Source organism: Pseudomonas sp. 14P_5.3_Bac1 (assembly GCF_025466135.1).
Taxonomy (GTDB): domain Bacteria; phylum Pseudomonadota; class Gammaproteobacteria; order Pseudomonadales; family Pseudomonadaceae; genus Aquipseudomonas.
On sequence record NZ_JANLOF010000038.1, the window covers coordinates 112896 to 170303 of the forward strand.

The 57408-nt window shown below is 62.0% G+C and carries 53 protein-coding genes and 1 pseudogene (2 of these 54 running past the window's edge); 29 read left to right on the top strand and 25 right to left on the bottom strand.

Going from position 1 to position 57408, the window contains the following annotated elements; genetic code table 11:
• Positions 1–791, bottom strand: the 5' portion of a protein-coding gene (gene dadA / locus NTD89_RS09195) for a D-amino acid dehydrogenase (protein ID WP_262207206.1). 511 nt of this gene lie to the left of the window's left edge; only the first 791 of its 1302 coding nucleotides appear in the window; it begins with the start codon at positions 789–791; the stop codon falls past the left edge of the window.
• 156 nt (positions 792–947) lie between these two features.
• Between dadA and NTD89_RS09200 the strand changes: the two genes are divergently transcribed.
• Positions 948–1436 carry an Lrp/AsnC ligand binding domain-containing protein gene (locus NTD89_RS09200; RefSeq protein WP_003176896.1) on the top strand — a complete coding sequence of 163 codons (489 nt, stop codon included), beginning with the start codon at positions 948–950 and terminating at the stop codon, positions 1434–1436.
• Positions 1437–1563: 127 nt separating this feature from the next.
• On the opposite strand, the gene NTD89_RS09205 is transcribed toward NTD89_RS09200, so the two are convergent.
• Positions 1564–1917 carry a YkgJ family cysteine cluster protein gene (locus NTD89_RS09205; RefSeq protein WP_016975913.1) on the bottom strand — a complete coding sequence of 118 codons (354 nt, stop codon included), beginning with the start codon at positions 1915–1917 and terminating at the stop codon, positions 1564–1566.
• 115 nt (positions 1918–2032) lie between these two features.
• On the opposite strand from NTD89_RS09205, the gene NTD89_RS09210 reads away from it, so the two are divergent.
• Entirely contained in the window at positions 2033–3325 is a 1293-nt protein-coding gene (locus NTD89_RS09210; RefSeq protein ID WP_262207208.1) for an NAD(P)/FAD-dependent oxidoreductase, read from the top strand.
• Here NTD89_RS09210 and NTD89_RS09215 read toward each other — a convergent pair whose 3' ends face one another.
• A complete protein-coding gene (locus tag NTD89_RS09215; RefSeq protein ID WP_262207210.1) occupies positions 3326–3550 on the bottom strand; it encodes a DUF1127 domain-containing protein in 225 nt (74 codons plus the stop codon).
• Between the two features lie 165 nt (positions 3551–3715).
• Between NTD89_RS09215 and NTD89_RS09220 the strand changes: the two genes are divergently transcribed.
• Together NTD89_RS09220 and NTD89_RS09225 are read left to right on the top strand one after the other, a co-directional pair.
• Positions 3716–5140, top strand: a complete 1425-nt coding sequence (locus tag NTD89_RS09220; protein WP_262207212.1) for a PLP-dependent aminotransferase family protein — start codon at positions 3716–3718, stop codon at positions 5138–5140.
• A gap of 62 nt (positions 5141–5202) precedes the next feature.
• Positions 5203–6771: a phospholipase D family protein gene (locus NTD89_RS09225; RefSeq protein WP_262207214.1), complete on the top strand. Its 1569-nt coding sequence runs from the start codon at positions 5203–5205 to the stop codon at positions 6769–6771.
• Between the two features lie 123 nt (positions 6772–6894).
• On the opposite strand, the gene NTD89_RS09230 is transcribed toward NTD89_RS09225, so the two are convergent.
• Both NTD89_RS09230 and NTD89_RS09235 read right to left on the bottom strand, forming a co-directional pair.
• Entirely contained in the window at positions 6895–8037 is a 1143-nt protein-coding gene (locus NTD89_RS09230) for an MFS transporter (RefSeq protein WP_262207216.1), read from the bottom strand.
• A 187-nt stretch (positions 8038–8224) separates the two neighbouring features.
• A complete protein-coding gene (locus NTD89_RS09235; RefSeq protein WP_145158132.1) occupies positions 8225–9718 on the bottom strand; it encodes an aldehyde dehydrogenase in 1494 nt (497 codons plus the stop codon).
• A 230-nt stretch (positions 9719–9948) separates the two neighbouring features.
• Between NTD89_RS09235 and NTD89_RS09240 the strand changes: the two genes are divergently transcribed.
• Positions 9949–10311, top strand: a complete 363-nt coding sequence (locus NTD89_RS09240; RefSeq protein ID WP_262207218.1) for a cupin domain-containing protein — start codon at positions 9949–9951, stop codon at positions 10309–10311.
• A gap of 71 nt (positions 10312–10382) precedes the next feature.
• Here NTD89_RS09240 and rpmG read toward each other — a convergent pair whose 3' ends face one another.
• Positions 10383–10538, bottom strand: a complete 156-nt coding sequence (rpmG, locus tag NTD89_RS09245) for a 50S ribosomal protein L33 (RefSeq protein WP_003176906.1) — start codon at positions 10536–10538, stop codon at positions 10383–10385.
• A gap of 11 nt (positions 10539–10549) precedes the next feature.
• Positions 10550–10783 carry a 50S ribosomal protein L28 gene (rpmB, locus tag NTD89_RS09250; protein ID WP_003176907.1) on the bottom strand — a complete coding sequence of 78 codons (234 nt, stop codon included), beginning with the start codon at positions 10781–10783 and terminating at the stop codon, positions 10550–10552.
• A 458-nt stretch (positions 10784–11241) separates the two neighbouring features.
• Between rpmB and NTD89_RS09255 the strand changes: the two genes are divergently transcribed.
• Positions 11242–12834, top strand: coding sequence for an ABC transporter substrate-binding protein (locus tag NTD89_RS09255; RefSeq protein ID WP_262207219.1), 1593 nt, complete (start codon positions 11242–11244; stop codon positions 12832–12834).
• 27 nt (positions 12835–12861) lie between these two features.
• On the opposite strand, the gene radC is transcribed toward NTD89_RS09255, so the two are convergent.
• On the bottom strand, positions 12862–13536 hold the full coding sequence (gene radC / locus NTD89_RS09260) for a RadC family protein (protein ID WP_119737230.1): 675 nt from the start codon (positions 13534–13536) through the stop codon (positions 12862–12864).
• Positions 13537–13679: 143 nt separating this feature from the next.
• On the opposite strand from radC, the gene coaBC reads away from it, so the two are divergent.
• The 4 genes and pseudogenes from coaBC (at position 13680) to argB (ending at position 17936) form a co-directional block, all read left to right on the top strand.
• Positions 13680–14888, top strand: a complete 1209-nt coding sequence (gene coaBC, locus NTD89_RS09265) for a bifunctional phosphopantothenoylcysteine decarboxylase/phosphopantothenate--cysteine ligase CoaBC (protein WP_262207222.1) — start codon at positions 13680–13682, stop codon at positions 14886–14888.
• Between the two features lie 5 nt (positions 14889–14893).
• Positions 14894–15349, top strand: a complete 456-nt coding sequence (gene dut / locus NTD89_RS09270; protein WP_262207224.1) for a dUTP diphosphatase — start codon at positions 14894–14896, stop codon at positions 15347–15349.
• A 240-nt stretch (positions 15350–15589) separates the two neighbouring features.
• Positions 15590–17011: pseudogene (locus NTD89_RS09275) on the top strand (phosphomannomutase/phosphoglucomutase); the annotation flags it as partial.
• 19 nt (positions 17012–17030) lie between these two features.
• Complete coding sequence (gene argB / locus NTD89_RS09280; protein WP_017735763.1) at positions 17031–17936, top strand: acetylglutamate kinase; 906 nt, start codon at positions 17031–17033, stop codon at positions 17934–17936.
• A 186-nt stretch (positions 17937–18122) separates the two neighbouring features.
• Here the strand turns inward: argB and pyrE are convergent, their stop codons facing one another.
• Positions 18123–18767, bottom strand: a complete 645-nt coding sequence (gene pyrE, locus NTD89_RS09285) for an orotate phosphoribosyltransferase (protein ID WP_262207226.1) — start codon at positions 18765–18767, stop codon at positions 18123–18125.
• 82 nt (positions 18768–18849) lie between these two features.
• Between pyrE and NTD89_RS09290 the strand changes: the two genes are divergently transcribed.
• Complete coding sequence (locus NTD89_RS09290; RefSeq protein ID WP_003195493.1) at positions 18850–19629, top strand: exodeoxyribonuclease III; 780 nt, start codon at positions 18850–18852, stop codon at positions 19627–19629.
• 58 nt (positions 19630–19687) lie between these two features.
• On the opposite strand, the gene NTD89_RS09295 is transcribed toward NTD89_RS09290, so the two are convergent.
• Together NTD89_RS09295 and rph are read right to left on the bottom strand one after the other, a co-directional pair.
• Entirely contained in the window at positions 19688–20056 is a 369-nt protein-coding gene (locus tag NTD89_RS09295) for a DUF4870 domain-containing protein (RefSeq protein WP_145158149.1), read from the bottom strand.
• Between the two features lie 22 nt (positions 20057–20078).
• Positions 20079–20801 (bottom strand): ribonuclease PH, encoded by a 723-nt coding sequence (rph, locus tag NTD89_RS09300; protein ID WP_106575860.1) that lies wholly within the window; start codon positions 20799–20801, stop codon positions 20079–20081.
• Positions 20802–21018: 217 nt separating this feature from the next.
• On the opposite strand from rph, the gene NTD89_RS09305 reads away from it, so the two are divergent.
• The 7 genes from NTD89_RS09305 (at position 21019) to NTD89_RS09335 (ending at position 27129) form a co-directional block, all read left to right on the top strand.
• Positions 21019–21882, top strand: coding sequence for a YicC/YloC family endoribonuclease (locus NTD89_RS09305; RefSeq protein WP_242199573.1), 864 nt, complete (start codon positions 21019–21021; stop codon positions 21880–21882).
• Between the two features lie 10 nt (positions 21883–21892).
• Positions 21893–22513, top strand: a complete 621-nt coding sequence (gmk, locus tag NTD89_RS09310) for a guanylate kinase (RefSeq protein WP_106575862.1) — start codon at positions 21893–21895, stop codon at positions 22511–22513.
• A gap of 166 nt (positions 22514–22679) precedes the next feature.
• A complete protein-coding gene (rpoZ, locus tag NTD89_RS09315) occupies positions 22680–22943 on the top strand; it encodes a DNA-directed RNA polymerase subunit omega (protein WP_003176920.1) in 264 nt (87 codons plus the stop codon).
• A gap of 60 nt (positions 22944–23003) precedes the next feature.
• Complete coding sequence (spoT, locus tag NTD89_RS09320; protein WP_083356111.1) at positions 23004–25109, top strand: bifunctional GTP diphosphokinase/guanosine-3',5'-bis pyrophosphate 3'-pyrophosphohydrolase; 2106 nt, start codon at positions 23004–23006, stop codon at positions 25107–25109.
• A 24-nt stretch (positions 25110–25133) separates the two neighbouring features.
• A complete protein-coding gene (locus NTD89_RS09325) occupies positions 25134–25514 on the top strand; it encodes a RidA family protein (protein WP_003176922.1) in 381 nt (126 codons plus the stop codon).
• Between the two features lie 56 nt (positions 25515–25570).
• Positions 25571–26314, top strand: a complete 744-nt coding sequence (locus tag NTD89_RS09330) for a hypothetical protein (RefSeq protein ID WP_145158154.1) — start codon at positions 25571–25573, stop codon at positions 26312–26314.
• 77 nt (positions 26315–26391) lie between these two features.
• Entirely contained in the window at positions 26392–27129 is a 738-nt protein-coding gene (locus NTD89_RS09335) for a hypothetical protein (RefSeq protein ID WP_262207232.1), read from the top strand.
• 33 nt (positions 27130–27162) lie between these two features.
• Here the strand turns inward: NTD89_RS09335 and NTD89_RS09340 are convergent, their stop codons facing one another.
• Positions 27163–28020, bottom strand: coding sequence for an SDR family oxidoreductase (locus NTD89_RS09340; protein ID WP_242199568.1), 858 nt, complete (start codon positions 28018–28020; stop codon positions 27163–27165).
• A gap of 189 nt (positions 28021–28209) precedes the next feature.
• On the opposite strand from NTD89_RS09340, the gene exbB reads away from it, so the two are divergent.
• The 6 genes from exbB to NTD89_RS09370 all read left to right on the top strand — a co-directional run bounded on the left by exbB (position 28210) and on the right by NTD89_RS09370 (position 35097).
• Positions 28210–29190, top strand: coding sequence for a tonB-system energizer ExbB (gene exbB / locus NTD89_RS09345; protein WP_119737214.1), 981 nt, complete (start codon positions 28210–28212; stop codon positions 29188–29190).
• Positions 29191–29196: 6 nt separating this feature from the next.
• Positions 29197–29622: a TonB system transport protein ExbD gene (gene exbD, locus NTD89_RS09350; RefSeq protein WP_003195519.1), complete on the top strand. Its 426-nt coding sequence runs from the start codon at positions 29197–29199 to the stop codon at positions 29620–29622.
• Positions 29619–30368 (top strand): energy transducer TonB, encoded by a 750-nt coding sequence (locus tag NTD89_RS09355; RefSeq protein ID WP_262207234.1) that lies wholly within the window; start codon positions 29619–29621, stop codon positions 30366–30368. The genes exbD and NTD89_RS09355 overlap by 4 nt, the downstream gene beginning before the upstream one ends.
• A 246-nt stretch (positions 30369–30614) precedes the next feature.
• Positions 30615–31535 carry a hydrogen peroxide-inducible genes activator gene (locus NTD89_RS09360; RefSeq protein WP_015886540.1) on the top strand — a complete coding sequence of 307 codons (921 nt, stop codon included), beginning with the start codon at positions 30615–30617 and terminating at the stop codon, positions 31533–31535.
• An 8-nt stretch (positions 31536–31543) separates the two neighbouring features.
• On the top strand, positions 31544–33619 hold the full coding sequence (gene recG / locus NTD89_RS09365; protein ID WP_262207237.1) for an ATP-dependent DNA helicase RecG: 2076 nt from the start codon (positions 31544–31546) through the stop codon (positions 33617–33619).
• Positions 33620–33696: 77 nt separating this feature from the next.
• Entirely contained in the window at positions 33697–35097 is a 1401-nt protein-coding gene (locus NTD89_RS09370; RefSeq protein WP_119737208.1) for an aminoacyl-tRNA deacylase and HDOD domain-containing protein, read from the top strand.
• Between the two features lie 131 nt (positions 35098–35228).
• Here NTD89_RS09370 and NTD89_RS09375 read toward each other — a convergent pair whose 3' ends face one another.
• The 13 genes from NTD89_RS09375 to tagH form a co-directional block, all read right to left on the bottom strand.
• The gene (locus tag NTD89_RS09375; RefSeq protein ID WP_106575870.1) at positions 35229–35603 is read right to left on the bottom strand and encodes a helicase; all 375 of its coding nucleotides are present in this window, start codon (positions 35601–35603) and stop codon (positions 35229–35231) included.
• Positions 35604–35727: 124 nt separating this feature from the next.
• Positions 35728–36651 carry a type VI secretion system-associated lipoprotein TagQ gene (gene tagQ, locus NTD89_RS09380; RefSeq protein WP_106575871.1) on the bottom strand — a complete coding sequence of 308 codons (924 nt, stop codon included), beginning with the start codon at positions 36649–36651 and terminating at the stop codon, positions 35728–35730.
• A gap of 84 nt (positions 36652–36735) precedes the next feature.
• Positions 36736–38448 carry a formylglycine-generating enzyme family protein gene (locus NTD89_RS09385; protein WP_242199564.1) on the bottom strand — a complete coding sequence of 571 codons (1713 nt, stop codon included), beginning with the start codon at positions 38446–38448 and terminating at the stop codon, positions 36736–36738.
• Positions 38441–39625, bottom strand: a complete 1185-nt coding sequence (locus NTD89_RS09390) for an ABC transporter permease (protein WP_262207239.1) — start codon at positions 39623–39625, stop codon at positions 38441–38443. The genes NTD89_RS09385 and NTD89_RS09390 overlap by 8 nt, the downstream gene beginning before the upstream one ends.
• The gene (locus NTD89_RS09395) at positions 39625–40329 is read right to left on the bottom strand and encodes an ABC transporter ATP-binding protein (RefSeq protein WP_242199859.1); all 705 of its coding nucleotides are present in this window, start codon (positions 40327–40329) and stop codon (positions 39625–39627) included. Before NTD89_RS09395 ends, NTD89_RS09390 begins: the two co-directional genes overlap by 1 nt.
• Complete coding sequence (locus NTD89_RS09400; protein WP_262207241.1) at positions 40329–43316, bottom strand: serine/threonine-protein kinase; 2988 nt, start codon at positions 43314–43316, stop codon at positions 40329–40331. The genes NTD89_RS09395 and NTD89_RS09400 overlap by 1 nt, the downstream gene beginning before the upstream one ends.
• The gene (locus NTD89_RS09405) at positions 43313–44032 is read right to left on the bottom strand and encodes a PP2C family protein-serine/threonine phosphatase (RefSeq protein ID WP_106575876.1); all 720 of its coding nucleotides are present in this window, start codon (positions 44030–44032) and stop codon (positions 43313–43315) included. The genes NTD89_RS09400 and NTD89_RS09405 overlap by 4 nt, the downstream gene beginning before the upstream one ends.
• The gene (gene tagF / locus NTD89_RS09410) at positions 44033–44686 is read right to left on the bottom strand and encodes a type VI secretion system-associated protein TagF (RefSeq protein WP_262207243.1); all 654 of its coding nucleotides are present in this window, start codon (positions 44684–44686) and stop codon (positions 44033–44035) included. It abuts the gene before it with no gap.
• Complete coding sequence (gene tssM, locus NTD89_RS09415) at positions 44683–48183, bottom strand: type VI secretion system membrane subunit TssM (RefSeq protein ID WP_262207246.1); 3501 nt, start codon at positions 48181–48183, stop codon at positions 44683–44685. Before tssM ends, tagF begins: the two co-directional genes overlap by 4 nt.
• Positions 48180–49469 (bottom strand): DotU family type VI secretion system protein, encoded by a 1290-nt coding sequence (locus NTD89_RS09420; RefSeq protein WP_145158185.1) that lies wholly within the window; start codon positions 49467–49469, stop codon positions 48180–48182. The genes tssM and NTD89_RS09420 overlap by 4 nt, the downstream gene beginning before the upstream one ends.
• 6 nt (positions 49470–49475) lie before the next feature.
• Positions 49476–50810 (bottom strand): type VI secretion system baseplate subunit TssK, encoded by a 1335-nt coding sequence (tssK, locus tag NTD89_RS09425; protein ID WP_106575880.1) that lies wholly within the window; start codon positions 50808–50810, stop codon positions 49476–49478.
• Between the two features lie 18 nt (positions 50811–50828).
• Complete coding sequence (gene tssJ / locus NTD89_RS09430) at positions 50829–51338, bottom strand: type VI secretion system lipoprotein TssJ (protein ID WP_145158191.1); 510 nt, start codon at positions 51336–51338, stop codon at positions 50829–50831.
• A 56-nt stretch (positions 51339–51394) separates the two neighbouring features.
• Positions 51395–52759, bottom strand: coding sequence for a type VI secretion system-associated FHA domain protein TagH (gene tagH, locus NTD89_RS09435; protein ID WP_262207248.1), 1365 nt, complete (start codon positions 52757–52759; stop codon positions 51395–51397).
• 404 nt (positions 52760–53163) lie between these two features.
• Between tagH and tssA the strand changes: the two genes are divergently transcribed.
• The 5 genes from tssA to tssE form a co-directional block, all read left to right on the top strand.
• Positions 53164–54183: a type VI secretion system protein TssA gene (gene tssA / locus NTD89_RS09440; protein ID WP_262207249.1), complete on the top strand. Its 1020-nt coding sequence runs from the start codon at positions 53164–53166 to the stop codon at positions 54181–54183.
• A gap of 54 nt (positions 54184–54237) precedes the next feature.
• The gene (tssB, locus tag NTD89_RS09445) at positions 54238–54744 is read left to right on the top strand and encodes a type VI secretion system contractile sheath small subunit (protein ID WP_017135823.1); all 507 of its coding nucleotides are present in this window, start codon (positions 54238–54240) and stop codon (positions 54742–54744) included.
• 2 nt (positions 54745–54746) lie between these two features.
• Positions 54747–56243 (top strand): type VI secretion system contractile sheath large subunit, encoded by a 1497-nt coding sequence (gene tssC, locus NTD89_RS09450; RefSeq protein ID WP_119737190.1) that lies wholly within the window; start codon positions 54747–54749, stop codon positions 56241–56243.
• A 171-nt stretch (positions 56244–56414) separates the two neighbouring features.
• Complete coding sequence (locus tag NTD89_RS09455) at positions 56415–56903, top strand: Hcp family type VI secretion system effector (protein ID WP_005792512.1); 489 nt, start codon at positions 56415–56417, stop codon at positions 56901–56903.
• Positions 56904–56996: 93 nt separating this feature from the next.
• Positions 56997–57408: the 5' portion of a type VI secretion system baseplate subunit TssE gene (gene tssE / locus NTD89_RS09460; RefSeq protein WP_242199548.1), read on the top strand. 104 nt of this gene lie beyond the right edge of the window; 412 of the gene's 516 nt are visible here — the first part of the coding sequence; it begins with the start codon at positions 56997–56999; the stop codon falls past the right edge of the window.

Consider the following 57408-nt stretch of genomic DNA (forward strand, 5'->3'; position numbering starts at 1 on the left):
AGCGGCTTGAGCAGTTTCGGCGAGTAGCTGCCGAGGGCCAGTACATAACGGTCTGCGGTTTCCAGCGTGCCGTCGATCCACACGCCATTGATGCGGTCGCCTGCGCAGTCGAGGCGCTGGATGTCCTGCTCGAAGCGGAACTCAACGCCCAACTGCTTGCACATGTCGACCAGGCGCGTGGTGAACATCTGGCAGTCGCCCGTCTGGTCGTTCGGCAGGCGCAGGGCGCCAGCAAGAATATCCGTGACGCTGGCCAGGGCCGGCTCAACGCGGGCGATACCGGCGCGGTCGAGCAGCTCGAACGGTACGCCAGACTCTTTGAGCACGGCGATGTCTTTGGCCGCGCCGTCCAGTTGGGCCTGGGTGCGGAACAATTGCGTTGTGCCGAGGCTGCGGCCCTCGTAGGCAATGCCGGTTTCAGCACGCAGCTCGTCGAGGCAGTCGCGGCTGTACTCGGACAGGCGGACCATGCGCTCCTTGTTCACTGCGTAACGGCTTTGGGTGCAATTGCGCAGCATCTGCGCCATCCACAGGTATTGATCGATATCGGCGGTGGCCTTGATCGCCAGCGGCGCGTGGCGCTGCAGCAGCCACTTGATCGCCTTGAGCGGCACGCCCGGGGCGGCCCAGGGCGAGGCGTAACCAGGCGACACCTGGCCGGCGTTGGCGAAACTGGTTTCCATGGCAGCGGCTGGCTGACGGTCGACCACGACGACTTCAAAGCCGGCCCGCGCCAAATAGTACGCACTGGTCACACCAATGACGCCGCTACCCAAGACCAGAACGCGCATTTTTATATCCTCATCGCGGGCTTGGCCGCTGACGTGTGTTATTGGAGCAATGATGAGCGCAGTATAAAAAGCAACTGCCAGTGCATTTCACTATATAAATGCCTATATTTGGCGACAATTCTCGGCAAAAACCCTTTTCACAGAGGCGTATCCCCTATGCGTACCAACACCCAGACCAAGCGGGAGCTGGACAAGATCGACCGCAATATCCTGCGCATCCTGCAAACCGACGGGCGCATTTCATTCACGGAGCTGGGGGAAAAGGTCGGGCTGTCGACCACGCCGTGCACCGAGCGCGTACGCCGCCTGGAACGCGAAGGGATCATCATGGGTTACAACGCGCGGCTCAATCCGCAGCATTTGAAGGGCAGTTTGCTGGTATTTGTCGAGATCAGCCTCGATTACAAGTCCGGCGACACCTTTGAAGAATTCCGCCGCGCCGTGCTCAAACTGCCCCATGTGCTGGAGTGCCATTTGGTGTCGGGTGACTTCGACTACCTGGTGAAAGCGCGCATTTCCGAGATGGCCTCGTACCGCAAATTGCTCGGCGACATCTTGCTCAAGTTGCCCCATGTGCGCGAATCAAAGAGCTATATCGTGATGGAAGAGGTCAAGGAGAGCTTGAACCTGCCGATTCCGGACTGACCGACACAATACGGTCAATGTGGGAGCGGGCTTGCTCGCGAAAGCGGAGTGTCAGTCACCAGACTCATCGACTGATTCACCACCTTTGCGAGCAAGCCCGCTCCCACATTTTGACCGCGTATAGTCGCTAGACCAGCACCTGCCGGGTGCTGGCCATGTATTCGTGGATTTGCTTCTCAACCCGCGGATGAATCAGCTCCACCGGCCGCCGCCCGTTGGGGCACGGCAGGGTCTTGGTGGTGCCAAACAACCGGCAAATCAGCGGCCGCTCGTCATATACCGTGCAGCCGTTGGGCCCAAGGTGCACGCAGTTCAGCTCGTCCATGGCCGCGTCCTGCTCGGCTGCGGTCTTGCGTGGCAGGCGCGACATTTCCTCGGGCGAGGTGGTCACCGGCCCACAGCAATCGTGGCAACCCGGAACACACTCGAACGAAGGAATCTGCCTACGCAGCGCGCTGATTTTCTGACTGTTGCAACTCATCGGAACACATACCGGACGGCGAATAGGCGTGGATTCTGACGCAAAACGCCCTGCGCAGACAGCTTCGTCCGACCGCTGTATCCTGCGTCAAATTTTCCAAACAGGGATGCTCCCCATGACCGCCAGCGCCCGGCACACCGCTTCCTACTACGCCGCCAGCAGCGTCCCACAACCCGATTACCCGGCGTTGACGGGCGAGGTCAGCGCCGATGTGTGCGTGATTGGCGGCGGTTACTCCGGGCTCAACACCGCCCTGGAACTGGCCGAGCGCGGTTACAGCGTGGTGTTGCTGGAGGCGCGCAAGATGGGCTGGGGCGCCAGTGGTCGTAACGGCGGCCAGCTGATTCGCGGCGTCGGCCATGGCCTGGACCAGTTTGCCAACGTGATCGGCACCGACGGTGTGCGCCAGATGAAGTTGATGGGCCTGGAAGCCGTGGAGATCGTGCGCGAGCGCGTCGAGCGCTATCAAATCCCCTGCGACCTGACCTGGGGTTACTGCGACCTGGCGAATAAACCTCAGCACCTGCACGACCTGGCCGAAGATGTCGAAGAACTGCGCAGCCTCGGCTATCGCCATGAAGTGCGCCTGCTGCAAGCCAACCAGATGAGCAGCGTGATTGGTTCCGACCGCTACGTGGGCGGCATGATCGACATGGGTTCTGGTCATTTGCACCCGCTGAATCTGGCCCTCGGCGAAGCCGCCGCCGCGCAGAAGCTGGGCGTGAAGCTGTTCGAGCAGTCCGAAGTAACACGCATCGACTATGGCCCTGAAGTCAACGTGCACACCGCCCTCGGCAATGTGCGCGCCAGGACCCTGGTGTTGGCGTGCAACGCCTACCTCAATGGCCTCAACCCACACCTGAGCGGCAAAGTGCTGCCCGCCGGCAGCTACATCATCGCCACCGAACCATTGAGCGAAGCCCAGGCCGCCCACCTGCTGCCGCAGAACATGGCCGTGTGTGATCAACGGGTGACGGTGGATTACTTCCGGTTGTCCGCCGACCGCCGCCTGTTGTTCGGCGGTGCCTGTCACTATTCCGGACGGGATCCACAGGACATCGGTGCCTACATGCGCCCAAAAATGCTCAAGGTGTTCCCACAACTGGCCGACGTGAAGATCGACTACCAGTGGGGCGGCATGATCGGCATCGGCGCCAACCGCTTGCCACAGATTGGCCGGCTGGCCGATCAACCCAATGTGTATTACGCCCAGGCCTACGCCGGCCACGGCCTCAATGCCACGCACCTGGCCGGCAAGCTGCTGGCCGAAGCCATCAGCGGCCAGCAGCAGGGTCGTTTCGATTTGTTCGCCCAAGTGCCGCACATCACCTTCCCCGGCGGTAAACATTTGCGTTCGCCGCTACTGGCATTGGGAATGCTCTGGCACCGGTTCAAAGAGCTGGTCTGATCAATCGCGCCAGAACGGTTTCAGGCCTTCCTCGCGCGCTTGCTCGACGCTCAGCCCGACGTCGCGCAGTTGTTCGCGGGTCAAATGCAGCAAAGCCTTGCGCGTGTGGCAGCGATGCAAGAACAAACGCCAGCGGCTGATATCCCGCGGCGCCGTCGCGCGCTCTTGCCCTGCCTGCAATTCCTGACTGTGTAACATCAGACGCACATCGCTTATGCCGCTCATTTTGCTGCCCCTCATTTGCTTGTTGCCATGAGTGACTAGCGTGAGCGCAACGGCAAAACCATGACAGATTCAACGCATCTTTATTAAATCCATACAGATGCTGCCCATGGACGCCTGAATCCTGTATTTTCCGCCTATCTGTACTGGTCCTCGGGAGCGACCGCCATGACCCTTTACGTCAACCTCGCCGAATTGCTGGGCACGCGCATCGAACAGGGCTTCTATCGCCCCGGCGATCGCTTGCCGTCTGTGCGCGCGTTGAGCGTTGAACATGGGGTTAGCCTGAGCACCGTGCAACAAGCCTACCGCTTGCTGGAAGACAACGGCCTGGCGATGCCAAAGCCCAAATCCGGCTACTTTGTGCCGGTTGGGCGCGAGCTGCCGGCGCTGCCCGAGGTAGGCCGCCCGGCCCAGCGGCCGGTGGAAATCTCGCAATGGGACCAGGTGCTGGAACTGATACGCGCGGTGCCGCGCAAAGACGTCATACAGATGGGCCGTGGCATGCCGGATGTATTGTCACCGACCATGAAACCCCTGCTGCGCAGCCTTGCACGGGTGAGTCGCCGCCAGGATCTGCCGGGGCTGTATTACGACAACATCCTCGGCTGTATGGAGTTGCGCGAACAAATTGCACGCCTGTCATTGGATTCCGGTTGCCAGCTGACGGCCGAAGACATCGTGATCACCACTGGTTGCCATGAGGCGCTGTCCGCCAGCCTTCACGCGATCTGTGAACCGGGCGATATCGTCGCGGTGGACTCGCCAAGCTTTCACGGCGCCATGCAGACCCTTAAAGGCCTGGGCATGAAGGCCCTGGAAATCCCAACGGACCCAATCACCGGCATCAGCCTTGAAGCGCTGGAACTGGCGCTGGAACAGTGGCCGATCAAGGTCATTCAGCTGACGCCCAACTGCAACAACCCGTTGGGCTACATCATGCCGGAGGCACGCAAACGTGCGTTGCTGACCCTGGCCCAGCGCTTTGACGTGGCGATCATTGAAGACGATGTGTATGGCGAATTGGCCTACAGCTACCCTCGCCCGCGTACGATCAAATCCTTCGATGAAGACGGCCGCGTGCTGCTGTGCAGCTCGTTCTCGAAAACCCTGGCGCCCGGTTTACGCATTGGCTGGGTAGCGCCCGGGCGCTACCTGGAGCGGGTGCTGCACATGAAATACATCAGCACCGGTTCCACCGCGACCCAACCACAAATCGCGATTGCCGAGTTCTTGAAAAGTGGCCATTTCGAACCGCATTTACGGCGGATGCGCACTCAATACCAGCGCAATCGCGACCTGATGCTCGACTGGGTCAGCCACTACTTCCCGGCCGGCACACGCGCCAGCCGGCCTCAAGGCAGCTTCATGCTCTGGGTGGAACTGCCGGAAGGCTTCGACACGCTCAAGCTCAACCGCGTGTTGGTCGAACAAGGCGTACAGGTGGCGGTAGGCAGTATCTTTTCCGCCTCCGGCAAATACCGCAACTGCCTGCGCATGAACTACGCTGCCAAGCCGACGCCGCAAATTGAAGAAGCAGTACGCAAAGTCGGCGCCGCCGCGATCAAGATGCTCGCCGAGACGCCAGACTGACCTTTCGCCGGAATTAGCCGTCTTATGCCCACAATCGCCCTGACCTGGAAGCAGCGCCCTTGATGATCCAACGGCTTTTACCGTTTTTCCTGCTGGGCGCTCTGGCGCTGGGCGGCTGCGCAACAGTCGACACGCCGCGCATCCCCAGCGACGCCCTGCCCGCCGCGCAATCCTCATTCGGCCGGTCGATCCAGGCGCAGGCGGCGCCGCATCAAGGCCGCTCAGGTTTTCGTTTGCTGCCCAACAGCAGCGAAGCCTTCATGGCCCGCGCCGAACTGATCCGCAACGCCCAGAGCAGCCTCGACCTGCAGTACTACATCGTCCACGACGGCATCAGCACGCGCATGCTTGTGGACGAACTGCTCAAGGCGGCCGACCGCGGCGTGCGCGTGCGCATCCTGCTGGATGACACCACCAGCGACGGTCTCGACCAGGTCATCGCCACCCTCGCCGCCCACCCGAAGATCGAAATTCGCCTGTTCAACCCGCTGCACCTGGGCCGCAGCACCGGCGTCACGCGGGCCATGGGGCGCCTGTTCAACCTGTCGCTGCAACATCGGCGCATGCACAACAAGTTGTGGCTGGCGGACAACAGCGTCGCCATCGTCGGCGGCCGCAACCTGGGCGACGAGTATTTCGACGCCGAGCCCAACTTGAATTTCACCGATATCGACATGCTCAGCGTGGGCCCGGTGGCCGAGCAACTCGGGCACAGCTTCGATCAGTACTGGAACAGCGCGCTGAGCAAACCGATTGATGACTTTGTCTCCAACAGCCCCTCCAAACGTGACCTGGCCGCCGCCCGCGTGCGCCTGCAAGATTCGCTCGCCGAGTCCCGCCAACAGAACCATGCGCTGTACAACCGCTTGCGCACCTACCAGACCCAACCACGCATGGGCATCTGGCGCCGCGAGTTGATCTGGGCCTGGAACCAGGCGCTGTGGGACGCGCCGAGCAAGGTGCTGGCCAAGGCCGACCCGGACCCGCAGTTGCTGCTGACCACCCAACTGGCGCCGGAGCTTGAAGGCGTCAACCATGAGCTGATCATGATTTCGGCGTATTTCGTCCCCGGCCAGCCTGGGCTCGTGTATCTGACCGGCCGAGCCGACGCGGGAGTGTCTGTGAGCTTGCTGACCAACTCGCTCGAAGCCACCGATGTACCGGCGGTACATGGCGGCTATGCGCCGTACCGTAAGGCACTGCTGGAGCACGGCGTAAAACTCTACGAGCTGCGCCGCCAACCCGGCGACCCCAGTGCAGGCAGCGGCCCGCATCTGTTTCGCCGGGGCTCGCTGCACGGCTCGGACTCCAGTCTGCACAGCAAGGCGATGATCTTTGATCGGGAAAAGTCGTTTATCGGCTCGTTCAATTTTGACCCGCGCTCAGTGCTGTGGAACACCGAAGTCGGCGTGCTGGTGGACAGCCCCGAGCTGGCGGAACACGTGCGCAACCTGGCGCTGCAAGGTATGGCGCCGGCGTTGAGCTACCAGGCGAAATTGCAGGATGGCCAAGTGGTATGGGTCACTGAGGATAACGGCCAACTGCACACGCTGACCGATGAACCCGGCAATTGGTGGCGCAGGTTTAATGCCTGGTTTGCTACCTCTGTCGGTCTGGAGCGGATGCTGTAGGAACAATGAAGATCCAGTGTGGGAGCGGGCTTGCCCGCGATGGCGGAGTGTCAGATGCCGTGTTGGCACCTGACACACCGCTATCGCAGGCAAGCCAGCTCCTACAGTTGATTGCATTTCAAATCAGGCGGGCTGTGCGACGCCAAATGCACCCTGACGCAACAGCAGCACCACCAGCCCCAACGCGCCGGCCGCCATCAGCAACGGCAACGCGTGCCCGCTGATCCACTGGCTGCCCGCACCGGCCACCAACGGCCCTATCAAGCAACCGATGCCCCACAACTGCGCCACGTGAGCATTCGCGCGCACCAGCGCATCGTCGCGGTAACGCTCGCCGATCAGGATCAGCGACAAGGTGAACAACCCACCGGCACTGGCGCCGAAGATCACCCACACCGGCCAGATCAGCGGGGTGTGTATCAGCAGTGGAATCGCCAGGCTCGAGATCAGCAACAGCACCGCACAGCTCAAGAACAGCGTGCGACGCGGCAGGTAGTCAGCCAATGCGCCGATGGGCAATTGCAACAGCGCATCGCCCACCACTACCGTGCTGACCATGGCCAAGGCGACCTCGGCCGTGAAACCCTGTTGCAGGCAATACACCGGCAGCAGCGTCAGAATCATCGCTTCGAACGCCGCGAATAAAGCCACCGCCCAGGCAATCGCCGGCAGGCTCAGGCAAAAACGCCATAAGTCGCCAAAGGTGACACTGAAGGATTCAGCCGTCGGCGCGCCGGAGCGCCCCAGCAACAGCAGTGGCGCGACCATCAGCAGGCCCACGCCCACCCAGAAGCCGTAATCATGGTCGGTGCCGATCAGACCCAGCAGCAGCGGCCCCGACAGCTGGCTCAAGGCATAACTGCAGCCATACAGCGCCACCAGGCGGCCACGCCATTGCTCCACCACTAATTGGTTGATCCAGCTTTCACCGAGGATAAACACGATGGTCAGGATCACCCCGATCATCAGCCGCAAGACCAGCCAGACCGGGTAGCTGGGCAGGATTGCCAGCAGGCCGATGGACACTGCACCGGCCCACAGACACAGGCGCATCAGGTTGGCGGTGCCCAGCCATGAGGCCATGCGGCTGGAGACCTTTGCGCCCAGCAGTACGCCGAAGGCCGGCATGGCCGCCATCACCCCAATGGCGAAACTGCCGTAGCCCCAGCCTTCAAGGCGCAGGGACACCAGCGGCATGCTGACGCCCAGGGCCAGGCCGACACTCAGTACCGAGGCCAGGACGGCGAAATAAGTCGCCCAACGCATGTCCACGCTCCTGTGGATAATTTTCAGGGTTTCAAACGAAATGTAGGAGCGAGCCTAGATGGGAGCCGGGCTTGCCCGCGATGCAAGCACCTTGGTGTGTCAGTCACACCTCGGTGATGCTATCGCAGGCAAGCCAGCTCCCACAAAAGCCAGCTCCCACATTTGGCCTGCGGTGTTTCCTACAGGGTTACAGCTTGATCCAGGTCGCCTTCAGTTCGGTGTACTTGTCGAACGCGTGCAGCGACTTGTCGCGACCGTTACCGGACTGCTTGAAGCCACCAAACGGCGCGGTCATGTCGCCGCCATCGTACTGGTTGACCCACACGCTACCGGCGCGCAAGGCCTTGGCCGTCAGGTGCGCCTTGGAGATATCCGCAGTCCACACCGCTGCGGCCAGGCCGTACTGGGTGTCGTTGGCGATGGCGATGGCTTCTTCGGCGCTGTCGAAGGTGATCACCGACAGAACCGGGCCAAAGATTTCTTCCTGGGCAATCTTCATGGCGTTGGTCACGCCGTCGAAAATCGTCGGCTCAACGTAAGTGCCACCGGTTTCTTCCAGGGTGCGCTTGCCGCCCGCAACCAGCTTGGCGCCGTCGGCGTGGCCCGCTTCGATGTACGACAGCACGGTATTCATCTGCTGGGTGTCCACCAGCGCACCGACGTTAGTTGCCGGGTCCAGCGGGTTGCCTGGCTTCCAGCCTTTGAGGGCCTCGATCACCAGCGGCAGGAATTTATCCTTGATGGAGCGCTCCACCAGCAGACGCGAACCGGCGGTGCAGACTTCGCCCTGGTTGAAGGCGATGGCGCCAGCGGCGGATTCGGCCGCCGCTTGCAGGTCCGGAGCATCGGCGAACACGATGTTCGGGCTCTTGCCGCCCGCTTCCAGCCACACGCGCTTCATGTTGGACTCGCCGGAGCGAATCAACAGCTGCTTGGCGATTTTGGTGGAACCGGTGAACACCAGGGTGTCGACGTCCATGTGCAGCGCCAGCGCGTTGCCAACCGTGTGGCCGTAGCCCGGCAGCACGTTGAACACGCCTTTTGGAATGCCAGCTTCAACGGCCAGGGCCGCGATGCGGATGGCGGTCAGCGGGGATTTTTCGGACGGCTTGAGGATCACCGAGTTACCGGTGGACAGCGCCGGGCCGAGTTTCCAGCAGGCCATCATCAGAGGGAAGTTCCACGGCACGATCGCGCCGACAACGCCGACCGGCTCGCGGGTCACCAGGCCCAATTGATCGTGCGGCGTGGCGGCGACTTCGTCGTAGATCTTGTCGATGGCCTCGCCGCTCCAGCTCAGCGCGTTGGCTGCGCCAGGCACGTCAATGCCCAGGGAGTCGCTGATCGGCTTGCCCATGTCCAGGGTTTCGAGCAGGGCCAGCTCTTCGGCATTGGCCTTGAGCAGCGCGGCGAAACGGATCATGACGGACTTGCGCTTGGCCGGTGCCAGACGTGACCAGACGCCGGAATTGAAGGTGGCGCGGGCATTTTCTACAGCGCGCTGGGCGTCGGCGGCGTCGCAGCTGGCGACGGTTGCCAGCAGGCGGCCATCGACCGGGCTGATGCATTCGAACGTGTCACCGGAAACAGCGGCGGTGTATTCGCCATTGATGTAGGCGCGGCCTTCGATCTTCAGATCCTTGGCGCGTTGTTCCCAGTCGGCACGGGTCAGGGTGGTCATGCGAGTGTCCTCCTCTTATTGAATACAAGGGCCAGGTGATGTCCCCCGGCAGCCTCAAAGAATTCTTGCCCGGCCAGCCTGCTGTTCGGCTCAAGGCAGCTGCCACCCTAAACCAGCGGCTGGGGGTGTTTCAATATATTTGACACAACGCCGGTAAACGCCCTTGCGATGTTCATTTTAATAAACATAGACTTTGGACTCTCCAACCGCAGGCCAGACGGGACACGCACATGAGCATCCAGGACATCGTCGACTTCAGCCAAGCCAATACCGCCCCCGAACGCTACCGGCCTGCTGCCGAAAAAGTCCTCAAGGGCGATCCCGAGCAAACCCTCTACAACCACTACAACAGCCCGTGCGGCCAGATGAGCGCCGGGGTCTGGGAAGGTGAAGTCGGGCAATGGAAGGTCAACTACAGCGAGCATGAGTACTGCGAAATCGTGCAGGGCGTTTCGGTGCTGCGCGATGCCGATGGTAACGTCAAGACCTTGCGTGCTGGCGACCGCTTCGTGATCCCCGCGGGTTTCAGCGGCACCTGGGAAGTGCTGGAACCGTGCCGCAAGATCTACGTGGTGTTCGAACAGAAAGCCTGATCAGCAAATCACAGGCAAAAAAAAGCCCGACTCGTGAGAGACGGGCTTTTTTTCACAAGGAAGAAAATCAATTACTTGATTTTGCCTTCTTTGTAGATCACGTGCTTGCGAACGCGCGGGTCGAACATTTTCTTTTCGAGCTTGTCCGGGGTAGTACGCTTGTTCTTGTCGGTAGTGTAGAAGTGACCAGTACCGGCGCTAGAGATCATTCGAATCAATTCACGCATGATAAAGCTCCTTAGATCTTGCCGGCGGCGCGGATTTCGGCCAGCACGACAGTGATGCCGCGCTTGTCGATGATACGCATGCCTTTGGCAGATACACGCAGGCGAACAAAACGTTTCTCTTCTTCAACCCAGAAGCGGTGATGCTGCAGGTTCGGCAGGAAACGACGACGGGTTTTGTTATTTGCGTGGGAAATGTTATTCCCAGTCACCGGACCCTTACCGGTAACTTGACAGACTCTCGACATGCCTCAGCCCTCTAAAACCACATGCCCAACCCGGCATGGGTTGGCCGCTTAATCTCTCAGTCATTTGGCGCCAGGCGCCGCGTTTCTTTAAGGGTCTTACCGGCTACACCTACAGTGAAGGAACCGGGCCCCTAGAAAAGAGCGCTGCTTTATACCAGAAAGACCAAGGTGCAACAACAGCCCGTGTGTTTTTACCGGCGTAAATCTTGGCGACAGACGCCTGAACCGTTGCCAGGAGTGGCCGCTGTCACAGCCGACCGCTCGTCGCACAGAATGATTTACAGCGCCCGCACGCACGATGAAGTGCGCGGCGAAACGCGCTGAGGCGCCATCAAAACAGCATTTGCGCCAAAAGCACAGGCAAAAATGGACTGGTCATTTATCAATCAGACCACTACGGTAGGCTTTTTCCAGACTGCACTCGCAGATGGGCCTTCGATCTGCAAAGGAAACCGAACATGCGCCTCGCTGCCCTACCGCTATTGCTAGCCCCTCTATTTATTACGCCGACGGCCCTGGCTGCTACCAGTTTGAGCGTGTGTACCGAAGCCAGCCCTGAAGGGTTCGATGTGGTGCAATACAACTCGCTGACCACTACCAATGCCTCGGCCGACGTCCTGATGAACCGCCTGGTGGATTACGACGCCGCCAGCGGCAAGCTGGTGCCGAGCCTCGCGGACAGTTGGGACGTTTCGCCAGATGGCCTGACGTACACCTTCAAGCTGCACCCGGACGTGAAATTCCACCGCACCGAATACTTCACCCCAAGCCGCACCCTCACCGCCGAAGATGTGCGCTTCAGTTTCGAACGCATGCTCGATCCGGCCAACCCGTGGCACAAGATCGCCCAAAGCGGTTTCCCGCATGCCCAGTCGCTACAGTTGCCGACGCTGGTCAAGAAAATCGACGCCCTCGACCCGCTGACCGTGCGCTTCACGCTCGATCACGCCGACTCGACCTTCCTCGCCGCGCTGAGCATGGGTTTTGCCTCGATCTACCCGGCCGAATACGCCGACAAGCTGCTCAAGGCCGGCACCCCGGAGAAACTCAATAGCCAACCGATCGGCACCGGCCCGTTTGTTTTCGTACGGTTCCAGAAAGATGCCGTGGTTCGCTACAAAGCCAACCCGGACTATTTCGCCGGCAAACCGGCTGTGGATAACTTGCTGTTCGCCATTACCCCGGACGCCAACGTGCGCCTGCAGAAATTGCATCGCGACGAATGCCAGATCGCCCTCTCGCCCAAGCCGCTGGATGTAGGCGAGGCCGAAAAAGACCCGGCATTGAAGGTGGAGAAAACCGCTGCCTTCATGACTGCATTCGTGGCCATCAACAGCCAGCATCCGCCGCTGGACAAGCCGGAAGTGCGCCAGGCAATCAACCTGGCTTTTGACAAGAACAGCTACCTCAAGGCTGTGTTTGAAGGCACCGCCGAGGCGGCCAATGGCATTTATCCACCCAATACCTGGAGCTATGCCAAAGACCTGCCGGGTTATCCACAGGACATTGCCAAGGCCAAGACGCTGCTCGACCGCGCGGGGCTCAAAGGCGGTTTCAAGACCACCATTTGGACACGCCCGACCGGTAGCTTGCTGAACCCCAACCCTAACCTGGGCGCACAACTGTTGCAGGCAGACCTGGCCAAGATCGGCATCCAGGCAGAGATCCGTGTGATCGAATGGGGCGAACTGATTCGCCGCGCCAAGGCCGGTGAACATGACCTGCTGTTCATGGGCTGGGCCGGCGATAACGGCGACCCGGATAACTTCCTGACCCCGCAGTTCTCTTGCGCGGCGGTGAAATCCGGCACCAACTTCGCCCGCTACTGCGAACCCGCGCTGGACAAACTGATCAGCGCCGGCAAGACCACCAGCGAGCAAGGCGTGCGCACCAAGCTGTATCAACAGGCCCAGGCGCAAATCCAGCAGCAGGCGTTGTGGCTGCCGCTGGCGCATCCGACCGCGTTTGCCCTGACACGCAAGAATGTCGAGGGCTATCAGGTGAGCCCGTTCGGGCGCCAGGACTTCTCGAAAGTCAGCGTCAAGCCCTGATGACCAGCCCCGCCCTTGTGGGCGGGGCTACATCCACCCGTATTCCGCCATCGACAATGGATCACCATCGCCGACAATGATGTGATCCAGCACCCGCACATCCACCACCTCCAACGCCTTTTGCAGCAACTTGGTCAATTTTCGATCAGCCGCACTCGGCTCGACACTCCCCGAAGGATGGTTGTGACACAGAATCAATGCTGCCGCGTTGTACGCCAACGCACGCTTGACCACTTGCCGCGGGTAAACAATGGCAGTGTCGATGGTGCCCTGGGACAGCGCCTCAAACCCCAGAACGCGGTGCTTCGAGTCGAGAAACAGACAACCGAAGATCTCGTGGGGCTCATGGCGCAACAGCGCCTTAAGGTAATCACGCACGGCCAGCGGGCTTTCCAGCACCGAGTCCGCCCGCAGGCGCTCGGCCATGTGCCGCCGGGACATCTCCAGCACCGCCTGCAACTGGGCAAACTTTGCCGGCCCTAACCCCAAATGCTGGCTGAACAGCGTCTGGTTGGCCTCCAGCAGCGGGCGAAGGCCACCAAATTGCGCCAATAAATGGCGCGCCAGGTCGACCGCGCTTCTGCCCGACACCCCGGTGCGCAGGAAGATCGCCAGCAGTTCGGCGTCCGACAACGTTGCCGCGCCCCATTCCAAAAGTTTCTCCCGCGGACGTTCCGCCACAGGCCAATCGCGAATACTCATCCCACCTCCGTGTGCATGTGCGCCGCTGTTGCCCGGCGGACGCTGTGTTATCTTAAGCCCTCTTTTTTGCGTGCGATTTCTCCTGGGGAGGGGGCATCGCAGGCGTCACTGAACTGGCATCACTGAACTGGAAAGGCAAACCAATGCAGCGTCTGTATCGGAAACGCATCGTTCTCGGCGTCGGCGGCGGCATTGCCGCCTACAAGAGCGCAGAGCTGGTTCGCAGGCTTCTGGACCAGGGCGCCGAAGTGCGCGTAGTCATGACCCGCGGCGGCAGCGAGTTCATCACCCCGCTGACCATGCAAGCCTTGTCCGGCCACCCGGTTCATCTGGACCTGCTGGACCCGGCGGCCGAAGCCGCGATGGGCCATATCGAGCTGGCCAAATGGGCCGATCTGGTACTGATCGCCCCGGCCACCGCCGACTTGATCGCCCGCCTGGCCCAAGGCATCGCCGATGACCTGCTGACCACCCTGGTGCTGGCCACCGACGCCACCGTCGCCATCGCCCCGGCCATGAACCAGGCCATGTGGCGCGACTCGGCGACCCAGGCCAACACCCAGCTCCTGCAAAGCCGAGGCCTCAAGGTGTTCGGCCCGGCGTCCGGCAGCCAGGCCTGCGGCGACGTCGGCATGGGCCGCATGCTCGAAGCCACCGACCTGGCGCTGTGCGCCGCCGAGTGTTTCCAGCACCTGGCCCTCACCGGCAAACACGTGCTGATCACCGCCGGCCCGACTCAGGAAAACATCGACCCGGTGCGCTACATCACCAACCATAGCTCAGGAAAAATGGGCTTTGCCTTGGCCGAAGCGGCGGTTGAGGCAGGCGCACGTGTCACCTTGATCACCGGCCCGGTGCACTTGCCGACGCCTGATCGGGTCACGCGAATCGACGTAGTCAGCGCCCGGGACATGCTGGCGGCCTGCGAGGCAGCCATTCCCTGCGACCTGTTTATCGCCTCGGCGGCGGTTGCAGACTACCGCCCGGAAGTCGTAGCCCCGCAAAAGCTTAAGAAAGACCCTACAAGCGGCGACGGCCTGCTCCTGCAAATGGTGCGCAACCCCGACATTCTGGCAACCATCGCCACGCGTGCGGACCGCCCTTTCAGCGTCGGCTTTGCCGCCGAAACCGAGCACCTGCTGGACTACGCGGCACGCAAATTGAAAGACAAAAACCTCGACCTGATCGTTGCCAATGATGTCGCCAACCCGAGCATCGGCTTCAACAGCGAGGAAAATGCCATCAGCGTGATCGACCGCGAGTTGCACGCCACCGTTTTCGCCCAGACCAGCAAAGGCAAGATTGCCCGCCAACTGATCTCATTTATCGCCCAACGGCTGAACCAGGTTTAATTGACATGCACGCTTTGCAAACCAAGATTCTCGACCCACGCATCGGCAACGAATTCCCACTGCCGGCCTACGCCACCCCAGGCTCCGCCGGGTTGGACCTGCGCGCCATGCTCAAGCAAGACACTGTTCTTGAACCCGGCCAGACCCTCCTGATCCCTACCGGCCTGTCGATTTACGTTGGCGACCCCGGCCTGGCGGCATTGATCCTGCCGCGCTCCGGCCTGGGCCACAAACACGGCATCGTGCTGGGCAACCTGGTCGGCCTGATCGACTCCGACTACCAGGGCGAGTTGATGGTGTCGTGCTGGAACCGCGGCCAGACCGCCTTCAACATTGCTGTTGGCGAGCGTATCGCGCAACTGGTGCTGGTGCCGGTGGTGCAGGCGCACTTCGAACTGGTTCAGGAGTTCGATGAGACTCAACGCGGCGCAGGCGGTTTTGGGCATTCCGGCAGCCACTGACTAAGCTGAATCAGGCCGGACGCTTTTGTCCGGCCCGATGCCACCGCAAGGCTTTTCAGGACGAAGAATGCGCGGAATTAATCAGCGAGATTTCATCATTGAAATCAACACATTACGCAGCCATAAGCACGGAGTGCCAGCTCCGATGGCACTTTTGCACCACGAACTCTCTGCCGAAAACGCCGTCATACCCTTCAGTTTGAGCCTGCCGGTCAGCCACTTTAAGGCCAGCTTTGCCCCCTTCAGATGGAGTTTCCCCCCGCGATGAGTACCGCAGCCCGAGTAGCCCCGACATTTCCCGACAGCATCTTTCGCGCCTATGACATTCGTGGCGTCGTGCCCAAGACCCTGACCGCCGAAACCGCCTATTGGATCGGCCGTGCCATCGGCTCCCAAAGCCTGGCCCAGGGCGAACCCAATGTATCGGTAGGCCGCGATGGCCGCTTGTCCGGCCCGGAGCTGGTGGAGCAACTGATCCAGGGCCTGGCCGACAGCGGCTGCCACGTCAGCGATGTGGGCCTGGTACCGACCCCTGCGCTGTACTACGCAGCCAACGTACTGGCTGGCAAGTCCGGCGTTATGCTCACCGGCAGCCATAATCCGTCGGACTACAACGGTTTCAAGATCGTCATCGCCGGCGACACCCTCGCCAACGAACAGATTCAAGCGCTGCACGAGCGCTTGAAGACCAACGATCTGACCACCGGCACCGGCAGCATCACCAAAGTCGATATTCTTCAACGCTACTCTGACCAGATCACGGGCGACGTCAAACTCGCCCGCCGCCTGAAAGTGGTAGTGGACTGCGGCAACGGCGCGGCCGGCGTGATTGCCCCGCAACTGCTCGAAGCCCTGAACTGCGAAGTGATTCCGTTGTTCTGCGACGTTGACGGCAACTTCCCTAACCACCACCCGGACCCGGGCAAGCCTGAAAACCTGGTGGACCTGATCGCCAAGGTCAAGGAAACCGGCGCCGACGTGGGCCTGGCCTTCGACGGTGACGGCGACCGCGTCGGCGTGGTGACCAACACCGGCGAGAACGTGTTCGCCGACCGCCTGCTGATGCTGTTTGCCCGTGATGTGGTGGCCCGTAACCCCAACGCCGAAATCATCTTCGACGTGAAGTGCACCCGCCGCCTCACCCCACTGATCAAGGAATACGGCGGTCGCCCACTAATGTGGAAGACCGGCCACTCGTTGATCAAAAAGAAAATGAAGGAAACCGGCGCGCTGTTGGCCGGCGAAATGAGCGGCCACGTGTTCTTCAAAGAGCGCTGGTTCGGGTTCGACGACGGCATTTACAGCGCCGCCCGTCTGCTGGAGATCCTCAGCAAGGAAAAATCCACGGCGCAGGAGCTGTTTCAGACCTTCCCGAATGATATTTCTACGCCAGAGATCAATATCCATGTGACCGAGGAGAGCAAATTCAGCATCATTGACGCACTGCACGATGCGCAATGGGGTGAAGGCGCCAACCTGACCACCATTGATGGTGTGCGAGTCGATTACGCCAAAGGCTGGGGCCTGGTTCGCGCGTCCAACACCACACCGGTGCTGGTCCTGCGTTTCGAGGCGGATACCGAGGCTGAGTTGCAGCGCATCAAGGACGTGTTCCACGCCCAGTTGAAACGTGTTGCCCCTGATCTCCAATTACCGTTCTGATTTTTTACCGGAGCCCTGAATGACCCTCGAACGCGAAGCCGCTGCCAATACTGCCAAGGTCCTGTCCGAAGCGTTGCCTTACATTCGACGCTACGTCGGCAAGACGCTGGTGATCAAGTACGGCGGCAATGCCATGGAAAGCGAAGAGCTGAAAACCGGCTTTGCCCGCGACATCGTGTTGATGAAAGCTGTCGGGATCAACCCGGTGGTGGTGCACGGTGGCGGCCCGCAAATCGGCGACCTGCTCAAGCGCTTGTCGATCGAGAGTCACTTCATTGATGGCATGCGCGTTACAGACGCGCAGACCATGGACGTGGTGGAGATGGTCCTCGGTGGCCAGGTCAACAAAGACATCGTCAACCTGATCAACCGTCATGGCGGCAGCGCCATTGGCCTGACCGGCAAGGACGCGGAGCTGATCCGCGCGAAAAAACTGACCGTTACCCGTCAGACACCGGAGATGACCCAGCCGGAAATCATCGACATCGGCCAGGTAGGTGAAGTGATCGGCATCAACACCGACCTGCTGAACCTGCTGGTCAAAGGCGACTTCATCCCGGTGATCGCGCCAATCGGCGTGGGCGCCAACGGTGAGTCCTACAATATCAACGCCGACCTGGTAGCCGGTAAAGTGGCCGAAGCGCTGAAGGCTGAGAAGCTGATGCTGCTGACCAACATTGCCGGCCTGATGGACAAGGAAGGCAAGGTGCTGACGGGCTTGACCACCCAGCAGGTGGACGAGTTGATCGCCGACGGCACCATCTACGGCGGCATGCTGCCGAAGATCCGTTGCGCGCTGGAAGCCGTGCAAGGCGGCGTCGGCAGCTCGCTGATCCTGGATGGCCGCGTGCCAAATGCAATCCTGCTGGAAATCTTCACCGATACCGGTGTGGGCACGCTGATCAGTAATCGCAAGCGTCCTTAAGCACTAGAAACAAAAAGGCCCCGCTCAATCGAATTGAGCGGGGCCTTTTTGTTTGCAGGATTTGAAAACACTGCAGATCAAAATGTGGGAGGGGGCTTGCCCCCGATAGCAGTGGATCAGTGCTGAATCAATCAACTGATACACCGCTATCGGGAGCAAGCCCCCTCTCACACAGAGAAATCAGTGTCAGACACCAAATTGCTCGCGATAAGCCTTAACGGCCGGCAAATGCTGCTTGAGCTGCGGATCGTCTTCCAGGAACTGCAACACCTGGTTCAGCGACACAATGCTCACCACCGGAATGCCGAAATCACGTTCAACTTCCTGAATGGCCGACAACTCACCGTTGCCGCGCTCCTGACGGTTCAACGCGATCAGCACGCCCGCGGCCTTGGCGCCATCTTGGGACGCGATGATCTGCATCACTTCACGGATGGCGGTACCGGCGGTGATCACGTCGTCGATGATCAGCACGTCGCCCTTGAGCGGAGACCCAACCAGGCTACCGCCTTCGCCATGTGCCTTGGCCTCTTTGCGGTTGAAGCACCACGGCAGATCCAGCCCGTGATGCTCAGCCAACGCCACGGCAGTCGCGGCCGCCAGCGGGATGCCCTTGTAGGCTGGGCCAAACAAAACGTCGAAGGAAATGCCGCTTTCAACGATGGCTGCCGCGTAGAAACGACCCAGCTGAGCCAGGGCCGAACCCGAGTTGAACAAGCCTGCATTGAAGAAGTACGGGCTGGTGCGCCCGGACTTCAGAGTGAACTCACCGAAGCGCAAAACGCCGCGATCGATGGCAAAACGAATGAAATCGCGTTGATACGCCTGCATGAAAAAAGCCTCAGATACCACGGATTTAGCTAATTAGGTAGACGGCGTGTATCATACACGCACGCGATTTTTGGGGCCATTTATGCGGATCATCAGTGTGAACGTCAATGGTATTCAGGCTGCAGTCGAGCGTGGTTTGCTCAGTTGGCTGCAAGCACAGAATGCCGACGTCATCTGCCTGCAGGACACCCGCGCCTCCGCCTTTGAACTGGACGACCCAGCCTTCCAACTGGATGGCTACTTCCTTTATGCCTGCGATGCCGAAGTGCCCACCCAAGGTGGCGTGGCTTTGTACTCGCGGTTGCAACCCAAGGCGGTCATCAGCGGCCTCGGCTTCGAGACAGCCGACCGCTACGGGCGCTACCTGCAAGCCGATTTCGACAAGGTCAGCATCGCGACCTTGCTGCTCCCTTCGGGGCAGAACGGCGATGAAGACTTGAACCAGAAGTTCAAGCTAATGGACGATTTCGCCCGTTATCTGGATAAACAGCGACGCAAACGTCGCGAGTACATTTACTGTGGCTCGCTGTACGTGGCGCAACAGAAGCTGGATATCAAGAACTGGCGCGACAGCCAGCAATCCCCGGGCTTCCTGGCGCCGGAACGTGCCTGGATGGACGAGATTGTCGGCAACATGGGCTATGTTGACGCCCTGCGCGAAGTCAGCCGCGAAGGCGACCAGTACAGCTGGTGGCCGGATAACGAACAGGCCGAGATGCTTAACCTGGGCTGGCGTTTCGACTATCAGTTGCTGACCCCGGGGCTTCGCCGCTTTGTTCGCAGCGCACGCCTGCCGCGTCAGCCACGCTTCTCGCAGCACGCGCCGCTGATCGTGGACTACGACTGGACATTGACCATCTAAGGTCTTTTTCCAGGCACAAAAAAACCGACATCGCTGTCGGTTTTTTTGTGGGCGCTCACTATTTGACCAATCGCCAGGTAAAGGGATAGCGATAGGCAATCCCCTTGCTGGCTTTGATTGCGCCGATGATCGTCAGCACCACCGTGGCGATTGCCAGGGCAGTCATCAGGAAAAAACCAATCACCGCAAAAGCCAGCACGATGCAAACCAGCCAGGCAATGGCCACGGTGATCTGGAAGTTCAAGGCCTCCTTGCCCTGATCATCAATGAATGGGTCCACTTCCTTCTTCATCTGCCACAGGATCAGCGGCCCGACGACACTGCCGAAGGGAAACACAAACCCCAGGAACGCCGCGAGGTGACACAACATCGCGCCCTGACGCACTTCGTAAGGAGGCGTGGGCACAGGCAGTTGGTGGTCACTCATGGCGTTGCTCCTTGCGGCCGTTTCAGTCAGCCAGTGCGGCGTTCTGCAGTTCGAAGATTTCGGTCATGCCTTTCTGGGCCAGGGCCAGCATGGCGTTCAGGTCGGCCGGCTGGAATGGCGCGCCTTCGGCGGTGCCCTGCACTTCGATGAAACCACCGCTGCTGGTCATTACCACGTTCAGGTCGGTCTCGGCAGCCGAGTCTTCCAGGTAGTCCAGATCGAGGACCGGCTCGCCCTGGTACATGCCCACCGATACGGCAGCGATCATCTGCTTGAGCGGGTCGCCGGCTTTCAGGCCGCCACGCTTCTTGATCACTTTCAGCGCATCAACCAAGGCCACCATGGCGCCGGTGATGGAGGCAGTGCGGGTGCCGCCGTCGGCCTGGATCACGTCGCAATCGACGTACAGGGTCACGTCGCCCAGCTTGGACATGTCCAGCGCTGCGCGCAGCGAACGGCCGATCAGGCGCTGGATTTCCAGGGTGCGGCCGCCTTGCTTGCCACGGCTGGCTTCACGCTGGTTACGCTCGCCGGTGGCGCGCGGCAGCATGCCGTATTCGGCGGTCAACCAACCCTGACCCTGGCCCTTGAGGAAGCGCGGCACGCCGTTTTCGACGCTGACGGTGCAGATCACCTTGGTATCGCCAAACTCGACCAGTACAGATCCCTCGGCGTGTTTGGTGTAGTTGCGGGTGATGCGGATCGAGCGGAGCTGATCGGCAGCGCGACCACTTGGACGTTTCATAGGGGATACCTGTACGGAGGACGAAAAACTGCCGAGCATTATAGAGCCGCCAGCCGATTCGGGGCACTTCTAAAAAATTCGGTTACGAATGGCGGGCCTGGCGCCCATTGTTTGGGCGCGTTCGCCTCACTGCGCTACAATCCTGCGCCTTCGCAGCCTGTCGGCTTCAATTTACCCATCAGCCCGTATTTGCGGGACTGCATCGCGAGGTACCTCCATGGTGCACAGCATGACCGCCTTCGCCCGCGTCGAAAAAGCCGGCGCCCAAGGCACCCTGAGCTGGGAACTGCGCTCGGTCAACAGCCGTTACCTGGAGCCGCACCTGCGTCTGCCGGAATCCTTCCGCGACCTCGAAGGCGCCGTGCGTGAAGCGCTGCGCCAGGGCATTTCCCGCGGCAAGCTGGAATGCACCCTGCGTTTTACCGAAGAAACCACCGGCAAGCCGCTGCAGATCGACCGCGACCGCGCCGCGCAACTGGTCGCCGCCGCTGAAACCATCGCCGGCCTGATCAAGCAACCCGCCGCGCTGAACCCGCTGGAAGTGCTGGCCTGGCCCGGCGTACTGGTGGCCGACGCCACCGACCCGCAGGCCCTCAATGCCGAAGCCCTCGCCCTGTTCAACCAGGGTTTGCAGGAGCTCAAGGCCGGCCGCGAGCGTGAGGGCGCCGAACTGGCGCGCCTGATCAGCGAGCGCCTGAGCGCGATCGAGGAAGACGTGGTCACCCTGCGCGAGTTGGTGCCGCAGATGCTCGCCACCCAGCGCCAGAAGGTTCTGGACCGTTTCACCGACATGAAGGCCGACCTCGACCCGACGCGCCTGGAGCAGGAAATGGTGCTGCTGGCGCAGAAAAGTGACGTGGCCGAAGAGCTCGACCGCCTGAGCACCCACATCCTCGAAGTGCGCCGCGTGCTCAAGTCTGCCGGCGCCGCTGGTCGGCGCCTGGACTTCCTGATGCAGGAACTCAACCGCGAAGCCAATACACTGGGCTCCAAAGCGTTTGATCCGCGCAGCACACAAGCTGCGGTCAACCTCAAAGTGTTGATCGAGCAGATGCGCGAACAAGTACAGAATATTGAGTAAGGCAACTTCCATGACCCACAGCACCGGCACCCTTTACATCATTTCCGCCCCTTCGGGCGCGGGCAAGAGCAGCCTGGTCAAGGCTTTGACCGACGCTGACGAGCAGATCCGCATCTCGGTCTCGCACACCACCCGCGCCATGCGCCCGGGCGAAGTGAACGGCGTGCACTACCACTTCGTCGAGCGCACCGAGTTCGTCAAGATGATCGAGCACGGCGACTTCCTGGAGCGTGCCGAAGTGTTCGGCAACCTCTACGGCACCTCGCAAAGCCACCTGCAGCAGACTCTGGACGAAGGCCACGACCTGATCCTGGAAATCGACTGGCAGGGTGCCGAGCAAGTGCGCCAGCTGATGCCGAAGGCGCGTTCGATCTTTATCCTGCCGCCGTCGCTCGAAGCCTTGCACCAGCGCCTGACCAACCGTGGCCAGGACAGTGACGAGATCATCGAAGGCCGCATGCGTGAAGCCGTCAGCGAAATGAGCCACTACGTCGACTACGACTACCTGATCATCAATGACGATTTCGCCAGCGCCCTGGACGATTTGAAGGCGATTTTCCGCGCCAATCAGCTCCAGCAAAAACGCCAACAGCAGCGTTTCGGCAAATTACTCGCCGAACTGCTCGGCTGATTGGCCCTTCCCAAAACCGCTGCAAGAGCTTTACATTGGCACTTGTAGCCGTTTTGCGAGGCCGCGGGAAAATCAGCGCTTCCCTAAACGCTGGTGATTTTTTAAACTGTTCAGTCCGCTCGCCCAACCGGGCAGCGCGCATCTTGCATTCGCTCCGAGGAATACCATGGCCCGCGTAACCGTTGAAGACTGCCTAGAACACGTGGATAACCGCTTTGAGCTGGTCATGCTCTCTACCAAGCGTGCCCGTCAACTGGCCACTGGCGGCAAAGAGCCCCTGGTCCAGTGGGAAAACGACAAGCCTACCGTTGTAGCCCTGCGTGAAATCGCTGAAGGCCTGATGAGCTATGAGTTCATCGCCAACGCTGAAATCGTTGAAGACGAACCGCTGTTTGCAGCGTTCGAGGACGAGTCCAACGAGGCCGTCTAAGCCTATGCCTGGTCGACGTAGCACGGCGCGGGGTCACAGCCAACGGCAGGAGTTAACACTTTGCCGAGCATAGACGCCCTCGCCGATCGCTTATCGACCTACCTCGGCCCAGACCAGGTCAACCTGGTCCGCCGAGCGTATTTCTACGCCGAACAAGCCCACGACGGCCAACGCCGCCGCAGTGGTGAGGCGTATGTCACGCATCCTCTTGCCGTGGCCAATATTCTTGCCGACATGCACATGGACCATCAGAGCCTGATGGCGGCGATGCTGCATGACGTGATCGAAGACACCGGCATCGCCAAGGAAGCGCTCAGTGCGCAATTTGGCGAAACCGTGGCCGAACTGGTCGATGGGGTCAGCAAACTGACCCAGATGAACTTCGAAACCAAGGCCGAAGCCCAGGCGGAAAACTTCCAGAAGATGGCCATGGCCATGGCCCGAGACATTCGGGTCATCCTGGTGAAGCTGGCCGACCGGCTGCACAACATGCGCACGCTGGAAGTGCTGTCCGGCGAAAAGCGCCGGCGCATCGCCAAGGAAACCCTGGAAATCTATGCGCCCATCGCCAACCGGCTGGGCATGCATGCCATCCGCATCGAATTCGAAGACCTCGGCTTCAAGGCCATGCACCCGATGCGCTCTGCGCGCATCTATCAGGCGGTCAAGCGCGCCCGGGGCAACCGCAAGGAAATCGTCAACAAGATCGAAGAGTCGCTGAGCCATTGCCTGGCGATCGACGAGATTGAAGGCGAAGTCAGCGGCCGGCAGAAACACATCTACGGCATCTACAAAAAAATGCGCGGCAAGCGTCGGGCCTTCAACGAGATCATGGACGTGTACGCGTTCCGGATCATCGTCGACAAGGTCGATACCTGCTACCGCGTGCTGGGCGCTGTACATAATTTGTACAAACCCCTGCCAGGCCGCTTCAAGGATTACATCGCCATTCCCAAGGCCAACGGCTATCAGTCGCTGCATACCACGCTGTTCGGTATGCACGGAGTGCCGATCGAGATCCAGATCCGTACGCGGGAAATGGAAGAGATGGCCAACAACGGCATCGCCGCGCATTGGCTGTACAAGTCCAGCGGCGACGAGCAGCCGAAAGGCACGCATGCCCGCGCCCGCCAGTGGGTCAAAGGCGTGCTGGAAATGCAGCAACGTGCCGGCAACTCCCTGGAATTTATCGAAAGCGTGAAGATCGACCTGTTCCCGGACGAGGTCTACGTGTTCACGCCCAAAGGCCGGATCATGGAGCTGCCCAAAGGCTCCACGGCGGTCGACTTTGCCTACGCGGTACACACCGACGTGGGCAACAGCTGCATTGCCTGCCGGATCAACCGTCGTCTCGCGCCGCTGTCCGAGCCGCTGCAAAGCGGCTCCACGGTCGAGATCGTCAGCGCACCCGGCGCGCGCCCGAACCCGGCCTGGCTTAACTTCGTGGTCACCGGCAAGGCACGCACACACATCCGCCACGCCCTAAAACTGCAACGCCGCTCCGAGTCCATCAGCCTTGGCGAACGCCTGCTGAACAAGGTGCTCAATGGTTTCGACAGCGCCCTGGAGAAGATCCCGGCCGAGCGCGTGCAAGCGATGCTCCACGAGTATCGCCAGGAAACCATCGAAGACCTGCTGGAAGACATCGGCCTGGGCAACCGCATGGCGTATGTGGTCGCCCGGCGCCTGCTCGGCGAAGGCGAACAGCTGCCAAGCCCCGAAGGCCCGCTGGCGATTCGCGGCACGGAAGGCCTGGTGCTCAGCTACGCCAAGTGCTGCACGCCGATCCCGGGCGACCCGATTGTCGGCCACTTGTCGGCTGGTAAAGGCATGGTCGTGCACCTGGACAACTGCCGCAATATCACTGAAATCCGCCACAACCCCGAGAAATGCATCCAGCTCTCGTGGGCCAAGGACGTCACCGGCGAATTCAACGTCGAACTGCGCGTTGAGCTGGAGCATCAGCGCGGCCTGATCGCCCTGCTGGCCAGCAGCGTCAATGCGGCCGACGGCAATATCGAGAAAATCAGCATGGATGAGCGCGATGGCCGCATCAGCGTGGTCCAGCTGGTGGTCAGCGTGCACGACCGCGTGCACCTGGCCCGCGTGATCAAGAAACTGCGCGCCCTGACCGGGGTGATTCGTATCACCCGCATGCGCGCATAGCCGATCTCTTACAAGGAGTCACTCATGACCAAGACTGTTATCACCAGCGACAAAGCCCCTGCTGCCATTGGCACTTACTCCCAGGCGATCAAGGCGGGCAACACTGTCTACATGTCCGGCCAGATTCCACTGGACCCAAAGACCATGGAGCTGGTTGAAGGCTTTGAAGCACAAACCGTCCAGGTCTTCGAAAACCTCAAGTCGGTGGCTGAAGCCGCTGGTGGTTCGTTCAAAGACATCGTCAAGCTGAACATCTTCCTCACTGACCTGAGCCACTTCGCCAAGGTCAACGAGATCATGGGCAAGTACTTCGAACAGCCGTACCCAGCCCGCGCCGCTATCGGCGTTGCCGCCCTGCCAAAGGGCGCACAGGTTGAGATGGACGCGATTCTGGTCATCGAGTAAAACACCCGGCGCAGCCTCCACAGGCTGCGCCGACTTCGTTTCAGAAGGATTTCGTGATGCGCAAAGCGCTTGTAGCCTCTTCGTTGCTCGCCTTGTTGCTCGGCGGCTGCGCCAGCAACCCCGCCGATCTGGATGTGAGCGGCACCTGGATCAACCAGGCCGCCATCAACGCGGCAGCCAAGGGCGGCCCTTTGCGTGAAGCACTGCAAACCTATGGTCCGAACCTCGAATGGGAGGTCAACACCAAGGCTTCGCAGGCGCGTTACTACAACGGTTTTGAAGTCGCCGAAGGCAAGCTGCTCGGTGAAAAACCCGGCGCCTGGAGCGTCGATTTCTACGGCAGCTCCGCCACCGAACTCAAGCGCAAAGGCAAACAACTGCTGCAAGTGGCCAACGACAATGAGCCTGAGCAGCTGTTCGCCCGTGCCAATGACCCAGCCCCCGAAGGCGCGCCACTGGGCGCCAACTTCGAGCGCGCCCTGTATGCCGCCTATATGGGTGGCGACTGGAAGATCACCGACGGGAACGGCGACGGCGCCACGGTGCAGTTCCAGGCTGACGGCAAAGTCGCCGGTTTGCCCGGTGTCGATCGGTACTCGCTGTGCCTGGCGGGTGACTGCGCCTCAATGAGCGGCGGCTACGATAGTATCTGGCTGCAACTCAACGGCCAGGGCAACCCGTGGATCTTCGCGCGCAAGGGCAAGCAGCTGGAAATCTTCCAGGCCGTGAACACTGCGCAGGCGGATGAAGTGCCTTCGTTTACGCCGGGGCCACGGCAGTGGTTGTTGGAAAAACAGTGATACAGAACAAAGGAGCCCACGGGCTCCTTTTTCTTTAGTCTGCGCCATGGTTTTTTCACCAGCAGACGGGCCACTCCATGCACACGCTACTCCTCATCAGCCTGATCCTGCTGGGCGGCTGCACGCAGATACAGCAGCAAACCGCGGACATCAGCGGGCTATGGATCAACCAGGCCGCCATCGATACCGCCGCCCCTGGGCGGCCGCTGCTTAAAGCCCTGGACGCCAACGGCATGAACCTGGAATGGAACATCGACACCCGTACCGGCAAAGCGCAATTGAGCACTGCGTTCGAGGTGGGTGAAGGCCAGCTGCTGCCGAAGGCGCCTGGCATTTGGTCGGTGGATTACGACGGCCATGGCAGCGACGAATTGCAATTGAACGGCGAGCAACTGGTCCAACAGACCAGCAAGATTCACGCAGGCCAAACGTTTAGCCGCCCCATCCAACCCGCTGCCGCAGGTGCCAAGTGGGGCACCACGTTCAGGCAAGCCCTGAACTCAGCCTACATGGGCGGTCAGTGGAAAATTATTGAAGGCCAAGGCACAGGCAACCTTGTGAGGTTCAGCGCCGATGGCGGCGTGTCCGGCCTGGGCAATAATGACCGCTACGAACTGTGCCTAGGAGGCGATTGCGCCACTCAAGGTGCCGGCAATGACGTCGTCTATCTGAGCAAAGGCGCTGTCGGCGACGACTGGATTTTCGTGCGCTACGGCAAACAGTTGGAAATTCTGCAGGCGATCAACCTTTCCCAGCCAGACGAAATCCCCCAGCTCAGCCCAGGGCCACGCCAATGGCTGCTGGAAAAGCAGTAACAAAAAAGGAGCCTCACGGCTCCTTTTTCACATCTAGCACTTACCTTCAAGGATCGCCGCGTACCCTTCGCGATAAGTCGGGTAGGTCGGCACCCAGCCCAACGCCTTGGCTCGGGCATTGCTGCATCGCTTGCTGCCGGCGCGGCGCACACTGGCGTCGTCAGCCCATTCGGTCACGCCCAGGTAGTCGCGCAACCAACCCACCACTTCTGCCAAGGGCGCGGGCGCATCGTCAACGCCGATGTAGATGCTATCCAGCGAACCGCCCTGCTCCACATGTCGCAGCAGGAAGGCCAGCAATCCGGCAGCGTCATCCGCGTGAATCCGGTTGCCATATAAAGGGGGATCAACCGCCACGCGATAGCCTTGGCGCACTTGGGTCAGCAGCCATTCACGGCCGGGCCCATAGATACCGGTCAACCGCACAATGCTCGCAGGAATACCGCTATTGAGCGCCACTTGCTCAGCTTCCAGCATGATCTGGCCGGAATACCCTTTCGCTTGAGTGTCGGACGTTTCGTCGACCCACTCACCCTTCTGCTGGCCGTACACACTGCTGCTCGACACAAACAGCAAATGCTTGGGCTCCTGGCCGTAGTCGTTCAGCCACTCCAACACATGCTGCAACCCTTGCACATACGCCGCGCGATAGCCGGCCTCATCGTGGTCGGTGGCAGCGGCGCAATACACCAGGTAATCCACTGCGCCGATTGGCCAAGTGTCAGGGCAATCCTTTTTGAACAGGTCACCGGCGATGCCGATGACACCCTCTGGAAGGCGTGAAATATCACGTCGCAGGCCATGAACCTCCCATTCCGAGGCCAGCAATTGGCTAGCCAGCCGACTACCCACATCGCCGCAACCGGCAATCACAACAGAAGGCGCAGACATCACAGAACTCCATTCTTAAAGGCGCAGATTAGCCGCCGAAGATGACCAGCGGCCAGCAAAAGGACAAATTAAGTAACTGTATTACTTTTGTTAACAAGAATTACTTGCAATAATAACCGCCCATTTGTCCTCGACCCATCAGGGTCTGGCAGGACGATCACTCATTTTTTTCTCTCAGGTCCGGCCAGCATGACACGTAATACAAACCCCGCTTCGCCAACCAAGCCTCTCAGCCCATCTCGCGCCTGGCGTGCGATTGCTGCGCTGCTGTTCAGCGTTCTGCTGGCACCGACCGCCGCATTCGCTGACGCGACCGCCCCAGCCACTCCGGCCGCGGCCCAGCAGAATGCAGCCACGCCGCCAGCCCCTGCCGCAGCACCTGTGGCCACCGACCCGGCCCAGGCCGCAGCCCCTGCGCCTGCCGACGACTCCGGTGTTGTACTGGAAGAAGACAACAGCCTGGGCATGGCCCATGACCTGTCCCCGTGGGGCATGTACCAGAACGCTGACGTGGTGGTAAAAGCCGTCATGATCGGCCTGGCCATCGCCTCGATCATTACCTGGACCATCTGGATCGCCAAGGGCTTCGAGCTGCTGGGCGCCAAGCGTCGTCTGCGCACTGAAATCGTCCACCTGAAAAAAGCCACCACCCTCAAGGAAGCCAGCGACACCGCTACCAAGAAGGGCACCCTGGCCAACCTGCTGGTCCACGACGCGCTGGAAGAAATGCGCCTGTCGGTCAACACCCGCGAAAAAGAAGGCATCAAGGAACGCGTCAGCTTCCGCCTCGAGCGCTTGGTGGCGGCCTGCGGTCGTAACATGAGCAGCGGCACCGGCGTGCTGGCCACTATCGGTTCCACCGCACCGTTCGTCGGTCTGTTCGGTACCGTGTGGGGCATCATGAACAGCTTCATCGGCATCGCCAAAACCCAGACCACCAACCTCGCCGTCGTTGCCCCAGGCATCGCCGAAGCCCTGCTGGCAACCGCATTGGGCCTGGTTGCCGCAATTCCTGCGGTGGTGATCTACAACGTCTTCGCCCGTTCGATTGCCGGCTACAAGGCTCAGGTATCGGACGCGTCGGCAGAAGTCCTGCTGCTGGTCAGCCGCGACCTCGATCACGCCCCTACCGAGCGCAGCTCGCAACCGCACATGGTGAAAGTGGGGTAATCGGCCATGGGCCTGCATTTGAATCAAGGCGACGATGAACTCGTCGAGAACCACGAAATCAACGTCACGCCGTTTATTGACGTGATGCTGGTGCTGCTGATCATCTTCATGGTGGCGGCACCGTTGGCCACCGTGGACATCAAGGTCGATCTGCCCGCCTCCAGCGCCAAGCCTGCGCCGCGTCCGGAGAAGCCGATCTTCCTCAGCGTCAAGGCGGACCAACGCCTGTTCCTGGGCGAAGAAGAAGTCAAAGCTGAAACCCTGGGCCCGGTGCTCGACGCCAAGACCCAAGGCAAGAAAGACACGACGATCTTCTTCCAGGCCGACAAGGGCGTGGACTACGGCGACCTGATGAGCGTGATGGATGCCCTGCGGGCAGCCGGCTACCTCAAGGTAGGCCTGGTCGGACTTGAGACGGCAGCCAAGAAATGATCACGACGCGCCACAAACTGACGCGTTATGGCACCAGCCTCGCCGTCGTGCTGGGCGTGCATGCCGTCGCGATCATCATCGCGCTTCAATGGTCCGCGCCGCATCCGGTGACGCTGCCACCGGCGGCCATGGTCATCGACCTGGCGCCGATGCCGGCACCACCGCCTCCCGCGCCGCCAAAGGTGGTCACGCCGCCACAGCCGCCAGCTCCAGTGGAAGAGCCGCCTTTGCCGAAACTGGCCGAGGCGCCCAAGCCAACGATCCAGGTGCCCAAGCCGGTCAAGCCCAAGCCCAAACCCCAGCCGCCCAAGCCTGTGGAGAAAAAGCCCGAGCCGCCCAAGGAGAAGCCTTCCGAAGAGCCGCCGAGCGAAACCCCACCGACCAATGCGCCGGCTGAAAAATCCGCTCAACCCGTGCCCGGCCCGTCGCCAGCCCAGGTAGCAGCAAAAGCGTCCTGGGAAGGCACCCTGCTGGCGCACTTGCAGAAGTACAAGAAATACCCGCCAGGCGCTCAACAGCGTGGCAAGGAAGGGCTTAACCGCCTGCGCTTCGTGGTCGATGCCGAAGGCAATGTGCTGTCCTACGAGTTGGTGGGCCGCTCCGGCAACGCCGACCTGGACCGCGCGACCCTGGACATGATTCGTCGTGCCCAGCCATTGCCCAAGCCACCGGCCGACATGTTGAAAGGCGGCAGCGTCGAGATCGTCGCGCCGTTTGTTTACAACATCGAGAAGCGTCGCCGCTAAGGATTGCGAAGCGGGCCCATGTGGGAGCGGGCTTGCTCGCGAAAGCGCAGTGTCAGTCGAGACATTCGTCACTGACACCGCACATTCGCGAGCCAGTGCGCTCCCACATTTTGCTTGTTGCCGCTAAAAATCCATTTTTCAGTTAAATCCGAGCTACTCCCCGCTCAATCCCCAGCAAAGTTCTGATAACGTGCGTCTATCGATTGCAGCCGGTATGCTTGGCTCGCAACCTCATGGACGCCCGCTATGACTCTTACAGAATTACGCTACATCGTGACCCTCGCCCAAGAGCAGCACTTCGGCCACGCGGCCGAGCGTTGCCATGTCAGCCAGCCGACGCTGTCGGTGGGTGTGAAAAAGCTTGAAGACGAACTCGGTGTGCTGATTTTCGAGCGCAGCAAGAGCGCCGTACGCCTCACGCCAGTGGGCGAAGGCATTGTCGCCCAGGCCCAAAAGGTGCTGGAACAAGCCCAAAGCATTCGCGAGCTGGCCCAAGCCGGCAAGAACCAGCTGACTGCGCCGCTGAAAGTCGGCGCCATCTATACCGTTGGCCCGTACCTGTTCCCGCATTTGATTCCGCAACTGCACCGCGTCGCGCCGCAGATGCCGCTGTATATCGAAGAAAATTTCACCCACGTGCTGCGCGACAAACTGCGCAACGGCGAGCTGGACGCGATCATCATCGCCCTGCCGTTCAACGAAGCGGACGTGTTGACCTTGCCGCTCTACGACGAGCCGTTCTACGTGTTGATGCCGGCCTCCCACCCGTGGACGCAAAAAGACACCATCGACGCCGGCCTGCTCAACGACAAGAGCCTGTTGCTGCTCGGCGAAGGCCACTGCTTCCGCGACCAGGTACTCGAAGCCTGCCCGACCCTGACCAAGGGCAACGACGGCGCCAAGCACACCACTGTGGAATCCAGCTCGCTGGAAACCATCCGCCACATGGTCGCGTCCGGCCTGGGTATTTCGATCTTGCCGCTCTCAGCAGTGGACAGTCATCACTACGCCCCCGGCGTGATCGAAGTGCGCCCACTCACGCCGCCGGTGCCATTCCGCACCGTGGCGATCGCCTGGCGCGCCAGCTTCCCACGCCCGAAAGCCATTGAGATCCTCGCCGACTCGATCCGTCTGTGCTCGGTGGCCAAGCCGCCTGCTGCGAGCTAAGCCAGGGTATGACTGAGCTGTCGCACGTGTCGGTCACCGCACTCAAGGGTGTCGGTGAAGCCATGGCCGAGAAGTTGGCCAAGGTCGGCCTGGAGAACCTCCAGGACGTGCTGTTCCACTTGCCCCTGCGCTATCAGGACCGCACGCGCGTCGTGCCCATCGGCCATTTGCGCCCGGGGCAGGACGCGGTGGTCGAAGGCACCGTCAGTGGCGCGGATGTGGTGATGGGCAAGCGCCGCAGCCTGGTCGTACGCCTGCAGGACGGCACCGGTGGCCTCAGCCTGCGCTTCTACCATTTCAGCAACGCCCAGAAGGAAGGCCTCAAGCGCGGCACCCGCGTGCGTTGCTACGGCGAGGCACGGCCTGGCGCGTCGGGCCTGGAAATTTACCACCCCGAATACCGCGCCATTACCGGCGACGAACCGCCGCCGGTGGATACCACCCTCACGCCGATCTACCCGCTGACCGAAGGCCTGACCCAACAACGCCTGCGCCAACTGTGCATGCAGACCTTGACCATGCTCGGCCCCAAAAGCCTGCCTGACTGGCTGCCGGTGGAACTGGCCCGCGATTACCAACTGGCGCCGCTGGACGATGCCATCCGCTATCTGCACCACCCGCCCGCCGATGCCGATGTCGACGAGCTGGCCCTGGGTCATCACTGGGCGCAACATCGCCTGGCCTTTGAAGAGCTGCTGACTCACCAGCTGTCCCAGCAGCGCCTGCGCGAAAGCATGCGCTCCCTGCGCGCGCCAGCAATGCCCAAGGCCACGCGCCTGCCTGCGCAATACCTGGCGAACCTGGGCTTTGCGCCCACCGGGGCCCAGCAACGGGTTGGCAATGAAATCGCCTACGACCTCTGTCAGAAAGAACCGATGCTGCGCCTGATCCAGGGTGACGTGGGCGCTGGCAAAACCGTGGTCGCCGCCCTCGCCGCCTTGCAGGCACTGGAAGCCGGTTACCAAGTGGCGCTGATGGCGCCCACCGAGATTCTCGCCGAACAGCACTTCATCACCTTCAAGCGCTGGCTCGAGCCGCTGGGCCTGGAAGTGGCGTGGCTGGCCGGCAAACTCAAGGGCAAGGTGCGCGCGGCCGCGCTTGAACAGATCGCCAATGGCGCACCGATGGTGGTGGGTACCCATGCGCTGTTCCAGGACGAAGTGAAATTCAAGAACCTCGCGCTGGTGATCATCGACGAACAGCACCGCTTCGGCGTGCAGCAGCGCTTGGCCCTGCGCCAAAAAGGCGTGGGCGGGCGCATGAGTCCGCACCAGTTGATCATGACCGCAACACCGATCCCACGCACCTTGGCCATGAGCGCCTACGCCGACCTCGACACCTCGATCCTCGACGAACTGCCGCCCGGCCGTACCCCGGTCAACACCGTGCTGGTCACCGACACCCGCCGCGTGGAAGTGATCGAGCGCGTGCGCGGTGCCTGCGCCGAAGGCCGGCAGGCTTACTGGGTGTGCACGCTGATCGAAGAGTCCGAGGAGCTGACCTGCCAGGCCGCCGAAACCACCTATGAAGACCTCACCAGTGCCCTGGGCGAACTCAAGGTCGGGCTGATCCACGGCCGCATGAAGCCTGCGGAAAAAGCTGCGGTGATGGCCGAGTTCAAAGCGGGCAACCTGCAATTGCTGGTGGCCACCACGGTGATCGAAGTGGGTGTGGACGTGCCCAACGCCAGCTTGATGATCATCGAAAACCCCGAGCGCCTGGGCCTGGCCCAATTGCACCAATTACGCGGCCGCGTCGGCCGGGGCAGCGCCGCCAGCCATTGCGTGCTGCTCTACCATCCACCGTTGTCACAGATCGGTCGTCAGCGCCTGGGCATCATGCGCGAAACCAACGACGGCTTTGTCATCGCCGAAAAAGACCTCGAGCTGCGCGGCCCCGGTGAAATGCTTGGCACCCGTCAGACCGGCCTGCTGCAATTCAAGGTCGCCGACCTGATGCGCGACGCTGACCTGCTACCCGCCGTGCGTGATGCGGCGCAAGCGCTGCTCGAACGCTGGCCGGATCACGTCAGCCCGTTGCTCGATCGTTGGCTACGGCATGGGCAGCAATACGGCCAAGTGTGACGCCTGACTCACTTATCCAACCAACAGTTGTATCAAGCTGGTTATACTTCGGTGACTGTAAGAAATTGGATCAGGCCATGTCAGAAGTAGCCCTCGCCACAGCCCCACTGACCGCCCCGCCGGTCATTCGGGCTCTGCTCGCAAAGCTCGCCATTCCTTATACGGAAGTCGCCGAACAGGCTGGCCTGAATCCCGCGCAAAAGGTCCAGGCGGTCTTGCTGGAAGATGCCGTTGGCGCCCTCATGGTGCTGTTCCCGCAGAGCCAGTTGCTCGACCTCAACCGACTCGCCGAACTCACCGGCCGCCGCCTTACCGCGGTGTCGCCGGATCGCATCGAGCGCATGTTGGCCAAGCATGAGTTGAGCCTGCTGCCAGGCCTGCCGGCCCTGACCAGTTCGCCCTGCCTGTACGAAGGCAGCCTGCTGAGCGAACCGAGCCTGCTGGTGCATTCAGGCGAAGCCGGGCTGCTGCTGGAAATCGCCAGCAGCGACTTCAAGACGATGCTCACCAAAGCCAGCGCCGGGCAGTTCGGCGAGCCGTTGAGCAACATTCGCCCGAACCTCGACCGCCCCAATGATGACCGCGAGGAAATCACTCAGGCGATGCAGGCGTTCACCGCCCGCCGTATCCAGCAACGCCTGGAAGCGACCATCGAGATTCCACCGCTGGCCGATACCGCGCAGAAGATCATCAAGCTGCGCGTCGACCCCAACGCCACCATCGATGACATCACTGGCGTAGTGGAAACCGACCCGGCCCTGGCCGCCCAAGTGGTGAGCTGGGCCGCGTCGCCGTACTACGCCTCGCCAGGCAAAATTCGTTCAGTTGAAGACGCCATCGTGCGCGTGCTGGGCTTTGATCTGGTGATCAACCTGGCGTTGGGCCTGGCCCTGGGTAAAACCTTGAGCCTGCCCAAAGACCACCCGCATCAGTCCACGCCGTACTGGCACCAGTCAATCTACACCGCCGCCGTGATCGAAGGCCTGACCCGCGCCATGCCACGCGCCCAGCGCCCGGAAGCCGGCCTGACCTACCTCGCCGGCCTGCTGCATAACTTCGGTTATCTGCTGCTGGCCCACGTGTTTCCGCCGCACTTCTCGCTGATCTGCCGTCACTTGGAGGTCAACCCGCACCTGTGCCACAGCTATGTCGAGCAACACTTGCTGGGCATCAGCCGCGAGCAGATCGGTGCCTGGCTGATGCGCTACTGGGACATGCCGGACGAACTGTCCACCGCCCTGCGCTTCCAGCACGACCCCACCTACGACGGGCAATATGCCGAATACCCGAACCTGGTGTGCCTGGCGGTGCGCTTGTTGCGCAGCCGTGGCATTGGCTCCGGGCCGGATGAGGCGATTCCGGATGCACTGCTTGAGCGTTTGGGCTTGAGCCGTGACAAGGCTGAGGAAGTGGTCGGCAAAGTACTGGATGCCGAGGTACTGTTGCGTGAGCTGGCATCGCAGTTCAGCCAGGGTTAACTGCTTCGCCTGAAAAACCGCTATCGCCGGCAAGCCAGCTCCCACATTCGACCGAGTTCCACCTTTGGAATGCAGTCATATATGGGAGCTGGCTTGCCGGCGATGAACTCAACTCGGTCGAACTGAAAGACTTACTTCTTTTTCTTCGGCTTCAAATACTTGGTCAGCCCCTGGAACCAGATCACCAGCGCCGGATTGCCCTTGATCTGTATCGACTTGTCCTGAATCCCCGTCATGAACGCCAGTTGCTTGTTCTTCGCCTGCATCGTGGCGAAGCCGTAGGCGGCATCTTTGAAGGCGATAGCAAACGCAGGCTGCGGGTGGACCCCTGAGCGGCTGGTGATGCGCTGGTCTTTAACGATGAAGTGACGGGCAACTTTGCCGTCGAGGGTCTGCAACTGGAACGCCAGGTCTTTGTCACCCAGCTGTTGCTGGAAAGCAGGATTGGTGCGGCTGGCTTTGCCCATCATCAGGCCAAGCACCCACAGCAGAAGACGAAATTTCATGCACACGGCCTCGGTATCATTATTAAGTGGCCGAAGCAGTGTAACGATTTGTTAGAAGAACGCCACCGATCTCGCGCTTTAGCGGGAGATCGGCTGGCGTTTAACGCTTATAGCAACATGTTACTTAAACGTTAGGGCAAGGCACCGGCGCCCAGTCGGCCAGGTTTGGATCGCGGCAAGTGCCTTCGATCTGCGCTTTACCGGCGCTGGCGACCTGCTTGCTTTCAGCTTGCTTGGTCTGCGCGGTCTGGATGGTTTTTTCGGTGGCGACCGCTTCTTTCGGCACGGTCGGCAGCGCTGCCTTTTTCGCCGGCTTGACGGCTTTTTTGCCTTTGGCCGGCGTCACCACCGGCGTGGTATCAGCGGTGGCCACGGTCACTACGTCGGCACGCTGCACACCCACTTGTTGCAGGTCTTGCTCGTACGCCTGGGTGTAGTTGTTCAGGTCTTCGCTGGCTTTGCCGTTGACCGCGACGATCAGGTCATTGGACTCCTTGAGGCCGGAAACGATTTCCGCCAGGCGCTTGCGGCCTTCGGTGTCGTTGACGGTCTTGGCTTTACGATCAGCCACCAGCTTGGTGAATGCGCTCTGGTAGCACTGCTGGGACGCCTTGGCGTATGCGGTGCTGCGATCGATGTCCGAGGCGCTTTTGTTGACGTCAGCCGCGTAGGACGCAATGCGCTGGTTGTCATCGCTGATCTGCTTCTGACGCTCGGTGTAGTAACCCGCCGCGCCACCCGCCAGGGCGCCGCCCGCGGCACCGATGGCGGCGTTACGGCCGCGCTTGTCGGAGTCGCCGGTCAGCGCGCCCAGCAGAGCACCGCCGGCAGCGCCGATGGCCGCACCGGTAACAACCGACTTGGTCATGTCCGAGTCGGTCGCGCGCAGGTGCTGCACTGGCTCGTAGCAGTTCGGGTAGTACTCGACCTTGGTGCTCGACGCGACCTTGGACGCCGGCGACGTGGCGCAGCCAGTCAACACGGTGCTGAAACCAGCCGCGATCAGCAGCAAGTGACGCTTGGAAACCGCCTTACGGGAAAAAAGCATAGGTGTGTTCTCTGTTAAGTTTGACTTGCCCAGCACGGCCCACCGCCGCCTGAGTCCCTTCCAAGCTCGCCATACAACCAGCGATCAAGACCGCTGACCGCTCGCTGCGAGCAATTCCTTCAAAATCGTTGCCGGGTCGGCCCGCTGTTGTTTGCGGTAGTTGCCGACATGGCGAACGAACAGTGTCGCGCGCGTCACCAGGCTCTTGCCGAGCACTGGCTTGCGATCCAACTCTTCCTTGATTCGTTGAAACTGCGCCTGGATCACCGCGTCGGTGTAGCGCGTGCCGGTGGCCAGGTTGTCGATGTAGATCGCCACCGCGCCGTCGAGCGCGCTGCGGCCATTGTCGATGGCCGTGGCAAACAGCTGCGCGCTGGCCGCGTCCTTGTTGTCCAGAGCCTGCTGACGACTCTTCTGCAAGTTCATCAGGCGGATGTTGTAGTTGCTGATGGTCTCGGCCACCAGCGCGGCCGATTGAATAAGGTTGCCTGCCGCCTCTTCGCGTTGCTGGGCGATCAGCGAGACGTTGCGCTTGAGTTCTTCGTTGACCAGGCCCAGTTCGGCTTGCAGCTTGGGATCGACGCTGGCGGCGATGATGCTGTCCAGGCGCTTGGTCGGGTCCTGGGCGTCGTCGATGGCGTCGGTCAGCGAGGCCAGACGGCCTTCTTTCTGCCACTGCGCGAACAGCTCCTTGTAGCGCGAACGCGGCGCGGACAACGCCCCAATCGCCACGCGAAAACCGGTGGTCTCGTTGCTCTGCTCGGTGCCGTCGGCGGCGAACAGCGGGTATTCGCGGCGCATGCCAGTGAACAGCGTGCCCTCGCCTTCCAGGTAGTTGCCGCCCTTGACCACAAAGCCGCCGTAGGTGCCCTGACGGCGCCCGGCGTGCACCAGTTGGAACGATTCCTGGACCATTTCCGCCGCATTGCCGATCACATCGAACATGCCAATCGGGTTGGGCAATTTGGTGCCGATGGGCATCAGGCGTGCCGCCTGGCCTGTACCACCGGCGACTTGATTGAACACCGCGTAATCACCCAGCGGCCCGTCGCTTTCGCTGCCTTCGACACGGCGCGGAAACAGCCGCCCTTCGAGGTCCTGACGGCTCACTGCCTGGCCACCGCGCGCGGCGAATTCCCATTCCACTTCGGTGGGCAAGCGCACAAAACCGAGGCCACCGTCTTCGGCCGAAGACCCACGACCACTGACCGGCAGCAAGTCGCGGTGGTATTTCATCAACCAGGCGCTGTACACCGCCGAGAAGCGCTCGGCTTCAAAGCGCGAGAGTTTCACCTTGGGCAAGCGTGCAGCCATGCCGGTCGGCGCATCGCACGCTGGCGCCGGCTCGCCACTGGCGAGCGACTGTGCCTGGGACATCACTTGGGCATACTGACGCGCGGTGACTTCGTACTTGCCGATGAAGTACAGCATCGGCTTGAGCGGGGTTTTGGCGTCGGTCTTCGGCATCAAGGGCGCAATGACTGCGTTCCAGTCCTTGGGCAAATCCTTGAGCGTGAACTGGCCGTTGATAAAGTCGCGTCGGTAGCCGGAGATAAACGACTGCTGATAACCCGCCTCACCCTCGGCAAAGGGGTAACCGAGGCTGATCTCGCGGTCATCCAGGGTGCCCTGGGCCAGCACATAGGCGTAGCGGAACACCATGTTGCCTTCGCACGGCAGCGGCAGACTCACGTCATCGGGCAACGGTTTGGGGTTGTCGAGTTTGTCACTCGCCTCATCCGCCCACGCCATTGAAGCCAAGCTCAGCGCCATCGCGGCGCCCAGTAACTTATACATCTCTGATTCCTTCAGAAGCCTGGATACGCGCCACTCGCCAACCGCCACAACCCGCCGCCACGGCGCTGACGCCGAGGACTGCAGCCAGGGCCAGGGCGTAATGAGGCGCCAACAGGTGACAGGCGTATTCGCCCGGCACCTGCACGAATAATTTGTTCAAACCCGCCTCGGCCAGGCCATACAACCCGGCACTGAGCACGGCGGCAAACCCTGCGCTGTACAGCGCCTGCAGCAACACAAACAGCAACAGCCCAGCAGTGGAAAACCCCAGCAGGCGCAGCACCGACAATTCCCGACGCTTGCGCGCCACGGCGGCCAACACGCCGGCGAAGATCGCCGCAAATGCGCCCGCCAAGGCCAACCCGGCGATGATCCAGAACACGATCGACAGGTTGCGGCTCAACGACTGCACCTGGGCGATGGCGTTCGCCTGGGTCGACACCAACAGGTTCTGCCCGGCGAAAAACACCCGCAACCGCTCCACATCGGCGAGTTGGCGGGCATACAGACGAAACGCCGGATAAACCCGCTGCTCAGTCACGCCGACCGCGTCACCGTCCCAACTCAACGCCGGCACCGCGCGGCCGTCGCGGTAATCTTCCGCCGCTTCCAGCAGGCGCAAATCGGCAAACAAACCGTCCCGCGCGAACGCTTCCAGCGGCAGCACCGCCAGCACCTGCAACCGCGTGCGCTGGGCTTCGACGCGCCCTGCCACTTGCCGCGCAAAGCTGGTCTCCAGCCAATCGCCAGGCCGCGCCGCGAGTTTTTCTGCAGCGGTGTGGCTCAGCACGATCTGGTCCAGGCCCCGAGGCATCGGCAACCCCACGAGCAGCGGATCACCCGGTGCAGTCGGCAGCATTTCCAGGGTCAGCGTGCCCACCTGCGCGGTCGCCGCAATCTGGCGGGTACGCGGCACGGCGAAGGCCACATCGCGACGCTGGGCAAGTTGCTCGATAAACGCTGCGTTGAATCGACCGCCGCCCAACGGAATAATTTCACGGGTTGCGGGGTCGGTCTCCAGGCGTTCGGTCAAACTGCTAACCAGTCCAAATTTCAGGCCGAATAACACCAGCAATGGCGCGATCACGGCCACCAATGCCAACACCGAACAGGCCGACAGCCAGGCGTCGTTGCGGTAATCCTGCCAGGCCAGGGACGCCACCAGACCGATGCGCATCAGCACGCCTCCCCGAGGGTGGCCGTGACGCCGCCGTCGGTGTCACGGCGGCAACTGATGCGCCGCACCTGCAAACCACTGGCGCGGGCCAGCGGCTCGTCATGGGTGGCGATCACGCAGGCCGCGCGATGTTCGCGGGCCTGGGCCAGCAGCGCCTGCATCACGCGTTCGGCGTTCAGCGGGTCAAGCGACGCCGTCGGCTCATCCGCCAGCACCAGTTGCGGCGCGTGGGCCAGTGCACGGGCGCAGCTCACGCGTTGGCGTTGGCCCACCGACAGCGCAGCCGGTTTCTTGCCCAACTGATCGCTGATCTCCAACTGCTCGGCCAAACGCGCGACGCTGCCGTCGTCCTTGAGCCCCAGCAGTTGCCGGGACAAGGCGATATTGCTGCGCACATCGAGAAAACCCAGCAGGCCGCCGGTTTGCAGCACATAGCCCAAGTGCGTGCTGCGCAGCGCGGCCAACGTCGACTGCTGATCGGCGCGCCACAGAGCGCCGACATCGACCTGATCAAATTCAAACCGGCCAACCTGATCCGGCGCCAACACCAGCGCCAGCACGTCGAGCAAGGTGCTTTTGCCACAGCCGCTCGGCCCGACGATTGCCAACTGCTCACCCGCGCGCAGCGCCAGCGCAGGAATCACCAGGCTGTAGCGCTGGCTGCCAACGCCGCGGCTTTTGTGCACTGCGCTCAGGTTCAGCATCACGGCAGCGTCGACAAGGGCACGCGGTACAACGCATCGCCCGGCTCGGCATCGCCGAAACGGACCCAGTTGGCCACGTCATTGTGAAAGGTTTCGTAGAGGCGGATTTTCGAATCCAGCTCGTCGATAAAGTCTTCCTGCTCGGCCACGCTCAACGACAACCACAAATCCTGGGTCATGTTCAGCGACTTGCTGCGGTACGGCAGGCCTTCCAGGTATTCGCCAAGGATGCCGCCGTCGGCCAGGTTGCCGCCCTTGCGCAGCGCCTGTGGGTCGCGGCTCATGTAGGCCGACGCACTGGCGATTTCCTGGAAGAAATCCTTGGGCGAGGTCTGGGTCTTGCGCGCCGCATCGACGATCAGTTTCAGCGACTGCTGCAGGTCGTTGAGCTGCAATTTGGTCAGCATCACGCACACCTGGAACGCCGGCAGCGCCGGGTTGGTCAGGTCGCGGTCGGCGGTCCAGGCGCTGACCAGTTGCGGCGCCTGGCTCGCGGTTTTGCGGCCGAGGAAATCCATGTGCATGGCGTAGCCGACGGCCGCGGACTTGTCGGCCAAGGTCGGCGCGGCGCTCAGCAGCGGCACCGGCTGCGGCGTGTTGCTGCGCACCTGATGCACGAGGTTGGCGAACACGCTGCCGATCTCATCGACACGCTCACCCAGCTTGCGCACATCACCGCCCGGCACCGGCGTATAGAGGTCGCCGATCTGCGGGTTGGCGTCGGCGGTGAGCACGCGGTACTGGGTTTCGGCACCGGCATGGGTTTTCTTGCCGGCGTCGGTGCGCAGGTGCAGGGCGTAGATCTTGATCTGCTTGCCCAGCGCGGCCTGGCGCACCTCGGCTTCGTTCATCTGGGTGGCGGCAAACGGATCGTTCTTGCGCAGTGCGCCAGCGTCGGTGACCAGCAGGATGATGCGCCCACCGTAGCCGGACCAGTCCATGCCATCCACGGCCTGCATCACCCCGGCAAACGCGTCTTCGTTGAACGAGTGGCTGGACACGGTGGAGGCTTTGACCTGCCGCGCCATGTCGAGAAAGCGCTGCGGGTCGCGGCCCTGATCGAGGCTGATCAGCGTCTTGGCGACATATTCAAGCCCTGGGGTTTTCTTGATGCTGTTGCGAAAACCCACCAGCCCGAAGCTGACGCTGTCCAGCTCACCGCGCTCGGCGATACGGGTTTGCAGCTCGTGCACCACGTCGCGGACTTGGTCGATGTAAGGCTGCATCGACACAGTGGTGTCCACCACCAGCACCACGGCGGTGCGGAAGGCGTCGGCGCTGCTGTTGATCGCTCGGGCGGCCGGCTTGGCAGCCGCGCTGCTGCCGGGGTCGATAGAGGCCACATTGAGCAACTGCACCGGCTGGCCGTTTTCGTCGAAGCTCTCTTTGGAGTCGAAAATCGGCAGCAGGTAGAACTGGTCCTGCGGCACCGCGCTGGCCGTCGGCTCCAGCGCCAACACCAGTTGATTGTCTTCGCTGTTCTTCTGCGCCTTGGCCAGAACGCCTTTGGCGGCCGCAGGGTCGGCCAACAGTTTTTCCACCTCGCTGGATTGGCGCAGGAACATCACCGGCGCCCGGCCCGAGCGCTCGGTGAATTTGAGCACCAGGCTTTGCTTCCAGTCGCTGACCTGGGCGGCCGGCAACCAGCCGTCGCTGCGCCCATCGGTGGCGGCACCGACACGCAGCCACGGGCTGCCATCGACGTCTTTGCGCTGGTAAACGTAGAGCACGGAAAACGCCGGCAGCCCCTCGTCGGAAGCACCACCGGCATCGTGGGACAGCTTGGCGCCCGGCTTGCTCAGCACCCGCTGGAACAGGGTCTTCTTGCCCGCCATCAGCAAGGGGCGCTGGCCGCCGTCCGCATCGGCCACAGCCGTTTTTACTTCAGGGGGCGCGGGCGTTTTCGGCACCACCGCAGCGGGCGGCACCGCTGGCGTATCGCCGCGGCTCAACCACCAGTAGCTCGCGCCACCGACGGCAAGCGCGACAGCTACTGCGACTGCAGCCAAGGCCAGCACCGGCCCACGGCGCTGCTCGGACACGTTGCTGTGTTGGGTCGGCGTCACCACAGGTTGGCGCACCGGCTGCGGCTGGGGTTTGTCGGTCGGAATGTCGATAGACACCGGCGTCATGCCCGCCAGGTCGAAGCTCAGCGGAATCGGCAACGGCCGCACCAGCGTGGCTTCCGGCGAGTCGGCCGGCAGTTGGTCCAGCGCGCGCAGCAACGCCGCTGCGTCCGGGAAACGCTCCGCCGGGTCCTTGGCCAACAGCTTGCGCAACACCTCCTGATAACGGCCGTGGTGCACCGGCAATTCCGGCAGCGGTTCGGTCAGGTGCGCCAGCGCCGTGGACAGGGCATCGGTGCCGCTGTAAGGCAACTCGCCGACGAGGATTTCATAGAGCACCACGCCGAGTGCGTAGAGGTCAGCGCGGCCATCAATCTCCTGGCCCCGCGCCTGCTCCGGGCTCATATAGCTCGGCGTGCCCACGGCAAACCCGGCTTGAGTGAACTGGGTACGGTCATCCAGAGACTTGGCGATGCCAAAGTCCGACAGCACGGCCGTGCCGTCAGCGCGGAACAGAATGTTCGCCGGCTTGACGTCACGGTGCACCAGGCCTTGGGCATGCGCATAGCCCAGCGCCGAGGCGATCTGGCGGATCAACGTCACGCCCTGCTCCGGTGTCAGGCCGGCGGCAATGCGCTCTTTGAGCGTGCCGTTGGGCAGGTATTCCATGGCCATGTAATACAGCTCACCGACGTTGCCGATGTCATGGATGGTCACCGTGTGCGGGTGCGACAGGCGCGCCAGGGTCTTGCCCTCGCGCAGGAAACGCTCGCAAAAACTTGGGTCCGCCGCCAGCGCCGCCGCCATCACTTTCAACGCCACCTTGCGCTCCAGCGAACGCTGGGTCGCCAGGTACACGCTGGCCATGGCGCCTTCGCCGATCTCGCCTTCGATGTCATAACCCGGAATCACGATGTTCATGGCGAAACCTTCACGACAATGGCGGTGATGTTGTCCGGCGCGCCCCGGTTGAGGCCCAGGTGCACCAGGCTGCGCACGATTTCATCCGGCGCGTCATGGCCCAGCACTTCGCGGATTTCATGATCCTCGACGGTCTTGTTCAGGCCGTCGCTGCACAGCAGGTAGCTGTCACCGGGCGCAATCAGCAGGTCGACCACCGCCACCTCCAACTGCGCCTCCACGCCGATCGCGCGGGTGACGATATTGGCGCGAGGGTGCACACGGGCATCGGCTTCGCTGAGCAAGCCGCTGTCTTGCAGGTCCTGCACGTAGCTGTGGTCGCGGGAAATGCCTTCCAACACGCCGTCGCGCAGGCGGTACAGGCGGCTGTCGCCGGCCCACAAACACACGCCGCGCAAGCCGCGTGCGGCCAGGACCACCACGGTGCTGCCCATCATGGTCACGCCACGATTGGCGGTTTCTTCGCGCACGGTTGCGTTGATGCGGATCAGGTCATTGCGCAGGGCCGCCGAATATTCGTCGAGGGAACGCCCCACCGGCACAGCACGCAGGCTGTCGACGATCAGGCTGCTGACGTAGTCGCCCGCCGCGTGCCCGCCCATGCCGTCGGCCACCACCCACAGACGGTTTTCCGGCAAGTCCAGGCAGGCGTCTTCATTGACCTGGCGGACCATGCCCACATGGCTTTTGCTCGCGGATTTGAACGTCGCCCCCATCTACACCACACCTTCTTGTCCGAGCAAAAACTGCGCAAAATCGCCGGCGGCAGGCAAACCCTGACACCGCAATAAACCTGGGGAAATCACCTGCGAACCCCGCCCCCACCACAGGCTCGCGCCCTCGCAGGCCTGTTCAGCGAGCGCGGTCATGCGGCTATGGGGCACGGTGGCGGCAACGCGTTGCAGGCCGGCAAAGCGGCTGTCCACCGCGCGTTGCTCACTGGCCGGGATGCCGAGTTTGTCGATGCCATCGTTGAAGCCTTCAAAGGTCGCGCCGGCATCCAGTGTGCTGAGCAGCAGCTCTTCGGCCTGCTCAAACCAGGTGTCCGGCCCGCCCACCAGGGATGCGGGGTTGGTGTCGTGATCGAGCAACGCCACCACCGCCAACGGAAAATACCGGCCGACCCGGTCAATGCTCGGCATGACCACACCTGCCGCCGCGTCCGGCCCGCACACACCCGGCGCCAGCACAAAGCGCCACAACGGGCTGACCAGGTACACATTGAGCCAGTCGCCGCCCAGGCTGTTCTGGCTGGCCAGCAGACCTGCCGCCAGCCAGCTGTCCCACGGGCCGATAAAACTCTGGGGCAAGGCGCGGCTGACAAAGTCACCGCGGCTGGCCAACTTGCCGTAGAAACCCAGCGTCGTCATAACCGCTCCGGCAGGCTGAAGCCACTGAGTACGCGGCTCTTGAACGGGTTGAAGGCGCTGTTGGCGCGCAGCTCGTAGGCGATGCTCGCCCCGTCCACCCGCAGGCGCAGGTTGAAACGGTCCGGCGAGTTGCCGGCGGTGAGGTCCGACTGTTCCAGCAAGCGGAACCAGGCCCACGGGCCGTCCAGGGTCACGCCCGAACGGCCACTGGCCGACGGCGGCATGATCGAAATACGCACCACGCCGATGCTGCCGGGGTTCGGCCATTGCATGGCAACAGGGCGGCTTGGGCCGTGGTCGTAGCTCAATTGCTGGCCATCCAGATCAAGCAGGAACTGGGTGATGGTCGGGTCCATCGACACCGGTTTAAGTTCGAAACGCACAATGGGCTGCGTACCACCGGCGCGGAAAAACGCATCACGAATCGCCGCCGCACGCTGGAACGTCTGCAATACGCCTGGCGCAATCCCGAGCTTTTGCGCGGCGCCCGGCTGCCAGCGCCAGGTCTGCGCGGAGGTGTCCACGTAAGGCTGCAGGTACTTGCGGAAATAGTTGTCCATCACCCCGCCCACGCCGAAGAACTGGCCGAAGTCATCCAGCGTGGCGTCGCGGGCGCTGCCCGGCGACATCGGATAACGCCCGGCCAGCGACTGGCGGTACACGTTGACCACTTCACTGACCCACGCCGCGTTCAGTTGGTTACGCACGCCGCCCATCATGCTGTTGGTGGTGGAGTTGACCACCGACTTGACCATGCCCTGTACCAGCGGCGGCTGGCGTTCGGCATTCAGGCTGACCCGCGTGGCCGCAGCCGCCGCCTGGTTCTTGGCCTCACCAAGCAAGGCGTCGCCACTGGCGCCGACCATGGCACTGACCTGCACGTACAGCGCGTTCATGTCTGCCAATAGGCCGTCGATGGCGGCGGGTTCGCCTTCATTCTTGCTGACGATGCTGTTGAGCTCGGCAAAGTGCGCGGTCACCGGATCGTCTGCCGCTTGCGGTGCGTTGGCGGTCGGTTGTTCCTGGCCGAGCAGGCTGCCGAGGCGCTCCTTGAGCTTGTCGACGCCGCCTTCCACCGGCACGCCCTTGGCCGCCAATTGGCGCTCTTCGGCTTGCAGGTCGGTTTCCTTGGACACGGCCACCAGCAGTTTTTTCAGCGGCGAGGTCGGGCCGGAAATCACCCGCAGTACATCGGCCGCCTGGGCCACGCTGGTGATCGGCACGAAGTCGATGTCGGCGAGCAAGGCGTCCCATTGGCGCTGGTAGTCCTGGAAGTACAAGCGGCGTACGTCCGCAGCGAGGCTGACCACGTTCTGCTGGTCGGCCTGTTCACGGCCCAGCACCCATTGCTCTTCGGCGAGGGTGCCGGTCTGGTTCAGGCTGCTTAGCAAGAACGCCTGGCGATACCCTTTGGCGGTGAAGAACCCACTCAGCGGCTCACCCAGCGGCTTGCCGCTTTTGCGGCTGAACACCAGCGCAGCATCGCGGCCTGCGGCTTCGTTGATGCGAAAGTCCGGGATGCCGTCGGGCAGCTTCTGGCGCTTGACCCGGTCATAGACGCGCTGGGCCACCGGCAGTTGTTGCAGTTGGCGCCGCAGGTCATCAATCAGCCGTGGGTCCAGGCGCGCGTTTGGCGGGTGGCGTTCGAACAACGCCTGCAAGTGCTCGGTCAGCGCCTGACGCTGATCGGCCGGCAGGTCGCGCGGCAGGTTGCGGTCCCAATCGAGAGCGATCCAGGCCTTGATGAAGTCCGGGTCGTAATGCTCGGCATCGGCAAGCATCAGGTAGGCCTTGAGACCTTCGTACAGGAAATCGGAATTGCCGCCACCGTGCAGTTGTTCTTCGATGCGCGTCACCAGGCGAGGCGCAAACACGGCGATCAACAGCTTGCGGTAGACGCTGGCAGATTCGGCTTCGAGCATGTCGCCCTGGTACAGGCCCAGCCCTTCGGACCAGCTTGGCGAATCACCCGCGAGGCCCTTCACCGCATTGAGCAACGGCAGTACGGCGAGCACTTCGCGCTGCGCCGGGCTGAGGTTCTGTACAGCCTGGCCCAACGGCGCGACCTTCTGATCCACCTGGGCGATATACGCTTGGTTGGCGCGATAACTCACCCACCACAAACCACTGACTACCACCACCAAGGCGACGGTGGCTGCCAGCACGCCGCGTGCGATCCACTTGCGTCGACGCTCGACTTTGGGGTTCACGCCCACCAGCCCACGCTCGGCGAAGGCCACAGCGGTGAAGAGTTTTTCGATGAAATAGCTGCGCCCGGTGCCGCTCTGGCGCGCCAGGTGCTGGCGGTCCAGGTTCATGCTTTGCGCCATGGCGCCGATCAGGCGATCAATCGGGCTGCCTTCCTGGGTGCCGCTGGTGAAGTACACGCCGCGCAGCAGCACGCGCTCTTCAAAGGCATTGGGTTTGAACACGCCTTCGAGGAAGCTTTGCAGGCAATCTTTCAAAGCGCCGAACTGCTGCGGGAAGCCGTAGATCAGGTCGCGCCGGGCCGGGTCGCGCTCCTGTTGCAGGCGCTCCACCAACCGTTCGTTGAGGCGCTGCTCAAGGCCGGCGAACTCGCTTTGCAGCGTCGCCAACGGGCTGTCGCTGTGCTTGCCGTCATCGAGCGCAAAGGTCATGCCCCACACCTGGGCGCGCTCTTCCTTGCTCAGGTTGTCGAAGAACTCCATGAAGCCCGGCACCAGGTCGAGCTTGGTCAGCATCAGGTAAATCGGGAAACGCACGCCCAACTGGGTGTACAGCTCCTGAATACGCAGGCGAATCGCGGCCGCATGGGCAGCCCGTTCGGCGTCCGTGCCAAGCAGCAGATCCGAGAGGCTGATGGCGATAAACGCGCCATCAATCGGGCGGCGCGAGCGCTGCTTTTTCAGCAGGTCGAGAAAGCCCAGCCACGCCGCCTTATCCACCGTCGAGTTGCTGTCCTGGGTGGTGTAGCGGCCCGCGGTGTCGAGCAAAACGGCTTGGTCGGTAAACCACCAATCGCAGTTGCGCGTGCCACCGACGCCCCGCACCGCACCCGCGCCCAATTGCGCAGCCAGTGGGAAATGCAGGCCGGAATTGACCAGCGCGGTGGTCTTGCCCGAACCCGGCGGGCCGATGATCACGTACCACGGCAGCTCGTAAAGGTTGCGGCGTTCATCGCCACCGAGCTTGGCCTTTTTCAGCAGCGCCAGGGCCTCGTCCATGCGCTGGCGCAGGGTGCTGAGTTCTTCGGCGGTGGCGACACTGTTGGGGTCGACCGGGGTTTCCGCGGCCAGGCTGCGCATCACTTCGGCGGCCTGGCGGCGGGCCTGGATAATGCGGAACACGCGATACGCGATCCACACCGCAAACACCAGAATGATCAGCGCCCAGCGCCGCCCTTCTGGCACCAGCACATCGAGCAGCGGCCCCACAAACCAGATGATCAGGCTCAGGGCAATCAGGCCCAGCACGGGAATCACCCAGCGAATCATGAAACTGAAAAACGCCTTCACTCGACGCCCTCCGCCAATACGGTGATTTCAACCCGACGATTGCGGGCACGGCCTTCTGCAGTGGCGTTAGTGGCCACAGGCTCGGTGTCACTTCTGCCTTCGGCGCTGAAGCGGTCTGCCTGGCCGGTCTTGGCTGCCAGGATCTCCAGCACCGACTTGGCGCGGGCTTCGGACAGCGCCCAGTTGGACGGGAAGCGCAGCGTGGCAATCGGGCGGTTATCGCTGTGCCCGGTGACGCGCACCTGCCCCTTGACCTTGCGGATGGCGTCGGCGATGCGCAGCATCAGCGGCTGATAGTCATCGACGATGCTGGAGCTGGCCGAGGCGAACAGCTCATCGCCCCGGATCGTCACCACCGAGCGGTCGACCTTGTCTTCCACCGCCACGCGGCCCGCCTTGATGTCTTCCACCAGGAAACCGGCCAAGCGTGGCCGCTCGATGACTTTGGGCTGCGCCACCGGACGGTCGATGGCCTGCACCGGGATCTCGCCCAGGGCATGAATGTTCTTAAACACCGGCTCGGCATCCGACGCCAGTTTCATGCGCAAGCCGAACAGCAAGGCCAGCAGCAGCGCCAGGCCGATGGCCACGGCGATCCACGGCGGCATGAATTGCGCCAGGCGATCACGCGCCACGGTCACGCCGCGCCAGTGCGGCGACAGCTCGCGCTCGTGCTCGCCACGCGCACTGCGAATGGCGGCGGCGGTGCGTTCACGCAAGGCTTCAAGCTGGCTGCGACCGTCGTTCATCACGCGGTAACGGCCCTCGAAACCCAGGCACATGCACAGGTACAACAGCTCCAGCAGGTACAGGCGCTCGCGCGGGCTTTGCAGGCAGTGGTCGAGCAACTGGAAGACTTTTTCACCGCCCCAGGCTTCGTTGTGCACCGTGATCAGCAGGCTCTGCTTGCCCCAGTCGCTGGTGCTGCCCCACGGCGTACTGAGCACCGCTTCATCGAGTGCGGTGCACAGCGCGTAACGCGCCAGCAGCACTTCATTGCGCGCCACGCCAGCGGCTTCGGCGCGCTCTTCGAACTGGCGCAGGTAACCCAGCAACTGCGCACGCAGGCTGGCCGGTGCCGGGTGCGCGATGGTGTTGCGCAGCCGCGTCAACAGCGCCAACAGTGGGCCGGCGGCGCTTTCCAGCGGGTTGAGGCCCTGGCTTTTGCCGGTCAGGATCGGCGCGGCCGGCACCGACAGCGGCGCCGGCTCTGCACGCGCAGGTTCCGGCGCACGGCCACCCGGGCGCGGCATGAACTGGGTGCGGTCATCATCATTGGGATGCATCGCGGATTATCCTCGGATCGCCCAGAAGGCCAGGTTCAAACCCGGGAATTGCCCGGCGATGTGGAAGGCAAAGCCGCCGGAGTTATTCAGTTGCTGCCAGTGCTCGCTGCCGCGGTCCAGCTCGTAATAGGTGCTGCCTGCGTGGTACGGAATCTGGCGTGGCGCCACCGGCAGCGGCAGCAGGCCAATGCCCGGCAGTTGCAGGTTGACCATGTCGCGGATGTGCTCCACCGAGCCGACTTTGCTCTGCTGGCCGAAACGCGCGCGCAGGGTTTCGCCGGGCACATCGGCGCGCACCACTAGGATGAAACTGGCGCTGTCGAGCAGGGTTTTGTCGGCGAGCATGGCCACGTGGATGCCGTAGGCTTTTTCCACAATCGGGATCGGTGTGGCTTTGCTGTCGATCAGCATCGACAGCGCCTCACGCAACGCTGCCATCACCGGGGTGAAGCTCAGGGCCAGGTCATCGTGCTGGTATTGCGGGTATTCCTGGGGGCGACGGCCTGACGTCGAAAAGGTGGAAAACTCGCCGGCCAGGCTCACCAGTTCACTGAAAAAACGCTCCGGGTGCAGCGGGCTCAACTGGCTGAAATGCTGGAGCAGCGGCTGCGCGCGGTTGACCAGTTGCAGCAGCATGAAGTCGGCAATCTCCGACGCGCCACCGGCGCCCGAGGCGACCACGCGGCCGGCCAGGGCTTCGCCGCGCTGGTGCAGCAGGCCCAGCAATTCGCTGCGAAAGGCCGTCAGCGGTTTGCTGGCGGCCACGTCCAGCACAGGCGGGATGTAGGTGTCATCGAGCACCAGCGCGCGGTCGGCGCGTTTTTCCTTGATGCGCACCAGGCCGATGGCGGCGTAGTCGCTGATGCCATCCTGCGCAGTCAGCAGGCGCAACGCACGCGAGCCCACGGCCACGGGCGCGCGGTTTTCGAACGGGGCGTTGTCATCACGCACTTCACGCACCTGGCTGACGTAACGCGCGGCACCGAGGTCTTCGCCGTCATCGACGGTGTCACGCGCGCCTGCACGCTTGAGCGGCAGGGCCAGGTACACCAGGCCATCGCGCAGGTTGTCGTCGATATTCAGCGGGCTCGGCGCCAGGTCGTCCTGGGGAATATTGAACGGCGTGCCATCCGGCAACAGGCCACGGGCCGACACAATCGCCAGCTTGCCCTGGGCCAGCAGGCCCTGGTCGATGAGCAATTCGGAAAACCCCCAGGCACCGGCGGACAACGGGCGGCTGCGGGCGTCAATCAGGTTTTCCAGGTAACGGTCATGCTGCTGGAAGTGCTGCGTTCCGATGAACATGCCTTCCGACCAGACCACGCGATTGTTCCAGGACATGGGAGCTCCGTTTGCTTCTTATTGGGCAGGGCTGGATGGGGGAACCGCGACGTCGGCGCGTACGGCGCGCACATCGAGGCTGATCTGGTATTCGGTGTATTGGCGTGCCGGGACGGTGAGCACCGTGCGCCATTGCGCGCGGTCCAACTCGCGATAGCCCACCAGCAGGCCGATCTGGCGCGTGGACGGGTCGAGGTTGCGCTGGATACTCAGTTGCTGGCCGGGTTGCACCATCACTTCGTCCTGGTCCAGCAGATCGAGGCCGAGCGTGGATTGCGCGCGATCGGCCAGCGCGAAGTAATCGGAGCGGCTGAAGGTGGCGGCGTTTTTCAGTTCGAAGATGCGTACGCGAACCGGAGCGGCCTGGCCGTTGGCGCCGGGGTTGAGCCCGGCAATGGCGTGAAAATGCAGTTCGATGGCGGCGGTGTCCGCTTCGGCTTCAGTGGCCGCCTCGGGCTTGGCGGCATCCTTGGCACACGCCGTCAGCAGCAGCGCCGTGGCGACTGCGAGTAAAAACCTGGGAATCATCCTGCGTCCTCAATGACGTACTTAGCTATCCGTTTTATCCATTACTGCGTTGCGGTTTAGCGACGCTGTCGTGCGCTGTGTTCTTCGTAGGCTCGGCTGAATTCGCGACCGAACAGGTCCTGGAAATCTTCCTGGGCTTCGCGCGAGATATTGCTGTAAAGCTCGGTGAACTGCTGCCAGTACTGGGCCTGGCGCGAGCCGTTGAAAATGCTCGACAGCCCGCCCGGCTTGCCCATGCGCTCTTCCAGTTGCGCCGGCTCAAAGCGCGCGAGCAAGTGCTTGATGGCCGCTTCTACACCGGCCATTACCGCCAGTTGATGGGCGCGCAGGTCGTCGAAACTGTCGCGCACGGCGATGTCCGGCGCCATAAACGCTTGGTTTCCATGACGCAGCAGCAGCAGTAAGGCTTCATCGGCATTGGGCGCAAACTTCAACGGATTGTTTTCGGCGGGCCGGATCATCGTCTGCTGCATGCGGAACTCGCCCTTGAGGCTGGCGCGGGCGCGCAATACGTCGATCAGGCCTTCGACCATCAACCGGTAGCTGCGGCCGATGCTCTCCATCTGCGCGCAGGCATCGGCCTTGTCCAGGCGCAGCTGGTCGAGGCCGGCGCCGCGCAGGAAAGCTTGCAAAAGGTCGGGCTGTTGGCTGTCAGCCGCGGGGAGCACGGGCTCGACCACGGGCGGCGACTGCATGACTGGCGGCGCGGGTGGCGACTGGATGACCGGCGGCACGGGAGGCGGTGCAACGGGCGTCGGGCTACTGGCCACGGGCGCTGGCGAGTCGCCAAACACGTCCCAGTCTTCGGGAATCACCGAGCCTGACGGCGCCGGCTTCTCCACCACTGGCATGGCAACGGGGGTCGGCGGGCGAAAGTCGTGTTGCTCGGACGGTACGTGGTCCGCCACGGTCGGTGGTGGTACGGCGGTCGGGGTGAGGAAATCGAACAGGTCCGGTAGCGTGTCCATCGACGAGGCGCCATGAAACTGCGGCGCGATCACCGGCGTCGGCGCGGGCGCGTTCACCACCGCGCCCATCAACGCCTCGAAGCTGTTCGGCGAATCGCCGGCAAACGGCTGGCTATCGATGGCTTGCACGTTGAAGTCGATACGCGCCTGAATTTCGTAGTCGCCGATGCGGATCAATTCACCGTCTTGCAACGGTTCGCTGTTCCCTCGGCGCATACGAATACCGGCGTTAACCAATTCAACGCCGTTGGTGCTGTTATCGGTTAAATAGTAACGGCCATCTTTGTATTGAATAACGCAGTGTTGCGAGGAGACAAGGCGCTCTGGATCTGGCAATACCCAGTCATTATCAGAACTGCGGCCAATAGCCATCACGCCCTGATTCATGGACTTTTCAGGGCATTGCCCAGGGGTGATCTTGTGATAACTAGTGATAGTCAAGCACAGCGACATCTTGCCTCCTTGCTGATACATCGCGCGCGGTCTATCCAAGGGTCTACCTGAAGGAGCCAGACTTCCCAAGAGATACCGCCAGTCGCGTTAACGACCGTAAAAATAGGCTTTTACCAGCATGATCGGTGATCTTAACTGGCTTCTATGACAAAAATCCTGTCCTGGTGCGCCGTTCGACCCGCCAGTCGCGCAGGGTGTTAAGCACCGCACATCTGTCACAGAGGGCGAATAGCTTACCTTGACAAGGCGTAACTACTACACCAAAAATGCACAACTTCTTGAACATCAGTGATGGCACGGTAGTGGCACTCTGGCTATATGACCAAGAAAACATGCAAAGTTCATCGCGCAACTAATGCATGCATTGCCCGGCATCTAACGGGCTGATAGGGAGATCGAATCAAGTGGATGTGCCGTTGCTGCTCGCCGCCGTTTCCGCGACTTCGCCCTGTGGCGAAGACATGGAATATGACGCGCAATTTCTCCAACTGGAGCGTGACGCCAAGGGCCAACCCGAGCGCAGCATGGGCGACGCTATCCTGCCGGCTGAGCCACCGGAATGGCGCAGCATCCAGCAGCAAAGCCTCGACTTGTTGCAGCGCAGCAAAGACCTGCGCATCACCCATTTTCTGTTGCAAAGCTCCCTCGCCCTTCAGGGTGTGGCCGGGCTGGCCGAAGTCCTCACGCTGATCAACGCGCTGCTGCGCGAGTACTGGGCTGACCTGCACCCGCGCCTGGATGCCGACGACGATAATGACCCCACCGTACGCATCAATGCCTTATCTGGCCTGACCAGCGACGCGACCATTCGTCTGCTGCGCGAAAGCATCCTCACGCGCTCGCGCACGTTCGGGCCGGTGAGCCTGCGTGCTGCGCTGAACGCCAGCGGCTTGATGAGTTTCCCCGACGAACAGCTCGGTGCCCAGCAACTCAACGCCGCATTTCTGGACAGCGATCCCGAACAATTGCAAGCCACGCGCGATGCCTTGAGCGCCGCGCGCGCCGCCTGCGAAGCCATCGAACAACAGGTCAGCGACCAGGTCGGTTCGGCCCAGGGCGTGGACCTCAGCCTGTTGAAGCAACCGCTCAAGCAGGCGCTGCAAGTCCTCAACCAATTTGTACCGAACAGCGATACCAGCAGCGAACCCGAGGCCGTCAGTGACGACAATGCCCCCTCGGTCGATTTCGCCGCTGCCCCCGCCGCACCGCGCCCCACTGGCGACATCGCCAGCCGCGATGATGTGCTGCGCAGCCTCGACAAGATCCTTGCGTACTACACCCGTCACGAGCCTTCGAGCCCGCTGCCGGTGCTGTTGAACCGGGCGAAAAATCTGGTGCACGCCGACTTCGCGGCCATCGTGCGCAATCTGATTCCCGACGGCATGTCCCAATTTGAAAACCTGCGCGGCCCGGACGGCGAGTAAGCCGCCCGGCTGTGCAGTAACAACACCGTCGCTCAAGCGACCAGGAGCAGCAACGTGGCGAAGCAAAGTTCTCAGAAATTCATCGCGCGCAACCGTGCGCCTCGAGTGCAGATCGAGTACGACGTCGAGCTTTACGGCGCCGAGAAAAAGGTCCAGCTGCCCTTCGTGATGGGTGTGATGGCCGACCTCGCCGGCAAGCCTGCCGAACCGCTCGCACCCGTGGCCGACCGCAAGTTCCTTGAAGTGGACGTCGACAACTTCGACTCGCGCCTCAAGGCCATGCAGCCACGCGTAGCGTTCCATGTACCGAACGAGCTGACCGGCGAAGGCAACCTGAGCCTGGACATCACGTTCGAAAGCATGGACGACTTCAGCCCGGCCGCCGTGGCCCGCAAGGTCGATTCGCTCAAGCAACTGCTCGAAGCCCGCACCCAGCTGGCCAACCTGCTGACCTACATGGACGGCAAGACTGGCGCTGAAGAAATCATCATGAAGGCGATCAAGGACCCGGCACTGCTTCAGGCACTTGCCAGCGCGCCTAAGCCTGCAGGGGACCAGTAATCATGACCGACAACACCGCCCGCGAAGGCTCCCAGATTCTGGGTGCCACCGAAGAAGCCAGCGAGTTCGCCAACCTGCTGCTGCAAGAATTCAAACCCAAGACCGAGCGTGCCCGCGAAGCCGTGGAAACCGCCGTGCGCACCCTGGCCGAACAGGCTTTGGCACAGACGGACCTGGTGTCCAATGACGCGATCAAGTCGATTGAATCGATCATCGCCGCCATCGACGCCAAGCTCACCGCCCAGGTCAACCAGATCATCCATCACCCGGATTTCCAGCAGCTGGAAAGCGCCTGGCGTGGCCTGCACTACCTGGTCAACAACACCGAGAGCGACGAGCAACTGAAGATTCGCGTGCTCAACATCTCCAAGCCGGACCTGCACAAGACCCTGAAGAAATTCAAGGGCACCGCGTGGGACCAGAGCCCGATCTTCAAGAAGATGTACGAAGAAGAATACGGCCAGTTCGGCGGCGAACCTTACGGCTGCCTGGTCGGCGACTACTACTTCGACCAGTCGCCACCCGACGTGGAACTGCTGGGCGAGCTGTCGAAAGTCTGCGCCGCCATGCACTCCCCGTTCATCGCTGCGGCGTCGCCGACCGTGATGGGCATGGGCTCGTGGCAGGAACTGTCGAACCCGCGCGACCTGACCAAAATCTTCACCACGCCGGAATACGCCGGCTGGCGCTCGCTGCGTGAATCGGAAGACTCGCGCTACATCGGCCTGACCATGCCGCGCTTCCTGGCGCGCCTTCCGTATGGCGCCAAGACCGATCCGGTGGAAGCCTTCGCGTTCGAAGAAAACACCGACGGCGCCGACAGCTCCAAGTACACCTGGGCCAACGCCGCCTACGCGATGGCGGTGAACATCAACCGTTCGTTTAAGCACTACGGCTGGTGCTCGCGCATCCGTGGCGTGGAATCCGGCGGTGAGGTGGAAAACCTGCCGGCCCACACGTTCCCGACCGATGACGGTGGCGTGGACATGAAGTGCCCAACCGAAATCGCCATCAGCGACCGCCGTGAAGCGGAACTGGCGAAGAACGGTTTCATGCCGCTGCTGCACAAGAAAAACACCGACTTTGCCGCCTTCATCGGTGCCCAGTCGTTGCAGAAACCGGCCGAATACGACGACCCGGACGCCACCGCCAACGCCAACCTGGCCGCGCGCCTGCCGTACCTGTTCGCCACCTGCCGTTTCGCGCACTACTTGAAGTGCATCGTGCGCGACAAGATCGGTTCCTTCAAAGAGAAGGACGAGATGCAGCGCTGGTTGCAGGACTGGATCCTCAACTACGTCGACGGCGACCCGGCGCACTCCACCGAAACCACCAAGGCCCAGCACCCGTTGGCTGCCGCCGAAGTGATCGTGGAAGACGTCGAAGGCAACCCGGGTTACTACAACTCCAAGTTCTACCTGCGCCCGCACTATCAGCTCGAAGGGCTGACCGTGTCGTTGCGCCTGGTATCGAAGTTGCCTTCGGCGAAAAGCGCCTAACCCACGGATGAGCTGGCTCTTCTGTGGGAGGGGGCTTGCCCCCGATAGCATCACTGGGGTGTGACTGACACACCGAGGTGCCTGCATCGGGGGCAAGCCCCCTCCCACACAAAGGCACTGCCCATTTGGAGTTACTCAAATTCAGTGGCAAGAGCCACACAGGGAGAAAACATGGCTGTTGATATTTTCATCAAGATCGGCGACATCAAGGGCGAGTCCATGGACAAGGCCCACAAGGACGAAATCGACGTGCTGAACTGGAGCTGGGGCATGGCCCAGTCCGGCAACATGCACGTTGGCGGTGGCGGCGGTGCGGGCAAGGTGAATATCCAGGACCTGTCGCTGACCAAGTACGTCGACAAGGCATCGCCAAACCTGATGATGCACTGCGCCAGCGGCAAGCACATCGACAAGGTCAAGCTGACCGTGCGCAAGGCCGGTGGCGAAAGCCAGGTCGAGTACATGGTGATCAACCTGGAAGAAGTGCTGGTCACGTCCCTGAGCACCGGCGGCTCGGGCACCGATGATCGCCTGACCGAAAACGTCACCCTGAACTTCGCCCAAGTGATGGTCGACTACCAGCCGCAGAAAGCCGACGGCACCAAAGACGGCGGCGCGATCAAGTTTGGCTGGAACATCCGTTCCAACACCAAGCGCTGATAAACCCGGTGGCCGTGGCTCGCCGCCACGGCCCCAGGCATCGGCCCCTCGCAGAAACCGTCCCTCTCACAACCCGTCCGTGGAGCTGCTTTGGTGGTAACTGAAATCGCTTCCCGCGACCGTCTGCAACCGTCCCTGCTGGACCGGTTGACCGACGACGACCCAACCAATCCCAAGGAAAGCGCCGACAAACGCGTGCTGTCCCTGACCCAATTGAAAGCCTCGGTGCTGCGCGACCTGGCGTGGCTGCTCAACACCACGTCGTTGCTGGACGCCGATGCCACGCTGCACACTCCGGCCGGTACGTCGGTGGTCAATTACGGCCTGCCGGCACTGGCGGGCAACAGCGTGTCCAGCGTGGACATCAAGGCACTGGAAGCGCTGATCTACCAGGCCATCGCCACCTTTGAGCCACGTATTCTGCGCCACACGTTGCGCGTCAAAGCCCGCATCGGCCACGGCGAGATGAACCACAACGCGCTGAGCTTCGAGATCGAAGGCGACC

Bases quoted from the DNA above. Each gene is read 5' to 3' on its own strand.
- radC (WP_119737230.1), bottom strand. From the start codon at position 13,536: ATGAGTATTCGCGATTGGCCTGTGGCGGAACGTCCGCGGGAGAAACTT.
- NTD89_RS09420 (WP_145158185.1), bottom strand. From the start codon at position 49,469: ATGCATCCCAATGATGATGACCGCACCCAGTTCATGCCGCGCCCGGGT.
- exbD (WP_003195519.1), top strand. From the start codon at position 29,197: ATGGGCCTGCATTTGAATCAAGGCGACGATGAACTCGTCGAGAACCAC.
- tssK (WP_106575880.1), bottom strand. From the start codon at position 50,810: ATGTCCTGGAACAATCGCGTGGTCTGGTCGGAAGGCATGTTCATCGGA.
- gmk (WP_106575862.1), top strand. From the start codon at position 21,893: ATGACCCACAGCACCGGCACCCTTTACATCATTTCCGCCCCTTCGGGC.
- NTD89_RS09405 (WP_106575876.1), bottom strand. From the start codon at position 44,032: ATGGGGGCGACGTTCAAATCCGCGAGCAAAAGCCATGTGGGCATGGTC.
- NTD89_RS09455 (WP_005792512.1), top strand. From the start codon at position 56,415: ATGGCTGTTGATATTTTCATCAAGATCGGCGACATCAAGGGCGAGTCC.
- NTD89_RS09235 (WP_145158132.1), bottom strand. From the start codon at position 9,718: ATGACCACCCTGACCCGTGCCGACTGGGAACAACGCGCCAAGGATCTG.
- NTD89_RS09240 (WP_262207218.1), top strand. From the start codon at position 9,949: ATGAGCATCCAGGACATCGTCGACTTCAGCCAAGCCAATACCGCCCCC.
- recG (WP_262207237.1), top strand. From the start codon at position 31,544: ATGACTGAGCTGTCGCACGTGTCGGTCACCGCACTCAAGGGTGTCGGT.
- NTD89_RS09295 (WP_145158149.1), bottom strand. From the start codon at position 20,056: ATGAGTGACCACCAACTGCCTGTGCCCACGCCTCCTTACGAAGTGCGT.
- coaBC (WP_262207222.1), top strand. From the start codon at position 13,680: ATGCAGCGTCTGTATCGGAAACGCATCGTTCTCGGCGTCGGCGGCGGC.
- NTD89_RS09200 (WP_003176896.1), top strand. From the start codon at position 948: ATGCGTACCAACACCCAGACCAAGCGGGAGCTGGACAAGATCGACCGC.
- NTD89_RS09215 (WP_262207210.1), bottom strand. From the start codon at position 3,550: ATGAGCGGCATAAGCGATGTGCGTCTGATGTTACACAGTCAGGAATTG.
- tagH (WP_262207248.1), bottom strand. From the start codon at position 52,759: ATGTCGCTGTGCTTGACTATCACTAGTTATCACAAGATCACCCCTGGG.
- rpoZ (WP_003176920.1), top strand. From the start codon at position 22,680: ATGGCCCGCGTAACCGTTGAAGACTGCCTAGAACACGTGGATAACCGC.
- NTD89_RS09400 (WP_262207241.1), bottom strand. From the start codon at position 43,316: ATGAACATCGTGATTCCGGGTTATGACATCGAAGGCGAGATCGGCGAA.
- NTD89_RS09390 (WP_262207239.1), bottom strand. From the start codon at position 39,625: ATGCGCATCGGTCTGGTGGCGTCCCTGGCCTGGCAGGATTACCGCAAC.
- NTD89_RS09360 (WP_015886540.1), top strand. From the start codon at position 30,615: ATGACTCTTACAGAATTACGCTACATCGTGACCCTCGCCCAAGAGCAG.
- rpmB (WP_003176907.1), bottom strand. From the start codon at position 10,783: ATGTCGAGAGTCTGTCAAGTTACCGGTAAGGGTCCGGTGACTGGGAAT.
- tagQ (WP_106575871.1), bottom strand. From the start codon at position 36,651: ATGCTTTTTTCCCGTAAGGCGGTTTCCAAGCGTCACTTGCTGCTGATC.
- NTD89_RS09335 (WP_262207232.1), top strand. From the start codon at position 26,392: ATGCACACGCTACTCCTCATCAGCCTGATCCTGCTGGGCGGCTGCACG.
- NTD89_RS09290 (WP_003195493.1), top strand. From the start codon at position 18,850: ATGCGGATCATCAGTGTGAACGTCAATGGTATTCAGGCTGCAGTCGAG.
- NTD89_RS09220 (WP_262207212.1), top strand. From the start codon at position 3,716: ATGACCCTTTACGTCAACCTCGCCGAATTGCTGGGCACGCGCATCGAA.
- NTD89_RS09370 (WP_119737208.1), top strand. From the start codon at position 33,697: ATGTCAGAAGTAGCCCTCGCCACAGCCCCACTGACCGCCCCGCCGGTC.
- NTD89_RS09225 (WP_262207214.1), top strand. From the start codon at position 5,203: ATGATCCAACGGCTTTTACCGTTTTTCCTGCTGGGCGCTCTGGCGCTG.
- NTD89_RS09385 (WP_242199564.1), bottom strand. From the start codon at position 38,448: ATGTATAAGTTACTGGGCGCCGCGATGGCGCTGAGCTTGGCTTCAATG.
- rph (WP_106575860.1), bottom strand. From the start codon at position 20,801: ATGAAACGTCCAAGTGGTCGCGCTGCCGATCAGCTCCGCTCGATCCGC.
- NTD89_RS09330 (WP_145158154.1), top strand. From the start codon at position 25,571: ATGCGCAAAGCGCTTGTAGCCTCTTCGTTGCTCGCCTTGTTGCTCGGC.
- NTD89_RS09375 (WP_106575870.1), bottom strand. From the start codon at position 35,603: ATGAAATTTCGTCTTCTGCTGTGGGTGCTTGGCCTGATGATGGGCAAA.
- NTD89_RS09205 (WP_016975913.1), bottom strand. From the start codon at position 1,917: ATGAGTTGCAACAGTCAGAAAATCAGCGCGCTGCGTAGGCAGATTCCT.
- argB (WP_017735763.1), top strand. From the start codon at position 17,031: ATGACCCTCGAACGCGAAGCCGCTGCCAATACTGCCAAGGTCCTGTCC.
- exbB (WP_119737214.1), top strand. From the start codon at position 28,210: ATGACACGTAATACAAACCCCGCTTCGCCAACCAAGCCTCTCAGCCCA.
- pyrE (WP_262207226.1), bottom strand. From the start codon at position 18,767: ATGCAGGCGTATCAACGCGATTTCATTCGTTTTGCCATCGATCGCGGC.
- NTD89_RS09325 (WP_003176922.1), top strand. From the start codon at position 25,134: ATGACCAAGACTGTTATCACCAGCGACAAAGCCCCTGCTGCCATTGGC.
- tssJ (WP_145158191.1), bottom strand. From the start codon at position 51,338: ATGATTCCCAGGTTTTTACTCGCAGTCGCCACGGCGCTGCTGCTGACG.
- NTD89_RS09340 (WP_242199568.1), bottom strand. From the start codon at position 28,020: ATGTCTGCGCCTTCTGTTGTGATTGCCGGTTGCGGCGATGTGGGTAGT.
- NTD89_RS09305 (WP_242199573.1), top strand. From the start codon at position 21,019: ATGGTGCACAGCATGACCGCCTTCGCCCGCGTCGAAAAAGCCGGCGCC.
- NTD89_RS09355 (WP_262207234.1), top strand. From the start codon at position 29,619: ATGATCACGACGCGCCACAAACTGACGCGTTATGGCACCAGCCTCGCC.
- NTD89_RS09210 (WP_262207208.1), top strand. From the start codon at position 2,033: ATGACCGCCAGCGCCCGGCACACCGCTTCCTACTACGCCGCCAGCAGC.
- dut (WP_262207224.1), top strand. From the start codon at position 14,894: ATGCACGCTTTGCAAACCAAGATTCTCGACCCACGCATCGGCAACGAA.
- rpmG (WP_003176906.1), bottom strand. From the start codon at position 10,538: ATGCGTGAATTGATTCGAATGATCTCTAGCGCCGGTACTGGTCACTTC.
- tagF (WP_262207243.1), bottom strand. From the start codon at position 44,686: ATGACGACGCTGGGTTTCTACGGCAAGTTGGCCAGCCGCGGTGACTTT.
- NTD89_RS09395 (WP_242199859.1), bottom strand. From the start codon at position 40,329: ATGCTGAACCTGAGCGCAGTGCACAAAAGCCGCGGCGTTGGCAGCCAG.
- tssC (WP_119737190.1), top strand. From the start codon at position 54,747: ATGACCGACAACACCGCCCGCGAAGGCTCCCAGATTCTGGGTGCCACC.
- NTD89_RS09255 (WP_262207219.1), top strand. From the start codon at position 11,242: ATGCGCCTCGCTGCCCTACCGCTATTGCTAGCCCCTCTATTTATTACG.
- NTD89_RS09230 (WP_262207216.1), bottom strand. From the start codon at position 8,037: ATGCGTTGGGCGACTTATTTCGCCGTCCTGGCCTCGGTACTGAGTGTC.